Consider the following 57,671-nt stretch of genomic DNA (forward strand, 5'->3'; position numbering starts at 1 on the left):
AGCCGACTGAACCACTGCCAATGACAATTAAATCATAATCCATATTTTTCACCGTGATAAATAGCACTGCGGCCTTATTTAATACTATTTGAGTTGTAATTCAGTTCTTATCCTGACAATGACCAGAACGATTTAATTAAAGGCAGCAAGTAGCAATAAAATTAACACGATAGTAATAGCACGTGACTGGAGGGAGCAAAAGGGATGTTAGCAATATTATAGTATGAGCGGTTAATAAAAAGGCACCCAATGATATTCACGGATGCCTTTTTATGAGTATTGAAAATGGATGATGGGTAATAATTAATGTTTGCGATGATCCAAATCTTCGTATTCTGATGACTCAATTTTAGCGATGCCTGCTTCTAAGATATTTATTAATTGGCGCGCAACATCAGTCGTCAGCCAGAGTGTTCTATCAACCAGCGCATCTTCTGGCGGTTGATCCATGGAAGACAGGTAATGAAGACGTATCATCATCGCGTCATATACATCTACAGTGCTGATATCCCAACCTACGAGCGGGTGAGTCTGGATAACTTCATCATTTCTGTCCATAAAGACCCCTTATATAGTAGTTACTGACGGGAGTGACTAACGAGGATCAATGCGGCTCAATACCAAGTGAGCTTTTTTAGTATACGCAACCATTGATGAATGTGGCGATTATCAACAGATATTTACAAAATATTTATTTTATGATGATTAATTAATCAGAGAAGAAAAGATAAAAAGGGGGAATAGAAAGGTCATTTACCCATTGATATAAAAAAGCCGAGGAGCGACTCCCCGGCAAAACAGCACTTATCTACAGCATATTGCCGTGGGCTTACTGCGCATCGAACCAGTCGTCTGCGCTTTCCCATATTTCTTGTAATATTTCAGAGATAAGATCTTTATCCGTTTTAGCGCCGCCCAAAACAGAAAGATTATTGGCTCCAGCATAGCGCACTTGCACTGCGGTGGTGGTGTCTGGGAATTTAGTATTCAGTCGTTTGCTCAATTCATGGGTTAGTGCTTCGATAGCACCTGCGGGTAACGGGTTTTTTTTATCGATACTGACTTCAACACGCATATTTGGCCCTCCGAATATTTATACTGTTTATTTATACAGTATAAATATTCAGGCCGCAACTCTCAGCGAAAAAATTTTTAGCTGGAGAGAAAGTTGTTCGCTACAGCGCGAGTTATCAGGTTTTCACCGACCAATTAATCGTCTGCCCGGCCAGGAAAGGAATGATGGACTCAGTTCCTAATGGAATTTCCTCCGGTTGCTGGAAAGGCACCCGAATCAATTCAACAAAATCTTCGTTAACTGGCAAATCATAGAAACGCGGGCCATTTAATGAGCAGAATGCTTCCAGATGCTCCAGCGCATTTATCTCTTCAAATACAGTGGCATAAGCCGGCAAAGCGGAAGGTGCGTTGAAAACCCCGGCACAACCACATGAAGATTCTTTACGATGTCTGGTATGCGGCGCCGAGTCAGTCCCGAGGAAGAAACGGTCAGAGCCACTGGCAACTGCTTGACGCAAAGCTTCCTGATGCGTGCTGCGCTTGAGGATGGGCAAGCAGAACAGGTGAGGGCGAATGCCACCAACTAACATGTGATTGCGGTTGAACATCAAATGTTGAGGGGTGATGGTTGCAGCAAGAAAACGATTCCCTGCCAGTACATAGTCGGCAGCATCTTTGGTGGTGATGTGTTCAAAGACAATTTTCAGCTCAGGGAATCTACCACGGATAGGTTCCAGGATTTTGTCAATAAAGCGCGCTTCACGATCAAAGATATCAACGGCAGCATCTGTCACTTCACCGTGGATCAACAGCGGCATACCTATCTTTTGCATTTGTTCAAACAGCGGATAAATCGCTGGGATATCTGATACGCCGTGTGTTGAGTTGGTCGTGGCATTGGCTGGGTATAACTTGGCGGCGGTAAACACCCCTGCTGCAAAACCACGGGCCAGTTCGTTGGCATCCAGAGTATTGGTCAGATAGCACGTCATCAGCGGCGTGAATTTATGGCCCGCAGGAATAGCGGCCAAGATACGTTCGCGATAGGCAATAGCACTGGCAACTGTGGTGATCGGTGGGGTCAGATTTGGCATCACGATGGCCCGGGAAAACACCGCGGAAGTATAGGGCAGCAAGGTACTGAGCATTTCGTCATCACGTAAATGAATATGCCAGTCATCTGGGCGGCGAATTTTCAGGGTTTGAGGTTGTGCAGTCATTCAACGGGCTCCGCAGTCATGATGAGATATCGGGGTTTTTATGCTGTTTCCGGCGGGGTGTAAGGATAAGCGGAAAGTGCTCCGGATGCATCTGATTGTTACGGTTAAGTTGAAAACAATGCCAAAAGGGGCTCTTATAGAGAGGTTCCGAGTAAAATTGCCCAATCGGGTGAGCGATTGATTCATCGTCAAGTACGCTAATTAAATATACAGATGGGAGAATAGCTATGGAAGTCCGTGTTATTGCCAGTTTAGTGGCAAAACCTGAATTCATTGCCGAAGTGAAGACCGCAGTTCATCAGGTTATCGACCCGAGTCGTGAGGAAAAGGGGAATCTGCAATATGATCTCCATGCTGAAAGCGACCAAAAAGGTTCTTTTGTGTTTTTCGAGCGCTGGGCGTCTGACGATGCATTGGAAAAACATAATAAAACTGAGCATTTTAAAGAGTTTGTTAAAGCGATTGAGGGCAAGCTGGAAAGTCTTGAAATAAAGAAAGTGAAGCAGATAGCTTGAGAATATCGTCGAGATAAAAAAACCCGCCAGATGGCGGGTTTTGTCATACTAGGTCTGAATAATATTGCGGTTATTCGACCGATTGTGGCTTTGTTGCTGGCGCTGTTGCTTGCGTTGCAGCAGCATGACCACCTGCAGAGCCCTTACCTGCAAAATCAAAGGCTGGGCGCTCCCAGTGGCCTTGGTTCGGCGCGGCAGGAACATAATCTGGCGCCGGTGCTTTAGTCATTGGTGCTGAAGCATAGTGTTTGAATAACATACCCTCAGGGTGAACAACCACTGGCGCAGTATCAGCGGCTGGCTCAGTAATGTGCGCTTCTTCAACGACATTCTCGGCAACAGTCTCACTCACAACTTGCTCTTCAGCGGCCACTTCTGCCACGGGAGTTTCAGCAATGACTTCTTGTGCTGATTCCACAATAGTCTCTTTGGCGACAGTTTTTTCTACTGCAGCCTCTGGCTCGATGATGTCTGCAACCACAGTTTCAGGGGCTAGGGCCGCTGTAACCACCACTTCTTCGACTGTCGCCTCGACAGCAATTGGCGCAGATTCAGTTACGGCGATGGTTTCAGCCACCGGTGCAGCTTCTTCAACAGTAAACTCTTGCGCCGTTGTGGTTTCAACCACAGCTGGCTCAACAATCACCGGCACTGGCGCAACAACCGGTGCACGGCCAGGCACGGCTGCGGCTGAAGATGAAGAACCGCTAGGTTTATGCTGTGGTGCTGGCGCAGCAACTTCAGCAACGACCGGAGCAATGACAGCTGGGGCTGCAATAACCGGAGCAGCAATGGCTACAACGGCAACTTCTGCAACTGCTGGCATTTGCTCTATAGGCAATTGTTCTTCAACCGGGTTTTCTACAAAAGCCTGTTCAACAGATTGAGCCACTGGATAACGCACCCACACTTTACCTGATGCCATTTCTGGCGAGGCGAACGCACCAGCCAAAGGCATGGCAGACTGTGTTGGGTACCGCTCATCGCGATAACGACGACGACGTTGACCACTCACACGCAGGTGACGAGGTGAGCGGCGAGAACGGCGTGGCATGCCATTTTCATTGTTGGCATTGCGATCGTTAGCCAGCTCATCATCAGCCTGAACACTGGCCTGCGGCAGTAATTTTACTTCTTCCTGCACCATTGGCGCAGCAATGTGAGCAACAGACTCGCTGACAGTATTTTCCGGCGCTTTGTTTTCCAGCACATTCAGCTCATCATTCGCGGATTGAATACGGACTTTCTGATTCAATTGGCGGCGTTGACGGCGCTGCATAACCACTTGCTGGCGTTCTTCTTGCTCAGGCTGTACGCCTTCAACACCGGCGGCAACAACATCAACTTTCGCTTTAACATCCTGCGGTGACTGGCGTTTGTCATCCTGACGACGACGCTGGCGATCACCACGGCGTTGCGGCTGCTCATCACGCTGTGCTTTATCCGCGTCGACAGTATCAGCCTGCGCTTGTGGCGCAGTGACTTGCTGAGCTGGGCGCTTATTGCGGCGTTGATCTTCACGGCCTTCGCGATTGGTGTTATCACGGCTAGCATTGTCACGATTGTTATCACGAGCATTGTTATCACGAGCACTGTTATCGCGACCTTCGCGTGGCGTACGGTCACCGCGGTCTTTGCGGCCATTGTTCTGGCGGCGAGGATTACGACGATCATTACGACGATTTTCGTTAGTTTCCGTTTTTTCAACTGCCACTGGTTCCACTTCGGCTGCGGTCGACCCGCCAAAGAGACCTTTCAGGCCACTGAACAGACGGCTAAAGAAGCCAGGTTGTTCCGAAGTCGCTGATGCCGCTGCCTGTGGTGCTGCGGTTGGTTTAACTGCCGGCGCAGGAGTTGCTTCTGGTGGTACTTCAGTCGGCAGAGAGAACGTCGCCAGCGCCGGTTGCTCTGGGCGTTTGCGCTCAATAGTCGCTTCTTCCAACGGCTGCGCCATTTCTGCTTCATGCAGCTGCGGCAGCAAATAACTGAGGGAAGGGACTTCTTCACCTTTACGCACGCGCAGTACCGAATAATGCGGCGTTTGCATTTGATCATTCGGCACGATCACCGCACGCACACCACCCTGACGTTTTTCGATGGCATTAACGGATTCACGTTTTTCGTTCAGCAGATACGACGCAATTTGCACTGGCACAATCGCATGAACTTCATGAGTATTTTCTTTCAGCGCTTCTTCTTCAATCAAGCGCAGAATAGAAAGTGACAGAGATTCGTTGTCACGTACAGTACCAGTACCGCTACAGCGTGGGCACACATGGTGGCTTGACTCACCCAGTGAAGGGCTGAGGCGCTGGCGAGACATTTCCAGTAAACCAAAGCGCGAGATGCGGCCAATCTGGATACGCGCGCGGTCTTGACGGACGGCATCACGTAAACGGTTTTCCACTTCGCGCTGGTGGCGCACGGGGGTCATATCAATAAAGTCGATAACAATCAGGCCACCCAAGTCACGTAAACGCAACTGGCGCGCGATTTCATCTGCGGCTTCCAGGTTGGTATTGAAGGCGGTTTCTTCGATATCGCCACCCCGGGTTGCTCGGGCGGAGTTGATGTCAATCGCTGTTAGCGCTTCGGTGGTATCAATAACGATAGAGCCGCCAGAGGGTAGGCGCACTTCGCGTTGGAATGCAGATTCAATCTGTGACTCAATCTGGTAGTGACTGAATAATGGGATTTCACCACTATACAGTTTGATTTTGCTGCTGAAATCCGGGCGGCCGAGGGCGGCAATATGCTCTTTAGCCAGTTCGAGAACTTTAGGGTTATCGATCAGAATCTCGCCGATGTCCGGGCGCAGATAATCACGGAAAGCACGGACAATCACGTTACTTTCCTGATGAATCAGGAACGGAGCAGGGCGACCTTCAGCGGCTTTTTTAATCGCATCCCAGTGCTTAAGACGGAATGATAAGTCCCATTGCAATGCATCCGCGGATTTACCAACACCAGCGGTACGAACAATCAGACCCATGCCATCAGGCAATTGCAGGGAGGATAGGGCTTCTTTTAGTTCAGTGCGGTCATCACCTTCGATACGGCGAGAAATCCCCCCCGCACGTGGGTTGTTCGGCATCAGAACTAAATAACTGCCGGCCAAGCTGATGAAAGTGGTGAGTGCGGCACCTTTATTACCGCGTTCTTCTTTATCAACTTGGACAATAACTTCTTGGCCTTCGCGCAGCACATCTTTGATGTTTGGGCGGCCATGAGAGGAATAATTATTAGGGAAATATTCGCGAGAGATTTCTTTTAAGGGTAGGAAACCATGTCGCTCAGCGCCGTAATCAACAAAAGCCGCTTCCAGACTGGGTTCGATTCGGGTGATTTTACCTTTGTAAATATTCGCTTTTTTCTGTTCATGACCTGGGCTTTCAATATCCAAATCATACAGCCGCTGTCCATCTACAAGGGCAACACGCAACTCTTCTTGCTGAGTTGCGTTAATCAACATTCTTTTCATCTTTAACTTACTCGTTATTTTTACATTGTCATTAGAACTGCGGGCAAAATAACCTCATGGTCGGGTAAACCGATGACCCCGAGTCTTCTAGCAAAGCCGTCAACCTCACGGTTGTCGCCTGCATAGGGGCGCATTATTTCGGTAAGCCTGTGTTTCTTTCTGAAAAACAGCGCTTTTTATATAAAGGGCAGCTCACGAATATAAGACAACAGAGCTTTACCCACTTGCCGACCAAGCTGCAACCCGCAGCCCGCTAATTGCTTGATTTCACATTACGTCTTACGCCATTGCTGCGTTTTTGTGTGATCAGGCAAAGTTTATTATTCCACAAGTCTCTTGGTCTAACGAGAATCAACGCAGAATTAATCACATTATTCCATTGCTGACACTGATATAGCAAGATGACTTTACCTGTCTTCGTAAAGATTCTTTTACTGTATTCACAGTGTTGGCGGCTATCGTTGTCTTATTAAACAATAAATGCGCGCAAACGTTATCTTTAAATAGCCAGATTGACAGTTAAGCACAGAAAAAGGGGTGGCGCTAATTCCTCGGTGTATTTAGAATCGCGCCCCATGAAAACGAATAATCCAGCAGTACAATTAATCACCATTTCTGCCGACGAAGCCGGTCAGCGGATCGATAACTTTTTGCTCACTAAATTGAAAGGTGTGCCGAAAAGTATGATCTACCGTATCGTACGCAAAGGTGAGGTTCGCGTTAATAAAGGGCGTATTAAACCAGAATATAAGCTGGTTGATGGGGATGTGGTGCGGGTACCACCGGTACGTGTTGCCGAGCGCGAAGAAATACAGGTATCAGCTAAACTTGATAAAGTTGCTGCATTGGCCGATTGCATTCTATTTGAAGACGATTATCTCTTAGTGTTGAATAAACCATCGGGCACTGCGGTACATGGTGGTAGCGGTTTAAGTTTTGGCGTCATTGAAGCTTTGCGCGCGCTGCGTCCTGAAGCCCGTTTCCTGGAGTTGGTGCACCGCCTTGACCGGGATACCTCGGGTGTCTTATTGGTCGCCAAAAAACGCTCGGCTTTGCGTTCTTTGCATGAGCAGTTGCGTTTGAAAGGTATGCAGAAAGATTATTTGGCTTTGGTGCGCGGGCAATGGCAATCACATTGCAAAGCGGTGCAGGCGCCTTTGCTGAAAAATATTATGCAAAGTGGCGAGCGCATGGTGAAAGTCAGCAGCGAGGGCAAACCATCAGAAACCCGTTTTAAAATTGAAGAGCGTTTTGAGCATGCCACGCTAGTTAAAGCCAGCCCGATAACAGGCCGAACTCACCAGATTCGTGTTCACGCGCTACATGCAGGTCACCCGATCGCGTTTGATGATCGCTATGGTGACCGCGAGTTTGATCAGCAATTGCAGGGGACGGGGTTACATCGTTTATTCCTGCATGCCGCAGCCTTACGTTTTGACCATCCGAATACCGGTGAAACGATGTGCATTGAAGCACCACTGGATAATCAATTACGCCATTGTTTGTCGGTGTTACGCAAGAAAGCGGCGACTTAATGCTATCAGTTTTATAGTAATGGATTTATCCCTTGTTCAATTAACATTTGAGTCAGGGCGATTAACGGCAGGCCGATGAGCGTATTGGGATCACGGCCTGATAACTTATCAAATAATGTAATCCCCAACCCTTCACTCTTAAAACTGCCCGCACAATCCCAAGGTTGTTCTCGTGTTAAATAACCTTCAATTTCTGCGCGAGTCAATGTGCGGAAATAAACATCAAATGTTTCACAAAGACAATTATAGTTATCCGTTGCTGTATTTAGCAGCGCTAACCCAGTATAAAAAGTGACACATTGCCCACTGGCTTGTTGTAATTGTTTGACGGCATTCGCATGATGATGCGGTTTTCCGATGATGCCCCCGTTGATAACACACACTTGGTCAGAACCGATAATCAAGTGTTGTGGGTAACGAGCGGCAAGCGCTTGGGCTTTAGCCAGCGCCAAGCGCTGCACCAAATCACGGGCAGATTCGGCAGGCAAGGGGGCCTCATCGATTTGTGGTGCAGCCGTAATAAAAGGTAGTTGCAGCTTTTCCAGCACTGCGCGGCGGTAAGATGAGGTCGAGGCAAGAACCAGTTGTGGCATAATATTTTCCATAAATCGTGGCGTAATTTCGTCAGGCATTTTAAACTGTCTTCCGCTTCGCAAGCGAATATTGGTGAAAGGTGCAGTAAAACGGCCTTTTTCTTTGACTCTATGTCGTTACAAAGTTAATATGCGCGCCCTATGCAAAAGGTAAAATTACCCTTGACCATTGATGCGGTTCGTACCGCTCAGAAACGTTTAGATTACGCAGGTATCTATTCGCCTGAGCAGGTTACACGAGTAGCCGACTCAGTGGTCAGTGTGGACAGCGATGTCGTGGCCTCATTATCATTTAATATCGATAATCAGCGTCTGGCAGTTATTACAGGTCATGCGGACGTCGATGTAACATTGATGTGTCAGCGCTGCGGTAACACGTTTGCACATCATGTTCATACAACGTATTGTTTTAGCCCTATCGTCAATGATGAGCAGGCTGAAGCATTACCGGAAGCGTACGAGCCGATCGAAGTCGACGAATTTGGCGAAGTTGATCTGCTGGCAATGATTGAAGACGAAATTATTCTTTCACTGCCTGTCGTTCCGGTACATGATTCTGAACACTGTGAAGTGTCCGAGGCGGACATGGTATTTGGTAAACTGCCTGAAGAGGTGGAGAAACCTAATCCATTTGCCGTATTAGCCAGTTTAAAGAAAGTCATTAAGGAGTAAGGTCAATGGCCGTACAACAGAACAAACCCACTCGTTCCAAACGTGGCATGCGCCGTTCACACGATGCGCTGACCACTGCCACTTTGTCTGTGGACAAAACTTCCGGTGAAACTCACCTGCGTCACCACATCACAGCCGACGGTTTCTACCGCGGCCGCAAGGTTATCGGCTGAGTAGTACTTGCTAATCTTCTTTAGCAAGGCGATACCTTGACTTGTCTAACCCTCGCGTTAGATGCAATGGGTGGGGACTTCGGTCCCTGCGTCACAGTGCCTGCTTCATTGCAGGCACTGGCCTCTAATCCAACGCTAAAACTCTTGCTGGTCGGAAACCCCGACACCATCACTCCGTTACTGGTTAATGCCGATCCTTTGTTGCTGGAAAGGTTACAGGTAATTCCCGCTGAGCATGTGATCGCCAGCGATGCTAAACCCTCACAAGCTATACGCGCCAGCCGTGGTACTTCCATGCGTATCGCATTGGATCTTGTCAAAAATGGTGATGCAGCAGCCTGTGTGAGTGCAGGGAATACCGGGGCATTGATGGGGTTGGCGAAGATGACTATCAAGCCACTGGATGGAATAGAGCGCCCGGCATTGATGACGGTTATCCCAAATCAGCAGCGCAGTAAGACTGTGGTACTGGATTTAGGCGCTAACGTTGAATGTGATAGCACGATGCTGGTGCAATTTGCCGTCATGGGTTCAGTGATGGCAGAGGAAGTTGTTGGTATAACAAACCCGCGTGTTGCTTTGCTCAATATCGGCGAAGAGGAAACCAAGGGATTGGATAATATCCGCGAAGCCGCCGCAGTATTAAAAAATACACCGGCTATCAACTATATTGGTTATCTGGAAGGCAATGATTTGCTGACTGGCAAGACTGATGTCATGGTTTGTGACGGCTTCGTGGGTAACGTCACTCTAAAGACTATGGAAGGTGTGATAAGAATGTTCTTGTCACTGCTCAAATCATCGGGTGAGGGCAAAAAACAGTCATGGTGGCTTAAACTTATTGGCCGTTGGTTGCAAAAACGTGTGGCTAAGCGGTTCGGTCATTTGAACCCCGACCAGTATAATGGCGCATGTCTGTTAGGATTACGGGGCATCGTAATCAAAAGCCATGGTGCTGCGAATCAACGCGCATTCGCAGTTGCCATCGAGCAGGCTGTGCAGGCGGTGCAGCGGCAAGTCCCACAACGGATTGCCGCGCGCCTTGAAGCGGTTTTACCCAAGAGTGACTGATCGTACATGTATACTAAGATTCTCGGTACGGGGAGTTATCTGCCCGTACAAGTGCGCAGTAATGCTGATTTAGAAAAAATGGTGGATACATCGGACGAGTGGATTGTCACCCGAACAGGTATTCGTGAGCGGCGTATTGCTGACCTTGATGAAACCGTCGCCACTATGGGTTTCCAAGCAGCTGAAAAAGCGCTGGAGATGGCCGGTATTGCTAAAGACGAGATCGGGCTGATTATCGTGGCTACCACCTCTTCAAGTCATGCTTTTCCAAGCTCGGCTTGCCAGGTGCAGCAAATGCTGGGCATCAAAGATGCGGCCTCTTTTGATTTAGCCGCGGCCTGTGCCGGGTTTACCTATGCACTGAGTGTTGCTGATCAATATGTTAAAAGTGGCGCAGTCAAACATGCCATTGTCATTGGTTCAGACGTGCTTTCTCGTGCATTGAATCCAGAAGACCGCGGTACGATTATTCTATTCGGCGATGGTGCCGGTGCGGTTGTACTGGGAGCATCCGAACAGCCGGGTATTCTGTCGACCCATCTGCATGCCGATGGCAAGTATGGCGAATTGCTCGCCTTGCCGTATCAAGATCGCCAACAGCAACAGCTGCCAGCTTATGTCACGATGGCTGGCAATGAAGTGTTTAAAGTTGCGGTGACGGAACTGGCCCACATTGTGGATGAGACGTTGCAGGCCAATAATCTGGATCGCTCAGCGCTCGATTGGTTGGTGCCACATCAGGCTAACCTGCGTATTATCAGCGCAACAGCTAAAAAATTAGGCATGGGGATGGATAAAGTGGTGGTCACACTCGATCGCCATGGCAATACCTCTGCGGCGTCTGTACCTGCGGCGTTAGACGAAGCGGTACGAGATGGGCGTATTCAACGTGGGCAGTTAGTCCTGCTGGAAGCATTTGGCGGCGGCTTTACCTGGGGCTCTGCGCTGGTTCGCTTCTGATTTAACAGCACTTTTTTGGTTCAACAGGAAAGTAGAATGTCAAAATTTGCTTTTGTTTTTCCGGGCCAAGGTTCTCAATTCCTTGGCATGCTGGCTGATTTGGCCGCACAATTTCCGATAGTTGAAGAGACCTTCAGTGAAGCCTCTTCAGTGCTGGGTTATGACCTTTGGCAGCTGGTGCAACAAGGGCCCGCTGAAGAATTGAACAAAACGTGGCAGACCCAGCCCGCATTGCTGACAGCATCTGTTGCTATCTGGCGTGTTTGGCAACATCAAGGCGGAAAACTGCCCGCGATGATGGCAGGCCATAGTTTGGGTGAATACTCAGCGCTGGTGTGTGCTGGCGTGCTGGATTTCAAACAGGCGGTTCGTCTGGTGGAATTACGCGGTAAACTGATGCAGGAAGCGGTACCTGAGGGTACCGGAGCCATGTATGCTATTATTGGTTTGGATAATGAATCCATCGCCAAAGCTTGCGCAGAGTCAGCTCTTGGGCAGGTAGTTTCGCCGGTTAATTTTAACTCACCAGGCCAGGTGGTAATTGCCGGCAACAAAGAGGCGGTAGAGCGCGCCGGTGCGGCTTGTAAAGCTGCGGGTGCGAAACGCGCCTTGCCTTTACCCGTCAGTGTGCCATCCCATTGTGCGCTGATGAAGCCCGCAGCAGACAAATTGGCCATTGCACTGGAAAAAATTGAATTCCAGGCACCATTATTCCCCGTAGTGAACAACGTCGATGTGAAAATTGAAGTGTCACCAGAGGCTATCCGCAGCGCACTGGTGCGTCAGTTATACAATCCGGTACGTTGGACTGAAAGTGTTGAATTTATGGCAGCAGAGGGTGTTGAGCTGTTGTTAGAAGTTGGGCCGGGTAAAGTTTTGACTGGCTTGACTAAGCGTATCGTGGATACTTTAGCTGCAGCACCGGTAAACGATGTTGCCACGCTGACCAGCGCGCTTGAAAACTGAGAATGAGGATAACATGAGCTTCGAAGGAAAAATTGCGCTGGTAACTGGCGCTAGCCGCGGTATTGGCCGTGCGATTGCAGAATTACTGGCTGAACGTGGTGCCCGTGTTATTGGTACGGCGACCAGTGAGAAGGGTGCAGAAGCAATTAGCGCCTACTTAGGTGAGAATGGCAAAGGTTTAATGCTGAATGTCGTGGACCCCGCGTCAATCGAGTCTGTTTTGGCAACGATTCGTGCGGAATTTGGAGAAGTCGACATTTTAGTGAATAATGCAGGTATTACGCGTGATAACCTGCTGATGCGTATGAAGGATGAAGAGTGGCAGGATATTATTGACACTGATCTAACTTCCGTATTCCGCCTGTCAAAAGCGGTAATGCGCGCTATGATGAAAAAGCGGTTTGGGCGTATCATCACCATCGGTTCTGTGGTTGGGACAATGGGCAATGCGGGGCAGGTTAACTACGCGGCAGCTAAAGCGGGTCTGATCGGTTTTAGCAAGTCTTTGGCGCGTGAGGTTGCTTCACGTGGCATTACTGTCAACGTTGTGGCACCTGGCTTTATTGAGACGGACATGACGACGGCGTTGACAGATGATCAACGCGCAGGCATTTTAGCCCAAGTACCAGCTAACCGGCTTGGGCAAGCAAAAGAAATCGCCAGCGCTGTTGCATTTTTAGCCTCTGACGAGGCCAGCTACATCTCTGGTGAAACATTACATGTCAATGGCGGCATGTATATGATTTAAAAATCACGAAAGTATTTGCGTTATTTGAGGTAAAAACCGCAAAATAGCGTAAAATCGTGGTTTGACCAGCCGAGATTTAGTTGCATCTTTTTCAACATTTTATACACTACGAAAACCATCGCGAAAGCGAGTTTTGATAGGAAATTTAAGAGTATGAGCACTATCGAAGAACGCGTTAAGAAAATCATCGTTGAACAACTGGGTGTTAAAGAAGACGAAGTGAAGAACAGTGCTTCTTTCGTTGAAGATCTTGGCGCGGATTCTCTGGACACCGTTGAGCTGGTAATGGCTCTGGAAGAAGAATTTGATACTGAGATTCCAGACGAAGAAGCAGAAAAAATCACTACTGTTCAGGCAGCTATTGATTTTATCAACGCTAACCAGCAGTAAGCGTACATGCTTTAAGTTTAGATAGTTAGGCGGTCACTCGACCGCCTAAATTTTTTTGTCCTAAGTGTTATTTTCCCTCCTTGGAGGACAACCGTGTCTAAGCGTCGAGTTGTTGTGACTGGACTGGGCATGTTGTCTCCTGTCGGTAATACAGTCGAATCCACATGGAAAGCTGTTCTTGCCGGGCAGAGTGGCATCAGCCTGATCGACCATTTCGATACTAGTGCCTATGCAACGCGATTTGCTGGCTTAGTAAAAGATTTTAATTGTGAAGATTACATTTCGCGTAAAGATGCGCGCAAAATGGATGCTTTCATACAGTACGGTGTCGCGGCTGGCATGCAAGCCATGCAAGATTCCGGGCTTGAAGTAACAGAAGCTAATGCTTCCCGTATCGGTGCCGCTATCGGTTCTGGTATTGGTGGATTGGGTCTGATTGAAGAAAACCACACCTCGTTGGTGAACGGTGGGCCACGCAAAATTAGCCCATTCTTCGTGCCTTCAACCATTGTTAATATGATTGCCGGCCACTTGACCATTATGTATGGTCTGCGTGGGCCAAGCATCTCTATTGCCACAGCATGTACTTCTGGTGTGCACAACATCGGCCACGCGGCGCGTATCATTGCTTACAATGATGCTGATGTCATGGTGGCCGGTGGGGCTGAAAAAGCCAGTACGCCACTGGGTGTCGGTGGTTTTGGTGCTGCTCGTGCATTATCTACTCGCAACGATAACCCACAGGCGGCAAGTCGCCCATGGGATAAAGACCGTGACGGTTTCGTGCTGGGTGATGGTGCTGGCATGATGGTGCTGGAAGAGTACGAACACGCGAAAAAACGTGGTGCAAAAATCTATGCAGAAGTTGTTGGGTTTGGGATGAGCAGTGATGCTTACCACATGACCTCGCCACCGGAAGACGGTTCTGGCGCAGCTCTGGCCATGGTGAATGCATTACGTGATGCCGGTGTGAGCACCTCTCAAATTGGTTATATCAATGCCCACGGCACGTCAACTCCTGCTGGCGATAAAGCCGAAACGCAGGCAGTTAAGTCTGTATTTGGTGAAGATGCCTATAAAGTGATGGTCAGTTCCACCAAATCCATGACTGGGCACTTGTTAGGTGCAGCGGGTGCCGTTGAGTCTATCTTTACTGTGTTAGCGCTGCGTGATCAGTCCATTCCAGCCACCATTAATCTGGATAACCCAGATGAGGGTTGTGATTTGGATTTTGTTGCGCATGACGCTCGCCAAGTCAAAAATATGGAGTACACCCTGTGTAACTCCTTCGGCTTTGGCGGCACTAACGGCTCTTTGGTTTTCCGTAAGGTATAACCTGCATTGTGTCATGCCAACGGCTAAAAAGACCCGGTTTTCCGGGTCTTTTATTAAGTGCGCTGCGCGTTTTCTTCAAACATCCCGCCATAAAAATTGTCTTAAAATAGCTATTGGCTTAAATCTGATACTGTACCCATTCCATGTAAAGAGAGTCTGAATGTTCTGGATTAATGGTGTTGAACAAAATTTGATTTCAGCTTCAGACCGCTCGGTGCAGTTTGGCGATGGCTGCTTTACTACTGCCAGAGTCTCTCTCGGCCGTGTGGTGTGGCTTGATAAACATATACTGCGCTTGCAGCAGGCGACAGCGCGGCTATTAATGCCCACTGTAAATTGGAATGCATTGACCAAGGAAATGGTTGAGGCGGCAAGTCATACTGAAGATGGTGTGCTGAAGGTGATTATCAGCCGCGGGAGCGGCGGACGGGGTTACAGCGGCATGGCATGTCAGCATCCCACCAGAATCATTTCCCTCAGTGATTACCCGGTTCATTATCATAGCTGGCGTGAACGAGGGATTGCATTGGCACTCAGCCCAATATTTCTCGCGCGCAGCCCATTGTTGGCGGGTGTTAAGCACTTGAATCGGCTGGAACAAGTCTTGATTCGTGCGCATCTTGACCAGACTGCCGCGGATGAAGCGCTGGTACTTGACACTGAAGGTATGCTGGTGGAATGCTGTGCGGCTAATTTATTTTGGCGTAAAGGTGATGAAATCTTTACCCCCGACCTGAGCCAATCAGGAGTTGATGGTATTATGCGCCAGAGAATTATTGCGTGTCTGGCGGCTCTTGGCAGGTCAGTGGCGATTGTCGCGCAGCCGCCAGCGGTGTTGGCCGATGCTGATGAAGTTATCCTGTGCAATGCCCTGATGCCGATACTGCCCGTGAGTCGCATTCAGGAGCGGGAGTATCACTCGCGGCAACTATTTGATTTTCTTAGTCAACATTGCTGTGATATCTGAGCCATGATTGGCAAAAGTTTGGTTCTTGGTGTTTATGACGACGTTTAATTTGAAGATGGCCGCCCGATGAAAATAAAAAGCACCAAAGCATTAATCCTGTTTATAGCTATCTGTTTGGGATTAGTGCTGGTGGGTTACCAGAGAGTGCAACACTTTGCGGATAAACCTCTGGCTATCCAGCAAGAAACCCTGTTTAAACTCCCGACAGGTACTGGGCGGGTTGCTTTGGAAAACTTGCTGCAACGTGATGGCCTAATTAAAAATACCCGTTGGTTCCCGTGGCTGCTGCGTATTGAGCCAGAGTTGGCTAAATTCAAAGCGGGGACTTATCGTTTTACCCCCGGAATGACCGTGCGCGGCATGCTAGAACTGCTCGCCAGTGGTAAAGAAGCCCAATTCACGGTGCGCTTTGTGGAAGGTAAGCGGCTGCGTGATTGGCTGGATGAATTACAGCAATCAAAATATATAAAGCACGTATTAGCTGGCAAGAGCGATGCGGAAATTGCCGTCTTGCTGGGATTGAAAGACAGCGAGCATCCTGAAGGTTGGCTCTACCCGGATACCTATTCATATACTGCGGGCACCACTGACTTGGCATTACTCAAACGTGCCCATGTGAAGATGGAAAAAACAGTCGATGAAATTTGGCAAGGGCGTGATAAATCATTGCCTTATAAAACACCGGGTGAATTAGTCACCATGGCGTCAATCATCGAAAAAGAGACCGCCGTCAATGAGGAACGCAGCAAAGTGGCGTCGGTATTTATCAACCGCTTACGTATTGGTATGCGGCTGCAAACTGACCCGACGGTAATTTATGGCCTGGGGGATAAGTATAATGGCAACATCAGCCGTAAAGACTTAGACACGCCAACGCCTTATAATACTTATACAATTTCCGGTTTGCCACCAACGCCGATTGCCATGCCGGGGCTGGCATCACTCACTGCAGCTGCCCATCCGGCGAAAACCCCCTATCTCTATTTTGTGGCCGACGGCAAAGGGGGCCATACTTTTACCACCAATTTAGCCAGTCATAATCAAGCGGTGCGGGTTTATCGGCAATCGCTCAAGGATAAAAATGAACAGTAAATTTATCGTTATTGAAGGGCTTGAAGGGGCCGGGAAAACTACCGCCAGAGACACCGTGGTTGCCACGCTGCGCGCCCAAGGGATTAACGATATTGTCTTTACCCGTGAGCCGGGGGGGACGCCGCTGGCAGAAAAACTGCGTGACTTGATTAAACAAGGTATTGCCGGTGAAGTGCTGACGGATAAAGCTGAAGTATTAATGTTGTATGCGGCTCGCGTGCAATTGGTTGAAAATGTTATCAAACCGGCGCTGGCGCGTGGCAGTTGGGTGGTCGGCGACCGCCATGATTTGTCCTCACAGGCCTATCAAGGTGGAGGGCGCGGGATTGATAGCGCGTTGATGACATCATTACGTGACACGGTATTAGGTGAGTTTCGCCCCGATTTAACATTGTATCTGGATCTCCCGCCGGTCGTCGGTTTGGCGCGCGCTCGCGCCCGTGGCGAATTAGACCGCATTGAACAAGAGTCATTGGCCTTTTTTGAGCGCACTCGCGCACGTTATCTTGAGTTAGCCGCCGCAGATTCCAGCATCAAAACTATTGATGCTTCCCAGCCTATTGAGCAGGTAAGTGAATCTATCAGTCAAGTGCTCAAGCAGTGGCTGGCCAACCGAGAAACCGCGTAATGAAATGGTACCCATGGCTAAGTGCGCCGTACCGTCAGTGGGTAGGGCAGCAGATTGCTGGGCGTGGCCATCATGCATTATTGCTGCACTCCCTGCCTGGCAATGGCCAAGAAGCGCTCATTTACGGCATCAGCCGCTGGCTAATGTGCCAGCAGCGGCAAGGCGAGAAAAGCTGTGGCGAATGCCATAGTTGCCGCCTGATGTTGGCAGGTAATCACCCTGACTGGTATATGCTGGCAGCGGAGAAAGGCAAAAGCAGCATCGGTGTTGAGTTAGTGCGCCAACAGATTGAAAAACTTTATTCTCATGCTCAGCTTGGCGGCGCAAAAGTGGTGTGGTTGCCCCATGCCGAGTTACTGACTGATGCTGCTGCCAATGCATTACTCAAAACGCTGGAAGAGCCGCCGGAAAAAACCTATTTTTTGCTCGATTGTTATCAACCGACCAGTTTGCTGGCAACATTGCGCAGCCGCTGTTTTTACTGGCACCTGGCCTGCCCGGATACGGCGCTCAGTCTACAATGGTTACAGCGGCAAGTTCAGGCGGAGCCCATTTCGATGCTGGCCGCACTTAAATTAAGTGAGGGAGCGCCGTTGGCCGCAGAACGGCTGCTCCAACCCGAGCGCTGGGCAATCAGAGCCGCCATGTGTGGCGCGTTGAGCACTGCCCTGCACAGTTCGGATTTACTGTCGTTGTTAGCGCAGCTTAACCATGATGATGCCGCTGAGCGCAGCCAGTGGCTCTCTTCGTTAGTGCTTGATGCGCTAAAATGGCAGCAAGGAGCCGGTGAGTTTGCGGTCAATCAGGATCAATTACCGCTGGTGCAGCAACTGGCGCAAATTGCCACGACGCCGGTATTACTTGAGTCCGCGAAGCAATTGAGCCATTGTCGCCATCAATTATTAACAGTGGTGGGGGTTAATCGTGAATTATTGCTCACCGAGCTGCTGCTCAACTGGGAAACCGCCCTGAGCACTGGGGCAGTTTCCACCTCATCTTCATTAAATACCTAGAAAACTTGGATTATTATGTTGTTAGTCGATTCTCATTGCCATCTTGATAGCCTTGATTACCAGACGCTGCATCGCAGTGTCGATGATGTATTAGCCAAAGCACAGGCGCGAGATGTGGGTTTTGTCCTGGCGGTTGCCACCACATTGCCGGGCTTTTCGGCTATGACATCTCTTATCGGGGAGCGAAAAAATGTCGCGTTTTCCTGTGGTGTTCACCCGCTGAACCTTGATGGCGGCTATGATTTTCAGCAACTTGCCACTCTAGCCGCGGCAGATAATGTGGTGGCGATGGGGGAAACCGGGCTGGATTACTTCTATCAGCAAGATAATATCCCACTGCAACAAGCTTCTTTCCGCGAACATATTCGTATTGGCCGCAAATTAAATAAGCCGGTGATTGTGCACACCCGTGATGCGCGTGAAGACACATTGGCTATTTTGCGCGAAGAACAGGCGCAAGAGTGTGGCGGGGTTTTACATTGTTTTACCGAAGATAAAGCCACCGCAGCCATGTTATTGGATCTTGGTTTTTACATCTCATTCTCTGGCATTCTCACTTTCCGTAATGCTGAGCAACTGCGTGAAGTGGCCCGCTACGTGCCGCTGGACCGACTGTTAGTTGAAACGGATTCGCCTTATCTGGCACCGGTTCCACATCGTGGCAAAGAAAACCAACCGGCCTATGTCCGTGATGTTGCAGAATATATGGCGGTACTGAAAGGAGTTAGTCTTGAGTCCCTGGCTCAAGCCACGACAGATAACTTCTGCCGGTTGTTTCATCTGAACTCAGTACAACTTGCCAGTGAATCGCAGTAACTTCCTTAATAATACTTTTTTTTAAGCTCGTAATTAATCGCCGAACCGAGTAATGTTCTCACCCGATTTATTGGGTGAGGGCAGCTCGCATTGACTTTTTTTTACAAAAAATGCGCGATTCGAATCAAAAAAGGCGCTTTCTTGAAAGAAACGTGACTGCCATCAAACATTAAGCAGGCTATTTATTTTACTCTTCGTAAAAATTAAAGGGGTGCTTTAGACACCCTGATTCGCAAAGGCTTACTCCCCCCTTTGTAACGCCAATAAACGCGAGAAAAAGCAGAAAAAGCACTATTACTCAGGAGCTCACTCAACTATGTTTAAAAACGCATTTGCAAACCTGCAAAAGGTAGGTAAATCGCTAATGCTACCGGTATCCGTTTTACCCATCGCAGGTATTCTGCTGGGTGTCGGTTCCGCGAATTTTAGCTGGCTACCAACGGTAGTCTCTCACGTAATGGCAGAAGCGGGCGGTTCCGTTTTTGCTAATATGGCATTGATCTTTGCTATTGGCGTTGCACTCGGCTTTACCAATAACGACGGTGTCTCTGCGCTAGCGGCAGTTGTTGCTTACGGCATCATGGTGAAAACCATGGCGGTGGTAGCGCCACTGGTCTTGCATCTGCCGGCAGAAGAAATTGCTGCCAAGCATTTAGCAGATACCGGGGTGCTGGGCGGGATAATTGCAGGTGCCATAGCCGCCTACATGTTTAACCGCTTCTACCGTATTCAGCTACCTGAATATCTGGGTTTCTTTGCGGGTAAACGTTTCGTTCCGATTATCTCTGGTTTCACCGCTATCTTCGTGGGCGTGATTTTGTCCTTCGTATGGCCGCCAATCGGTACGGCAATCCAGACCTTTTCTCAGTGGGCTGCATATCAGAACTCCGTCGTGGCCTTTGGTATCTACGGCGTAGTCGAACGTGCGCTGGTTCCATTCGGTTTGCACCATATCTGGAACGTACCATTCCAAATGCAAATTGGTGAATACACCAATGCAGCCGGTCAGGTATTCCACGGTGACATTCCACGTTACATGGCTGGTGACCCAACGGCAGGTAAACTGTCCGGTGGTTTCTTGTTCAAAATGTACGGCTTACCTGCGGCGGCAATTGCTATTTGGCATTCTGCGAAACCGGAAAACCGGGCAAAAGTGGGCGGGATTATGATCTCCGCGGCACTGACTTCATTCCTGACCGGTATCACTGAGCCCATCGAATTCTCCTTCATGTTCGTGGCGCCAATCTTGTATGTTATCCATGCAATTCTGGCCGGTCTGGCCTTCCCAATCTGTATCCTGCTTGGGATGCGTGACGGTACCAGCTTCTCCCATGGCCTGATTGACTTCGTGGTACTGAGTGGTAACAGCAGCCGTATCTGGCTGTTCCCGCTGGTGGGGATCTGCTACGGTCTGGTGTACTACACCATCTTCCGGGTGCTGATTGCCAAACTGAATTTGAAAACACCGGGTCGCGAAGATACTTCTACTGAGCAAACGGTGCAGGGCGGAACTGAAATGTCAGCCGCACTGGTAGCCGCATTCGGTGGTAAAGAGAACATCACTAACTTGGACGCATGTATCACTCGTCTGCGTGTCAGCGTGGCTGATGTTGCCAAAGTTGACCAAGCCGGTCTGAAGAAGTTGGGTGCTGCGGGCGTAGTGGTCGCAGGCTCAGGTGTTCAGGCTATCTTCGGGACAAAATCTGATAACCTGAAAACGGATATGGACGAGTACATTCGTAACCATTAATTCAGGTTTGGGGAGTGCTAAAGGGCGGCGAAAGCCTCCCTTTTTTTGTCTTTTTTTCATTGATTTTATTGAATTATTTATTTTTACTGAGATCTGATTTATTCACCACTACTCTGGCTCCAGCCAGGTGGTTTGAAAATCAAACCAACCCAGATTATTGAGGTGGGCACCTTGGGTGTGCTCGGGGGCTTTTAGGCGCATCCAGTGGTGGAATAAAGGTTGTAACCATCCGCCGGAGATAACCTCCCTGATGAGTTGTTCGCTGCCAAGGGTTTGGCTACGCCAATCATGCAGATAAGTTTGTAAGCTCGCGGTGTCGCCACCCGTAATCGATTGGCGCAATAGTGGGGAGCCGAGCAACCATGCGCCAACATTCCACTCTTCAGGAACGGCAAAATTGACTGTTCCTAGCCATAAATCGACATTGGCCTCACCGCTGGCCCATGTGGGGTAGTCCAGTTCGGTCACGGCTAATTTAATTCCTTGAGTCGCCAGAATGTGCGCCATTTCAGTCACCAGCATCTGATATTCAGGGTGCTGGGCATGATAGGCCATTGTTAATATTGGCATATCGGCAGGTTCTGCCGAGGTATTGAGGGGAAATGGAGAGCATTTCTCCCCTGAATCAATCCCATGAAACCAAGTGGGTAACACACTGCTGGCTGGCACCCAGAAAGGGCGAATGGGGGCGATTAACCGCTGGATGAGATTATACGGATTGAGCACTTGTTGTAGCCAGCGGCGCTGTTTAATGCAGTGCCAATGGGGGGAGCGGCTATCACAGAGCAAAAAATATCCGCCGCGCTCCAAAAACATTTCTTGTGTTGCATCTGACGGTTTACCGGTCAGACCGGCGGCCAAACCAGCGACATAATCAATATCACTGATACTGGAACTCAGCCAAGTTGCACTCTGGATATTCGCGCTGTTCAGCTGTTCAGATAGTGGGGGGGCTGGAGCACTTGGCCGACGGGCTAGGTCAGGGAAGATAAGGACTTCAACCTCATCTAACAGCCCGCGAAAACCAAAATAGTGGTCAAAAGCTTTTATCTGTAAATGCCAGCCATCATTTTCCGCTACCCGATAAGGGCCGGTTCCCACCGGATGCGAGGCAAAATCGGGTGATGAAATCTGATTGGCCGGCAAAATCAATGCGCTGTGGTGGGCCAGCAGCAGGGGCAGTTGTGAATCGGGCTGATTGAGTTCAATGACCACACTTAACGGCCCGTGTTGGCTGATTTTTTGAATATGTGAAAACAGCGGTAACTGGGCGCTGCGAGTTAATGAGCTGATGACGTCACGGCTGGAAAGTTCTCGGCCATCGTGAAATTGCACGGCTGGGCGCAGATAAAAACGCCAGTGTAATGGGTCAAGCATCCGCCATTTATGCGCTAAATCGGTGGTGACCTCGCCGGTATCCTCATTTATTCGTGTCAATCCATTAAATATCTGCCGCACTAAATGTCGCTCGGAGCGGCGTAGTGGGGTGGCGGGGTCAAGGTTGGGCATGGTGCGGTAGTAAGGAATGCGCAGGGCTTGATAGTCATCACGTACCCGATAGCCCAACTTAGCTCGCAGCAAAGGGCTAATCAGCTGTTTATCTTCACCTAATAATGCAATGGCCTCATTAAAATCGCCGGCATCCAATAATTGTTCCGCTTTTTCGAGCAATAATTGCTGGGTGTTGCGCAATAGTTGTAGATGTGAGCGGCGGCCACGGCCAGCCTCTGCCTGCCATCTTAGCCAGCCGGCTTGTTGCATCTGAACCAGTAATGTCCGCATGTGGCGCTTGGTGCAGCTGAGTTTGTCGGCTAATTCTTGCAGTGTAATCTCAACCGGTTGGGCCCCGACGATGTTTAGTAATCGTAAATATTGCTGTTCGAGACGTCGACTCGGCATAAAAGAGGAACCTAATTAAGAAAAACTCAACCGTTTTTTATATCATCTTTTTAGCCGATAATTTTCACTACAGCAAGCATTCCTGCTCTCAGCATTTTTGCCACAGAGGGCCGTAATCTGAGCGCAATGACTATTTGAGGTGAGAAGATGACCCGCAACTTAAACAAAGACACTAAAGTCTGTATTTCTCTGGCCGCGCGGCCCAGCAATTTTGGCACCCGGTTTCACAATTTTTTGTACGATGCCCTGGACCTTGATTACCTGTATAAGGCATTTACCACTAGCGACCTGACGGCGGCGATTGGCGGGGTGCGGGCGCTGGGCATACGGGGATGCGCAATCTCAATGCCGTTTAAAGAGGCCGTTATTCCGCTGGTTAATGAGCTGGATGCATCTGCCGCAGCAATCAATTCAGTCAATACCTTAGTGAATACTGATGGCTATTTGACAGCCTATAACACTGATTATATTGCCATTGCGCAATTGCTACAGCGCTATCAGGTTGCCGCAGAGAAGGTATTTGCGCTGCGCGGCAGTGGCGGCATGGCGAAGGCGGTGGCTTTTGCGCTGAAAAATGCCGGTTTTAAGCAGGGGTTTATTATCGCCACTAATGAAAAAACAGGGCGGCAATTGGCGGAGCAATCAGGTTATACCTATCAGCCTGATATGCAAGGGGTTCACGCCGATATGTTAATCAATGCTACCCCGGTGGGCATGGCGGGTGGTAAGGATGCGGATAACATGGCCTTTACTGAAGCGGAGGTGGATCGCGCCGAGGTTATTTTTGAGGTGGTGGCACTGCCGGCGATAACCCCACTGATAAGTTATGCCAAAGCACAACAGAAAACCGTCATTACCGGGGCTGAAGTCTTTGCTATTCAGGCAGTTGAGCAATTTGTACTGTATACCGGTATTCGCCCGGATCAGGCTTTGTTTGAAAAAGCAGCGGCTTATGCCCGTGGTTAATGATTGAGGTTGAAATCAATAGAAATTGTCGCTCATACTACGCATTCATCATTTTTATCCTTTTCAAGGAAATGCGTAATGGCCGAAGAAACGATTTTTAGCAAAATTATCCGCCGTGAAATCCCTGCCGACGTGGTCTACCAGGATGAACTGGTGACCGCGTTTCGTGACATCGCCCCGCAGGCACCCACTCACATTTTAATCATTCCTAATATTCTTATCCCAACTGTGAATGACGTCACCGCAGAACACGAAGCAGCTCTGGGTCGAATGATCACTGTGGCTGCTAAACTTGCAGAGCAAGAGGGCATTGCTGAAGATGGCTATCGTCTGATTATCAACTGCAATCGGCATGCCGGGCAGGTGGTTTACCATATCCATATGCACTTGGTGGGTGGCCGTGACTTGGGCCCTTTGTTATCTCATCAATAACAACATTTAGCTGAGGTCAGCCTATGCGCGCTGTTAAGGCGTTTTTATTACCGGTGATTGCGTTTGCATCTATTGCGACATTGCTGGGGTGCAGCAGCCCGAAAGGGATTGCGGTCAATAAGCAGCAAACCGTGGTAATGGATTCGTCCGTGCTGACAGCCGGTGTTTTGGCTTCTCAACCTGCAATTTCGACATCCGCTGGCAATAATCTGGCGCGCTCGATGATTACCAATAGCCAGAATAAACCGATAAAAATAAGCTACCGTTTTTATTGGTATGATGCGCAGGGTCTGGATGTCGCGCCGCTCGAAGCGCCTCGTTCTATCGTCGTTGCACCAGACGAAGATGTTGAAATTCAATCAGTTAATAATAATTTTAATGCGCACAGTGCGCGCCTTCACCTATTTTTATAATTGCGCTATTGGAGTGGGACAATGAAAAGGTATTTATCTGTGGCTCTGGCGGCCCTGGTGCTGACAGGTTGTATGACTCGCCCACCGGTTGAACCAACCCCGCCGCCAGTCACCATTGAACCGGTAACGCCGCCGGCCATTGAGACGCCACCTGCGGTTGACAATGTTCCGCCACCGCCCAAAATGCAGCAATCCATTGATTGGGCCGCCAGTGTGGAGCCGTTGGTGGCACAAATGGTGAACAGCAACGATGTGGCGAACGGCAGCATACTATTACTTGATAGTGTCAAAAATAACACTAATGGCGCGTTGCAAATGGCGCAAGCCACCACAGCATTACACCAAGTGCTGTCATCAAATAAAAAGTTTGTGTTGATTTCACCGCAGCAATTGGCGGTTGCCAAGCAAACGTTGGGGTTGTCGGAAGAAGATAGCCTCGGTTCGCGCAGTAAAGCGATTGGTCTGGCTCGTTATGTCAGCGCCCAATATGTGCTGTACAGTGATGTTAGCGGCGATGTGAAATCGCCGACCATTGAAATGCAACTGATGCAGGCGCAAACCGGCGAAATCATCTGGTCAGGTAATGGTCCAGTCAACCGTTGACTCTTCCCTGTATGCGCTGCTCAACAGCATCATACCGGCGCTGGACCTCGCCGATTGCCATATTAGCCCGGTGTCCGGCCTGACGGGTGAAAGTTGGCGTATTTCTCTCTCGTCAAACACCGGCCCGAATATTGAGTGGCTGGCACGCGAGCAATCAGTACAGAAAACCCAGTTGGGTGTTGACCGGCGGCGGGAGCATAAACTGTTGCGGCATGTGGCTGGCAGTCAGTTGGCTCCGACAATTATTGCCGCGGATCAACACTGGCTGGTGGTTAATTGGCTTGAAGGTGACGTTGTCACTGATGGGCAATTCATTGAATTATCAGGCAATGGTCAGCTGGCGCGGCTACTGACTCGTTTGCACCATCTGCCCGCCAGTGGCTACCGTCTGGATTTGCGCGCCCAGCTTATCCGCTATGCTGGGCTGATTGATAGCAAACGCCGCTCACCGAGTTGGTGGCGATTGCAGCAAGATTTCCTGCATCGGCCACCACCGCAACCGGTGAAGTTGGCTCCTCTGCACATGGATATTCATTCTGGCAATCTGTTAGCGACTCCGACTGGGCTGAAATTAATTGATTGGGAATATGCCGCTGATGGCGATATTGCACTTGAGATTGCCGCCTTATTTTGCAGCCATACCGGGTGGCGGGGCGATAGTGACTCTGCGGCGCAACAGCAGGTTTTTTTGCAGCATTATTGCCATAATGAGCTGGGTTATCATGATATTGGGCGCTTATCTCGTCAGGTACGGCAGTGGATGCCGTGGGTTGATTACCTGATGCTGATGTGGTTCGAAGTCCGTTGGCAACAGACCGGCAACAGTGAGTTTTTGCAATGGGCAGCCCCGTTGCGCCAGCGTTTTAATTTGTCATTTTGATTTTATTGCAAGAGAGGTTGCTGTGGGGCCAGTGATGTTAGATGTTGCCAGCTATGAGTTGGATGCTGAAGAGCGTGAGATTTTAAAGCACCCGCTGGTGGGGGGCTTAATTTTATTCAGCCGTAATTTTCATGATGCAGAGCAATTGCGTGAGCTAGTCCGTCAGATTCGGGCGGCTTCCCGCGAGCGATTGGTGGTGGCGGTTGACCAGGAGGGGGGGCGCGTACAGCGTTTTCGTGCGGGATTTACCCGCCTGCCTGCGGCTCAGTCTTTTGCGGCACTGAATGATGCCGCCACGGCGGCTCAGTTGGCACAAGAAGCGGGCTGGTTGATGGCCGCTGAAATGATTTCGATGGATATTGATATCAGCTTTGCGCCGGTATTGGATATTGGTCATGTCAGTGCCGCAATTGGCGAGCGCTCATTCCACAGTGACCCGCAGCAGGCTCTGAATATGGCCGAATGCTTTATCCGCGGGATGCACAGCGCGGGTATGAAGACCACCGGTAAGCACTTCCCTGGGCATGGTGCGGTGACGGCCGACTCTCATAAAGAGACGCCGCGGGATAATCGACCACTGGCAGAAATCCGCACTCATGATATGGTTATATTTCGCGAACTGATTGCGCGGCGATTACTCGATGCCATCATGCCTGCTCATGTGATTTATACTCAAGCTGATGCCCGCCCGGCAAGTGGTTCGGCTTACTGGCTGCAAACCATATTGCGCCAAGAGCTTGGTTTCGACGGCATTATTTTCTCTGATGACTTGTCGATGGAAGGGGCCGCTATCATGGGCAGTTACGCCGAGCGCGGGCAAGCCTCGCTGGATGCCGGCTGCGATATGATTCTGGTGTGTAATAACCGTCAGGGCGCGATAAGTGTGTTAGATAACCTGTCGCCGGTCAAAGCAGAGAAGTTAGCCCGCCTGTATCATTCAGGGCCGTTTGACCGCTCGGCGTTGATGGCATCAGCGCGCTGGCAGCAGGCGAATAAGGCATTAACAGCACTCAGCGAACGTTGGGATGCCCATAAGAGCCTATTGGGATAGCTTATCAGCCCAGTAAGCCGCGAGGATAAATATGATAATTTATTTACATGGTTTTGATTCCAACAGCCCCGGCAATCACGAAAAAGTCCTGCAACTGCAATTCATTGATCCGGATGTGCGTTTTATTAGCTACAGCACTTTGCATCCTCGCCATGATATGCAGCACTTACTGAAAGAGGTAGATAAAGCCATTGTGCAAGGCGGTGACGCCAAGTCACTGATTTGTGGGGTGGGATTGGGCGGTTTTTGGGCTGAACGTATTGGTTTTCTGTGTGGCATCCGCCAGGTCGCGTTCAATCCGAATCTGTATCCGCAGAACAATATGAGCGGCAAAATTGATCGCCCGGAAGAGTACGTTGATATTGCCAGTAAGTGTATCAATGACTTCCGCGAGAAAAATCGGGATCGCTGCCTGGTGGTGTTGTCGCGTAATGATGAAATTCTTGACAGTAAGCTGACGGCGGGTGATTTGCATCCTTACTATGAAATTGTTTGGGATGAAAAACAAAGCCACAAATTTAAAGATTTGTCACCTCATCTTCAGCGGATCAAGGCGTTTAAAACGTTGGGATAGTAACAGTTATGCCCGGTGATTAACCCGTGTTTTGTTAATGACTGGTTAATGATGAGGCCCGTTATTATCTGCAATTTGGCTTGAAAGAACGGCATTGGCCGCTTTTTTCAGGCCATTTTTATGCGCAAAAATGCCATGATCGCACTTTATTCCCAATCAAATAGAAAATTTATAAACTGTGACTAAACGCTAACTATTTGAATCTTATTCCAGAAAAAATCCCGCCGCGCGTACTTTAATCAAAAAAAGTTGATATATATCAATTTTGGTATGACCAAATAACCCTGCATGATATTCTGACTATAATTTATTGAATTAGCATCAGCGAACCCTATGTTATCTAAGGATATTATTCATTTACCCTTAGCTAACAATTGGTTCACATTTAGGGGGTCATTTTGACAACGCCGAAGAAAAAAATCGTGATTATTGGTGGTGGTGCCGGGGGGCTTGAGCTGGCAACCAGTCTGGGCCATAAACTGGGCCGTAGCAAAAAAGCTGAAATTGTTCTGGTTGACCGTAACCACAGCCATTTGTGGAAACCATTGCTACATGAAGTTGCTACCGGCTCTTTGGATGATGGTGTTGATGCACTGAGCTACCTGGCTCATGCCCGTAACCACTATTTTAATTTCCAGTTGGGTTCTTTAACGGATATTAACCGCGACACCAAAACGCTGAGTTTGGCTGAGATTTGTGACGAGCACGGCGATGTGTTGGTGACTCAACGCGAATTAAGCTATGACATTTTAGTGATGGCTCTGGGTAGCACGTCGAATGATTTTGGTACGCCGGGTGTCAAAGATAACTGTATCTTCCTTGATAACCCCCATCAGGCGCATCGTTTCCATAACGAAATGCTCAATTTGTTCCTGAAGTATTCAGCGCAACCGGGTGAAAAAGGCAAAGTTAACATCGCGATTGTTGGCGGTGGAGCCACCGGTGTTGAGCTGTCAGCCGAACTGTATAATGCGGTGAAACAACTCCATAGCTACGGTTTTGAGGGCTTGGACAATCAGGCCCTGAATGTCACGTTGGTTGAAGCGGGTGAGCGTATTTTGCCGGCATTACCTGCGCGTATTTCAACCGCTGCTCATCAGGAGCTGACTAAACTTGGCGTTCGTGTATTGACCAAAACTATGGTGACCAGCGCGGACGAAAAGGGCCTGAATACCAAGGATGGCGAGTTCATTAATGCTGATTTGATGGTATGGGCTGCAGGTATTAAAGCACCGGATTTTATGAAAGATATTGCCGGGCTAGAAACCAACCGTATTAATCAGTTGGTAGTCGAGCCGACTCTGCAAACCACCCGTGATCCGAATATTTTTGCCATTGGTGACTGTGCTTCTTGCCCACAGCCCAGTGGTGGTTTTGTTCCGCCGCGCGCGCAATCGGCTCATCAGATGGCGAGCCGCTGCTACAGCAACATCTTGGCGCTGCTCAATGGGCAACCATTGAAACCCTACATTTATAAAGACCATGGTTCCCTCGTGTCGCTGTCTAAGTTTAGTACGGTCGGCAGCCTGATGGGTAACTTGATGCGCGGTTCTATGATGGTGGAGGGGCGTGTTGCCCGTGTTGTGTACATTTCATTATATCGGATGCACCAGGTTGCATTGCATGGCTATGCTAAAACCGGCCTGATGATGCTGGTGGGTGGGATTAACCGGGTTATTCGCCCGCGGCTTAAGCTCCATTAATTCAGCATCTCCTTGATATTATAGTAATTTTCACCGCGCTTGTTGCTTGGCTAAAATGCCAATGACGGCTAAAACCGTTGCCGATAATGCATTGGCAGCGGTTTTTTTTCGTTGCTATCCGCACGAAATGTTAAGTTTTCAGCATAAAACTCTACAGTAATAAATATCGCCAGTCGGATTCCTCCTAAACATATCCATTCACACCTATTATCTGGGTATTTCGTCCATTTATCTTATTGCTAGGTCAAAAGACATTGTGCAGACTTATCTCTGTTTACAGACGGCGAGTCACGCACGCCGTATTCCGGGAATAGGGGCTAATCCTCGATACCGGATGCTGTCAGATTTTCATGACTAATGTGGGGATTCTGGGGCAGAAGATGCGTGGTAACACTTTCAGGAGGATTTCCTGTGAACAAATCAATGTTAGCAGGTGTGGGTATCGGTATCGCGGCTGCTCTGGGAATTGCCGCTGTCGCGAGTATGAATGTTTTCTCCGGCGCACCGCAATATGCACAAGTTCTTGCTGCGACACCGATTAAAGAGACAATTAAAACGCCTCGTCAGGAATGTCGTAATGTGACCGTGACTCACCGCAAACCGGTGCAGGATGAAAATCAAATTGCCGGTTCAGTATTGGGCGCTGTTGCTGGTGGGGTGCTGGGCCATCAGGTTGGCGGCGGTCGCGGTAAAGATATTGCGACGGTTGCGGGTGCGCTGGCCGGTGGATATGCCGGTAATCGCGTCCAAAGTAATATGCAGGACAGTGATACCTACACCACCACCCAACAACGTTGCCAAACTGTTTACGATAAGTCACAGAAAATGTTGGGATATGACGTAACCTACAAAATTGGCGATCAGCAGGGAAAAATTCGCATGGATCGTGATCCAGGTACGCAGATTCCAATCGATAAAAATGGTCAACTGATACTGAACAACCGAGCATAATACAAAATCTGTTGTCCAAGACCTTGTATCAAGAACCCGCGATGTAGTGTTAATTCTGATCGTTTAACGTGCTTTATACTCAGTACAAAGAGTATAAAAGTTAAGCGAGTGGCATTAACATTAACGCGGGTTTCTCCTTTATGAAACCCACGTTAACTATTTGATTAAACGACGCAATGTTTCTCAAATTCGGCCAGTAGTTCATTGATGAACTTCAATCGCTGTGCCCGATCACTGAGGTCTTGTATGAATTTCAGTTTAGTGGGCCCTTCCAAACGATATATTTTCGGCTGCCGCTGCAATAACCCAATCAGATAAACCGGGTCAACTTTGTTCTTCTCGCTAAACTCGATAAAGCCGCCGCGTTCATTACCCTCAATGCGCTTGATACCCAATTTCTGAGCTTGTTGGCGTAACTGCGCCGTGTGTAACAGATAACGAGCTGCATCGGGTAGTTTACCGAAGCGGTCGATCAATTCGACTTTCAACTCATCCAGTTCAGCTTCATTGCGAGCGCTGGCGATACGCTTATAGAATGAAAGCCGGACATTTACATCTGGAATAAAGTCCTCTGGCAGCAGCACCGGCATGCGCATTTCAATTTCGGTCTGATTGCTGGTCAAATCTTCCAGTGATGGCTCCCTGCCTTCTTTCAGCGCATCAACCGCGCTCTCTAATAGCTCCATATACAAAGAGAAACCGATGGTGGTCATCTGGCCACTTTGGTCTTCACCTAATAACTCACCGGCACCACGAATCTCAAGGTCATGAGTGGCCAAAGCGAAACCGGCACCGAGGTCTTCCAGCGAGGCAATAGCCTCCAGCCGTTTTTTGGCATCGGTGGTCATCGCTTTGGGATTTGGTGTCAGCAAGTAAGCATAGGCCTGATGATGGGAGCGCCCGACCCGGCCACGCAATTGGTGCAGCTGTGCCAGGCCAAAATGATCGGCCCGTTCGATGATAATGGTATTAGCACTCGGAATATCAATGCCTGTTTCTATAATTGTGGTGCAGACCAAAACGTTAAAGCGCTGATGATGGAAATCATTCATTACCCGCTCTAAGTCTCGCTCTCGCATTTGCCCATGACCGATGGCAATACGGGCTTCCGGCACTAATTCAGCCAGGCGCTGGGTGGCTTTTTCGATATTTTCCACGTCGTTGTACAGGTAATAAACCTGCCCGCCACGGAGAATTTCGCGCAGAATGGCTTCGCGCACTACCAGGCTGTCGTACTCGCGCACAAAGGTCTTCACCGCCAGGCGGCGCGCAGGCGGAGTGGCAATAATCGACAAATCGCGCATGCCGCTCATCGCCATATTCAGTGTGCGCGGAATTGGGGTGGCGGTGAGTGTCAGAATATCGACGTCGGCACGCATTGCTTTGATGCGCTCTTTATGGCGCACCCCAAAGCGGTGTTCTTCATCAACAATCAGCAGGCCGAGATCTTGCCAGCGCAAGTCACTTTGCAGCAATTTATGGGTGCCAATGACAATGTCGACTTTGCCCTGTGCGGCTTGCTCCAGTATAACTTGCTGCTCTTTGGCACTGCGAAAGCGTGACATCATTTCAATGCGCACCGGCCAGGTGGCAAAGCGGTCACGGAAGTTGTCAAAATGCTGTTGGGCGAGCAGGGTGGTCGGCACCAATACCGCCACCTGCTTATTATTCGCCACCGCCAGGAATGCTGCCCGCATGGCCACTTCGGTTTTACCGAAACCCACATCACCGCACACTAGGCGGTCCATGGCTAGCGGTCGGCACATATCACTGAGCACAGCATTGATAGCTTGTTCCTGATCCGGCGTGGTTTCGAACGGGAAACTTTGGCAGAACAACTGATATTGTTCTCTATCAAGCTTGAATTTAAAGCCCGATTTGGCGGCGCGTTGGGCATAAATATCCAGCAGCTCCGCGGCCACATCACGGACTTTCTCGGCAGCTTTCTGCCGTGCGCGGCTCCAAGCATCGCCCCCCAATTTATGCAATGGTGCATTTTCATCAGCGCCACCGGAGTAGCGGCTTATCAGGTGCAATGATGATACCGGCACATACAGCTTGTCTTCCCCGGCATAGGTCAATATCAGGTATTCAGCTTTAATTCCGCCGGCTTCGAGTGTGGTTAGGCCCAGATAGCGGCCTACGCCGTGTTCCAAGTGAACCACTGGCTGACCAGGGCGCAACTCTGCCAGATTGCGGATTAATGTATCCGTATTAATGGTGCGGCGATTATCCTGACGGCGACGGCTGACCCGCTCGCCCAATAGGTCGCTTTCACAAATCAGTGCTAATTGCTTATTGGTATCAAGGAAGCCGCGTTCACTGGCACCAACCATCAGATAATGGCCGGGAGCGGTGGCCTGAGATAACTGGGTTATCAGCGTTGGGCTGATTTTTATCCGTGCCAGCAAATCTTGTAGAGTTTCGCGCCGCCCCTCACTTTCCACCGAGAACACGACACTGCCGCTAAATGACTCAATAAAGCGCCGCAAATTATCTAAAGGCGCTTTTTGCTGGGCCTGAACGGCTAAATCAGGCAGCGCCTGATAATGTAAGTTGGTATTGGCGGCTTTGGTGGGCAATTCAGCGGTCTTGAATTGAACCCGTGGCCACTCTTTTAACTCACCAAATAGCGAATCGACCCGGAGCCAGAGTGTGTCCGGGGCCAGCAATGGGCGCATAGGGTCAATGCGACGGCTTTCAAAACGCTGATTAACATCGAGCCAAAAGCGCTCGGCGGAGCTCTCCAGTGAGCCGGTATTAATCAGTAAGGTATTTTTAGGCAAGTAACTAAAGAGTGTGGGCAATGGTTGGCTGAAAAACAGCGGTTGCCAGTATTCAATACCGGCAGGCCAGATGCCTTTACTCACTTGCTGATAGATATGTTCAGCATCGCGGCGCACTTCAAACTGTTCACGCCATTGGCTGCGGAATAATTCAATGGCGGTTTTATCGATCGGGAATTCATGGGCCGGGAGTAAATTGATTTGTTCAACTTCTGATAATGTGCGCTGCGAATCCACATCAAATACGCGCAAACTATCAATGTCATCATCAAAAAAATCAATGCGATATGGCTCTTCACTGCCCATCGGGTACAAGTCAAGCAACGCGCCGCGGGTAGCAAATTCGCCATGCTCCATGACTTGATCAACACTGCGATATCCCGCTTGTTCGAGTTGAGCGCGCAACTTATCTCGCGACAGATGCTGGCCTTTTTTCATCACTAAAGCATGGCCATGCAGGAATTCATGCGGGCAAACCCGTTGCATCAAGGTATTAACCGGGAGAATAATAACACCGCGTTCCATGGTTGGAAGCTGGTATAAGCAAGAAAGACGGGCTGAAATAATATCCTGATGAGGTGAGAAACTGTCGTAAGGCAGTGTTTCCCAGTCGGAAAGGGTGGTGACCGGACGGGGAGAAAACTGCTGAATCTCATCACGTAGGCGCAGCGCCGTTTGCATATCCGGGGTAATTAACATTACCGGGCCATCATGGCGTTCAATGATTTCTGCACACTCGACGGCACAAGCTGAGCCAGTCAACTGGCCTAACTGGCGGGTATCGCCAGCTCGCGTTGGCAATGAATAACGATGTTGTTGGGACATAAGCAGTTAAACAGTCTCTTGGTATAGGGTTGGCCCGTGTTCTATTTCAACAGGACAGTTTCAGCACAACAGACGACAAATTATCTCGGCGGCTATCCTAGCACGTACGGGGGCATAGCCACAGATTGACGCTCTGAATTGGAATAAAAGCCGGAGATATAGGCGGTTAATGGTTCCATAAAGCGGTAGTACCCTTTATTATCCTCGATCACTTTGCTTTAGCAACAGGATCTAAACAGATTTCATGTATCAACCTGTCGCATTATTTATTGGCCTGCGTTATATGCGCGGCCGTGCATCTGACCGTTTTGGTCGGTTCGTTTCATGGCTTTCTACCATCGGCATCACGCTCGGCGTGATGGCGTTGATCACCGTGTTATCGGTGATGAATGGTTTTGAGCGTGATTTGCAGAATAACATTTTGGGGCTGATGCCGCAGGCGCTGATTACCACGCCGCAAGGCTCTCTTGACCCCAATAAAATCCCAGCCTCATCACTGAAATCACTTAATGGTGTCACTGATATTGTGCCGTTAACCACCGCCGATGTGGTGTTGCAAAGCGCGCGCAATCTGGCCGCCGGTGTGATGCTTGGTGTTGACCCCAATCAGCATGAGCCGCTGGCAGATTACTTGGTCAATGTGAAACTAAAGGATTTGCAGCCGGGGAGTTACAATATGATCCTCGGAGAAAAGCTAGCCGGTCAGTTGGGCGTCAAGCGGGGTGAAACATTGCGTTTGATGGTGCCGAGCGCCAGCCAGTTCACGCCAATGGGCCGTATTCCCAGCCAGCGCCTGTTTAATGTCATTGGAACATTTGCCGCTGACAGTGAAGTGGATGGCTACCAAATACTGGTAAATCAACAGGATGCTTCGCGCTTGATGCGCTATCCTGCGGGCAATATTACCGGCTGGCGTTTATTTCTCTCACAACCGCTGACTGTCGATAGCTTAAGCCAACAAACCTTACCGGCAGACACGGTTTGGAAAGACTGGCGTGACCGGAAAGGCGAGCTCTTCCAGGCGGTACGGATGGAGAAGAATATGATGGGGTTGCTGCTCAGCCTGATTATTGCTGTCGCTGCCTTTAATATCATTACCTCGCTCGGCTTATTAGTGATGGAGAAACAGGGCGAAGTGGCGATTTTGCAAACCCAAGGGTTGAGTCGCCGCCAAATCATGCTGGTGTTTATGGTGCAGGGCGCCACTGCTGGGGTGATTGGCGCGCTGCTAGGCGCTGGGCTGGGTATTTTACTGGCCAGCCAATTGAATACCATCATTCCGGTGCTCGGTTTACTGATTGATGGTGCCACCTTGCCTGTGGAGATTAACCCTGTTCAGGTGGCCGTGATTGCTTTGGTGGCGATGGCGATTGCTTTGCTCTCGACGCTTTACCCTTCCTGGCGCGCTGCCGCCGCACAACCTGCCGAGGCTTTACGCTATGAGTAATCATCCTTTATTACAGTGTTTAAACCTGTGCAAGCGCTATCAGGAAGGCCAACTGCATACCGACGTATTGCGCAATGTGTCCTTTACTATTGAAGCCGGTGAATTGATGGCGATTGTCGGCAGCTCTGGTTCGGGCAAAAGCACTTTATTGCACCTGCTGGGCGGCCTAGATTCTCCCACTTCCGGGGAAGTTATTTATCAAGGGCGTTCACTGAATCAATTGTCTTCCACAGCTAAAGCTGAATTACGTAATCGCGAGTTAGGTTTTATCTATCAATTTCACCATTTGTTGCCTGATTTTACCGCATTGGAAAATGTGGCAATGCCATTGCTGATTGGTGGGGCTAAACCGAGTGAAGCACAGGATAAAGCCCGGGCTATGTTGGCCGCCGTGGGGCTGGAAAAGCGCAGCAAGCATCGCCCGTCCGAGTTATCTGGCGGCGAACGCCAACGAGTGGCGATTGCGCGTTCGCTAGTCAATAACCCCTCACTGGTATTGGCGGATGAACCGACCGGTAACCTTGACCAGCGCAATGCCGATAGCATTTTTAATTTGTTAGGTGAATTGAATGTGCGCCAGGGGACGGCCTTTTTAGTCGTCACTCACGATTTGCAATTGGCGAAACGCATGAGTCGCCAGTTAGAAATGCGTGATGGTCAGCTACAACAGCACTTGACGTTGGTGGGGGCGCAATAGTGGCAATGGGAATGGGCGTTGCGCCACTTTCACTCCTTATCGGCTTGCGTTTTAGCCGTGGCCGTCGTCGCGGCGGAATGGTGTCGTTAATCTCGGTGATTTCCACATTAGGTATTGCCCTCGGGGTGGCAGTACTGATCGTCGGCTTAAGTGCCATGAATGGCTTCGAACGTGAGCTAAAAAACCGCATTTTGGCGGTGGTGCCACATGGCGAAATCGCGGCCGTCAATCAGCCCTTCAGTGGTTGGCCGCAAGCTTTGCAACGGATTGAAAAAGTTCCCGGTATTGTCGCTGCGGCACCCTATATCAATTTCACTGGTTTGATTGAAAATGCTACGCAATTGCGTGCGGTGCAGGTCAAAGGGGTTGATCCCGAGGCCGAGCAGCATCTTAGCGCACTGCCCAGCTTTGTACTTGATAACGCTTGGGATAATTTCAAAGCAGGTCAGCAGCAGATTATTTTAGGGCAAGGTTTAGCCGATGCTTTGGGGGTGAAACCGGGGTCATGGCTGACGGTGATGATTCCTAATAGTGATCCTGAGATGAAATTGCTGCAGCCTAAGCGCATTCGCTTGCAGGTCGCGGGTGTTTTTCGATTGAGTGGGCAATTGGATCATAGCCTCGCCTTGGTCCCTTTAGCGGATGCGCAGCACTATTTAGATATGGGTGACAGTGTCACTGGTATAGCCCTCAAGGTTGATGATGTCTATAACGCCAACAAACTGGTGCGCAGTGCCGGTGAAGTCTCCAATGCTTATGTGTATATCAGCAGTTGGATTGGCACTTATGGCTATATGTACCGCGATATCCAAATGATCCGCACCATCATGTACTTAGCTATGGTTCTGGTGATTGGGGTGGCCAGTTTTAATATTGTCTCCACTCTGGTTATGGCGGTGAAAGATAAAAGCAGTGACATCGCGGTGCTGCGCACCTTAGGGGCCAAAGATGGTCTGATTCGCGCCATCTTTATCTGGTATGGCTTGTTAGCGGGGCTTATCGGCAGTGTCAGTGGTGCGGTGGTGGGTGTGATTGTCTCTATGCAATTAACCAACATTATTCGTGGTTTGGAAAAGTTAGTTGGGCATAAATTTCTGTCGGGCGATATCTATTTTATCGACTTTTTACCGTCAGAGCTGCACTGGTTTGATGTGGCTTGCGTATTAGCAACGGCGTTGGTTTTGAGTCTAATTGCCAGTTGGTATCCGGCGCGTCGTGCCAGCCGTATTGATCCGGCGCGGGTGCTGAGCGGGCAATAATTATCCCCGCCATATTCACGGCGAGTATGCCTTGGTTGCTCTGCTGTGGGGATGGACTTCGTTGCCGCCTGTCTGCAACTCGGATTATTGAGGGTATATAAGGATAATGCTATGTATTACGGTTTTGACATGGGCGGCACCAAAATAGAGTTAGGCGTCTTTGATACTAACCTGCAACGAATCTGGCATAAGCGGGTCCCGACACCGCGTGAAGATTACCAACAATTATTGCATACATTGCACCATTTAACATGGGAAGCAGACGCGTACTGTGGTGTTAAAGGCAGTGTGGGGATCGGCATTCCCGGCCTGCCCAATGCCGATGATGGGACGGTATTCACTGCCAATGTGCCTGCGGCCATGGGGCAATCATTGCAAAGTGACCTTGCGGCATTAATTGAGCGGGATGTGCGCATTGATAATGATGCTAACTGCTTTGCCTTGTCAGAAGCTTGGGACCCTGAGTTTCGCCGCTATCCAACAGTATTGGGGCTGATCCTTGGCACTGGTGCTGGTGGCGGTTTGATTGTGAATGGCAATATTGTCAGTGGGCGCAACCATATCACCGGCGAGTTTGGCCACTTTCGCTTACCGGTAGATGCATTGGATATTCTGGGGGCAGATATTCCGCGGGTCGCATGTGGTTGTGGTCATAATGGCTGTATTGAGAATTATATTTCAGGGCGTGGCTTTGAATGGATGTACCAACATTTCAATCAGCAATCTTTGCCCGCGACTGAAATCATTGCCAACTATAATGCTGGTGAATCTAGGGCCGCGGCTCATATTGAGCGATTTATGGATGTGCTGGCGGTATGCTTGGGCAATTTATTGACCATGCTAGACCCCCATTTAGTAGTGATTGGCGGCGGATTATCCAATTTCGAACAAATCTATCAGGAGCTGCCAAAACGCTTACCACAGCATTTATTGCGGGTGGCCCGATTGCCACGTATTGAAAAAGCGCGTTATGGTGATGCGGGTGGCGTTCGTGGCGCGGCATTTTTGCATTTAGCTGAGTAATACAAGAAACTGAAGTTGCAAAGACGGCAAGCGAGTGGCTCGCAAGGAGAGCCGGCGCTGGGGTTTACCATCCGATGAATTGACTCACTCAATGATTCGCGAGAGTCGCCACGGCACCGGCAGCTTGAAATATGACCGGAATAACAATATTTATAAAAGGTAAAAAAATATGCGCATTCGTCATCGGCTCTGCCGGTTTCGCAAGAATAAGCACTTGCGGCATCAGCGTTTTCGCTCCCGTATTTTTCATCGCGACAGTGCCGCTACCTCAGAAATGAAGAAACCGTTTGTGGTGGTACTGACGGGTGCCGGGATCTCGGCTGAATCCGGTATTCGTACTTTCCGCGCGGCAGATGGTTTATGGGAAGAGCATCAGGTGGAAGATGTCGCGACCCCGGAAGGGTATCGCCGTGATCCTGAATTGGTTCAAACTTTTTATAATGCGCGCCGCCGCCAGTTACAACAGCCGGACATTGCACCGAATGCCGCTCATTTCTCATTAGCTGATTTGGAAGCTGTGTTGGGTGATAACTTTGTGCTGATCACGCAAAATATAGATAATTTGCATGAGCGGGCGGGAAGTAAACGCGTCATTCATATGCATGGCGAGCTGCTGAAAGTGCGCTGCACGCAGTCTGGTCAAGTGCTGGACTGGTTGGGTGATCTTAGCGCAACTGAGCGCTGCCATTGTTGTCAATTCCCATCGCCGCTGCGCCCACATATTGTCTGGTTTGGTGAGATGCCAATGGGGATGGACGAAATCTATCAGGCGCTGGCGAAGGCCGATTTCTTTATTTCCATTGGCACCTCTGGCCATGTCTATCCTGCCGCCGGATTTGTTCATGAATCCAAGCTGCATGGTGCTCATACTGTCGAGTTGAATCTAGAACCTAGCCAGGTAGAAAGCCAATTTGCTGAAAAACACTATGGTTTAGCCAGCAAAGTGGTTCCTGAGTATGTGCGCGAATTTTTGACATCGCGGGGCGAGAATCGCCAGGACGACTAACTTATCCGGCGTAATGGCAGCCGCGGTGCTCTTAGCGGCTTTCATTTATTCGGGCATTTAAGCCCAATTGTGCATAGGGCGGCTTTTATTCTGACTTAAGTTTGGCTAAAACTGACCTGACGCAATATTTGACGGTGATCACTTCCCCATAATGATATTCACTATTATGAGGGTGGGAATCATGGACAAATTACTCGACCGCTTTTTCAACTATGTTTCTTTTGATACACAAGCAAAAGCTAATGTAAAATCCGTGCCGAGCACTGAAGGGCAGCGCAAGCTTGCTTTGGCATTACAACATGAGTTGCAGGCGCTGGGGTTTTCTCACATTAGCTTGAGTGAACACGGTTGCGTGATGGCAACATTGCCGGCAAATGTCTCCTGGCCAGTTCCCACCATTGGTTTTATTGCTCATCTTGATACCTCGCCCGATTTCATCGGTAAAAATGTTAATCCGCAGATTGTCGAAAACTACCGTGGTGGTGATATCGCGCTAGGCATCGGTGATGAGGTTTTGTCCCCCGTCATGTTCCCTGTCTTGCATCAACTGCTTGGGCACACATTAATTACAACGGATGGCAAGACGTTACTGGGCGCTGATGATAAAGCGGGTATTGCGGAAATTATCACTGCTATGGTGCGCTTAAAGCACAATAATGTGCCCCATGGCGAGATCCGAATCGCTTTCACGCCGGATGAAGAAGTGGGCAAAGGCGCGCGCTTTTTCAATGTGGCAGAGTTTGCGGCGCAATGGGCTTATACCGTGGATGGCGGCGGTGTCGGCGAGTTGGAGTTTGAGAACTTTAATGCGGCATCGGTGACGATAAAGATTGTTGGTAATAATGTGCACCCCGGCAGCGCCAAAGGGGTGATGGTGAATGCATTGTCGTTGGCAACTCGTTTCCATCAAGAATTGCCTGCGGATGAAACACCAGAATGCACTGATGGTTATGATGGTTTTTATCATTTACAAAGTATTAAAGGCACGGTTGAACGCGCAGAAATGCACTATATCGTCCGAGATTTTAGCCGTGATGGTTTTGAAGCACGTAAGAAAAACATGGTGGACATTGCTAAACGGGTCGGCAAAGGGCTACACCGTGATTGCTATATCGAAATCGTTATGGACGATAGTTATTACAACATGCGTGAGCATATCATTAATCATCCACATATTATCGAGATAGCCCAGCAGGCGATGCGCGATTGCGACATCACACCTATTATGAAACCGATACGGGGTGGCACTGACGGCGCGCAGTTATCCTTCCTTGGTTTACCTTGCCCTAATATCTTTACCGGTGGCTATAATTTTCATGGTAAACATGAGTTTATAACTTTGGAAGGGATGGAAAAATCAGTGGCAGTTATCATGCGCATTGCTGAGTTAACGGCTAAACGGGCTAAAGAGTAATCAGTCCGGTTGCTTGATTCAAACGCCCCGGTTGCTGGGGCGTTTGTGTAATAAACAGCTAATATTAGTCGTTAAAATACCAATAACCGCTGTTCACCAGCGCAGTGAGCATTGCCAGGAAAGAAGGGTCTTCGAGGGCATCACCCAGTTTTGCCGCATCAACACTAAAGTGTTGGCACAAAGCATCGGCGGCGGATAAATGCGGGGTATCAATTAGTTCGCCGTTAGCAAAGCATTGGTTACCAACACGTAAAACCCGCAGGCCAGTAAGCCTTTGTAATTCATCACCTTGCTTAAGAAGTTCGTAGACGTCGCCGGCCTGATAAGGCGGCTCTGGCGGGGCGATATCCAACTCATGGCGTGATTGAGAAATAAACTCGCCAAACCAATGTTGGAAATCTTCGGGCTGCTGAACTAAATCAAGCATCATTGCACGCAGTTTATCGACTTCTTGTGGCAGCACTTCGGCCGGATGTTCCCGCAGTGGTAAATCCGGGTCACTGTAACGGTAACTGCCTAACTCGCGAGAAAGCACATAGTCGGCAAAGCCGCTGACCAGTTCACGGCCATTCGGGGCGCGGAAGCCAACTGAGTAATTCAATGCATTTTCAAGTGCATAGCCCTCATGAGGGAAACCCGGTGGAATATAGAGAATATCACCAGGCTCCATTTCTTCATCAATAATGGCGTCGAATGGCCCGACTTGCAGCAGGTCAGGATGAGGACAGTGCTGCTTCATTTCTGTTTTCTCACCAACCCGCCAACGACGACGGCCGGTGCCCTGAATGATAAAAACATCATATTGGTCAAAATGCGGGCCAACACCGCCACCAGGGACCGAGAAGGAGATCATTAAATCGTCCATCCGCCAGTCAGAAAGTGGGCGGAATGGGCGCATCAAGGCGGCTGCGGGTTCATGCCAATGGTCAACGGCCTGCACCAGCAATGACCAATTAGTTTCACCTAAGTGATCAAAACTTTCAAACGGACCATGGCTCACCTCCCAGCGGCCATCTTCATGGCTCACCAGCCGGCTGTCGACTTCATTCTCCATGGCTAAGCCAGCAAGCTCATCTGGTGAGAGCGGATCAATGAAATTTTTAAAGCCACGTTTGAGGATGACGGGGCGTTTCTGCCAATAGCGTTGCAGAAAATCAGACCAATCGAGATTGAGTTGGTAATCCATGTTTATTCCAGCGCAGGGGTGAACTTGCTGGTGATTATAACGGATGCGCGCCGTCAGTATCAGGTGTTATCAAGCAAATTTTATTAATCAGCGTGATAATCATTTTGCTGGCCAAAAGTCACCATCATCCTTGCTCCCCCTAACGGGCTCTCTGTGATGGTTATTTTGCCTTGATATTGTTCAATAATTTCCGCTGCAACCGATAATCCAAGCCCTTGCCCCGGGCGTAAAGTATCCACACGTTGTCCTCGTTGGAAAATAAGTTGTCTTTTACTTTCAGGGATACCCGGCCCATCATCATCAACGACGATAGTGAGTTGTTTTTCAGAGTGCAGGGCGGTTATTTCGACAAACTCCAGGCAATATTTGCAAGCATTCTCCAGGACATTACCCATCACTTCCATAAAGTCATTTTGTTCACCTAAGAATGTAACTTCAGGTGAAATGTCTAGCGTCAACACCACACCTTTGCGTTGGTAAACTTTATTCAGGGCACTGCACAGGCTATCGAGTAGGGCGGGAACCGAATGAATTTCGCGGATCAACACATTATGTTCGGAGCGCATACTGGCCCGATGGAGGTAATAACCAATTTGCTGAGAAATACGGCTTATCTGCTCAAGCATAATCGGTTCCACTTCCTCAATGGTGGTTTGCTTCCCTGTGCGTAAAGAGCGCAATGTCGTTTGCAATACCGCCAGCGGAGTTTTGAGACTGTGAGTGAGGTCTGACAGTGTTGTGCGGTATTTTGTATACCGCTGACGTTCATTTGTTAGCAAAATATTGAGATTTCGAACCAAACCTTGCAATTCGCGCGGAGGATTCTCATCCAGTTGATCGCGCTCACCTTTTTCCAACTGACCTATCTGACTGACCAAGGTCTTAATGGGCCTTAGGCTCCAATAGGCGGCTAGCCACAATAAAGGGACAACTAACAGTAAATTCGCCAGCAAAACATAACTAAACCAGTTCCAGACCAAATCTGTGCGCTGTAATTCCTGCGGAATAGTATCGACAACCACAATAGTGAGCTGCGGCAAACGGGATGTTGCGGGATAAGTATTCACGGACACGGAGTGAGTCAGAGCGCTGCTGTCGGTATCATCATATTTTTTTAACTGGTCTTGAGCTTTCGGGTTATCACCCAACATCATACTACTGATATGGGTACCGGTATCGAGCTCATAAAACCCCGGCTTTTGTAACCAACTCTTTTCGATATGAGACTCAAGCTCGGGCACATGTCGCTGACGCCACAGGATATTGCCATCTTTATCGTAAATCAGAACCAGTGAAGGTATATTCAGCTCAACTTCTGGTGGAACTGAAATGCTCAACTTATTGTTATGCCATTGGGCCAAACTGAAGAACAAGTTACTTTCGCCGCGATGAGCACTGAACGTACTTTTATCAAAACTGACGATATAGCCGACGACGGCGACCATGCCATAGGATAACGACAGCGCTAAAATGACACCTGCTGTCGCCATAAGAAAACGGGCGCGAAGAGAGAACGGTTTGCTATTTTTCCTGAACATGATGTCTAGTTAGCGTCAAAACGGTATCCCTGACCACGGATGGTCGTAATTACTTCGCTTTCATGTTCAGCCTGCAGTTTCTTACGTAAACGGCCCATTAGTACATCAATGGTGTGGCTTTCACGCAGTTCTGCATCAGGGTAAAGCTGCAGCATTAACGTATCTTTACTGACAACTTTCCCAGCATTACGAATCAGGGTTTCAATGATAGTGTATTCAAAAGCAGTCAGTTTAATCTGCTGCTGATTGACGCTCAATTCTCGCCGTGAGAGGTCAATTTGAAATGGCGGAAATTCAATTATTTGCGATGCTAGGCCGATATTACGCCGCATCAAAGCTTGAATACGTGCGATAACTTCTTCTAGATGAAAAGGCTTGGTGACATAGTCATCTGCACCTGCTTCTAGCACCGCGACCTTATCTTGCCAGCTTTCCCGTGCAGTTAGCACCAAAATCGGGAGGTTTGTCTGATGACTCCGCCAGCGACGTATAAGGCTCAAGCCATCTTCACCCGGTAAACCGAGATCAATAATTGCAATATCTGGGGCATGTTCTTGCAAGAAATAGTCTGCCTCTTTGGCATCTTCCGCTGCATCAACCTGATGGCCCATTTCGCGCATTTGCACGGTAAGATGGTGACGCAACAAAGCATTATCTTCGACAACTAAAACCCGCATACCACATTCCTCGATATTCGTTAACCGGGTAATCTGATATTACCCGACAAGTAAAAATTAAAACAGTCACTTAGAAAGTGTAACGTAAACCTACTTGCATCGCTTGATCACTGACTTTCCAGTTATGGTAGGTGTAACCCACTTCAGCCGCGAGGCTGGGTGTTAATGCATAATCTGTCATGATGCGTGCTTCATGGAAGGCGCGGCCATCATAATTTGCTAAGCGGTAAGCAACGTCCAGACCAATATCTTGGGATACTTTGCTTTTGATACCGATTTCACCAGTAGCGCTATTGTAAGTATTGGTTTTTTTACCGTCTTTGCTGGCATCAAACACCATGGCATGGCGGCTGCCACCGACTAAGGTGTAAAAATCAATATTGGGTGAAAATGCAAAATGGTAGCCCAATCCAAGAACGGCTTCAGCAAGGCCTCGGTCACTATTGGCGATACTGTTGATACGGCCATCAATAAACAAATCGTTATCAAAACCATAGCCACCATTAAGGTAGATACCGCCCATATCGCGGTGACCAATATGGCTGTACTGGCCTTGATTAAATTGCTTATCAAAGCGGTCATTACTGCTGATTGAGCCGTATTGCAGGCCACCGGCGATATAGGTGTAATCAGCTGCGATAGCGGCAGTACAGGTTCCCATCAGGGCGAGAGAAAGCAGTGTTTTTTTCAACATAATGATAATAGCTCCAGTGAGTGTAACGTCCTTTTTGATATCACTCGTATTATCAATGACAGCGGCTAAACCGGGGCTAAACAGGGCAGTACGCAGGGGGAATCAGCAATTATACAGGCGGCATTGTTTTGCCACCTGTATTTAAGGCTAATATATTACTTCAGTTCATCGACCATTGTTGTGGCGCGGCCAATATAGTTGGCCGGTGTCATGGCCTTCAACCGAGTTTTTTCTTCTTCCGGCAGTGCGAGGCTGTCGATAAATGCTTGCATACCGGCAGCATCAACACGTTTTCCTCGAGTCAATTCTTTCAATTTTTCATACGGTTTTTCAATGCCATAGCGGCGCATCACGGTTTGGATAGGCTCGGCCAGAACTTCCCAGTTATGGTCTAACTCTGCCAACAGGTGCGCTTCATTGACTTCTAACTTGCTGATGCCTTTCATCGTCGCCTGATAGGCTATTACCGCATAACCCAAACCCACGCCCAAGTTACGCAGCACGGTAGAGTCCGTCAGGTCGCGCTGCCAGCGCGATACCGGGAGTTTGCTGGCTAAATGGCCTAGCACGGCATTGGACAGGCCCAGATTGCCCTCTGAGTTCTCAAAGTCGATTGGATTGACTTTATGAGGCATGGTACTCGAGCCAATTTCACCGGCGATGGTTTTTTGCTTGAAGTGATTCAATGCAATATAACCCCAGATATCGCGGTCAAAATCGATCAGGATGGTATTAAAACGCGCCACACAGTCGAAGAACTCGGCAATGTAATCGTGTGGTTCAATTTGTGTTGTGTAGGGGTTCCAGTTGATCCCCAGTGAAGTCACAAAAGTTTCACTAAATTGATGCCAGTCGACTTCAGGATAGGCCACAATGTGGGCATTGTAATTACCTACTGCGCCATTGATTTTGCCTAAAATTTCGACGTGTGACAGTTGGCGGAATTGACGTTCCATTCGGTAAGCGACATTCGCCAGTTCTTTACCGATGGTAGACGGTGTCGCCGGCTGGCCGTGAGTGCGGGACAACAGCGGCAAGTCACGGTACTGGTGAGCTAGGGCTTTGATGGCATCAATCATCTGACGCCACATCGGTAATATGACCTCTTGGCGCGCCGTTTGCAGCATTAAGGCATGTGACAGGTTGTTGATATCTTCTGAAGTGCAGGCAAAGTGGATAAATTCTGACACGGCATGCAATGCCGGAACACTGGCAACCTTTTCTTTAAGGAAGTACTCAACCGCTTTCACATCATGATTTGTGGTGCGCTCAATGGTTTTGATGCGCTGCGCATCTTGCTCACTGAATTCTTGCACAATTTTATCAAGGTAAGCGTTTGCGTTCGCATCAAAAGCGGGAACTTCTTTGATCTCTGCACAGGCGGCCAGTTTTTGCAGCCAACGTACTTCGACCTGCACGCGGAATTTCAGCAAACCGAATTCGCTAAAGATTGGGCGCAGTGCGCTGACTTTGTCGCCGTAGCGTCCATCAATAGGGGAAACGGCGGTCAGTGAGGATAATTCCATCGGTGGCAACTCCTGAGAAAGTATTTCAATTATGAGCAAGAATACTCTGCGCCTGTTTAAACAGACGATTTCGCGAGAACATTAACTGCAAACGGCTTCCACCCACTTGTTGCCAAAGCACAGCTGAGCGGATCCCCGCCAGCAGGGCGGCACGAACTTTTGCCTGCACCAATGTGCTTTGTAAAATGGCGGGTGAGCCAGTAACTTGAATGCGTGGCCCGAGTGGGCTGATAACATCGGTATAAATAGCGGCCAGCGAGCTCATCATTGTTTCAGATTCGAGATCGAAATGTGCCAATTGGCGATCAAGCTGGCTGATGCGATCGCCTAAAGTATTCATCGCCGATTTATTGGCATTGAGTTTTCTTTCAAGCACCATCAGGCTAAGGGTATAGCGGGTTAGCTCTGCCGCAGGCCCCTGGCGGTTAGCGTTTAAGACACTTTGCAGTGTTTCCAACCCCATTTTTAGGGATTGCTCATTACCGCCATATACCGCCAGAGTTGAGGGCGGGTTAGTTTGTAGCAACCCATTCAACACCGTATTTAATGCATCATTATCGCATTGGCCCTCATGAGCCAATTGCTGAACCAAGCGAGCTGACTGGCAGATTCCCGCCAAAGCCAACGTAATATCATAATAATTTTTCGCCACGGTCACTCCTGTAAACGTTCTGGTTCATTAATGATGGGTTCAGTTTGTCGCCGCGCCCGTCAGCGGGTAACGTTGCTCGATAATACCGCCACCGAGGCAGACTTCACCCTGATAGAAAACCGCAGACTGTCCGGGGGTGACCGCCGCGACGGGCTGATCAAAGCGAACTTCAACACGTTCGTCATCCAGTGGCGTCACTGTGCAAGGAATGTCCTGCTGGCGGTAACGGGTTTTCACCACACAGCGGAAAGCAGCGGTAACGGGTTCTCTGTCAACCCAATGTAATTGTTGGGCTATCAGACCAACTGACATTAAACGCGGGTGTTCATGCCCTTGAGCGACCAGCAAGATGTTATTGGCGACATCTTTATCCACGACATACCACGGGTCATCGCCGCCCTCTTTGGTGCCGCCAATGCCTAAACCTTTGCGCTGGCCTAGCGTGTGATACATCAAACCTTGATGTTCCCCCATATGCTGACCATCAACTGTCATGATGGGGCCTGGTTGAGCAGGGAGGTAGCGCCCCAGGAAATCACGGAATTTGCGCTCACCAATAAAGCAGATGCCGGTCGAGTCTTTTTTCTTCGCGGTGACCAGCTCTAATTGTTCAGCAATACGGCGAACTTCGGGTTTTTCTAATTCACCGACAGGGAATAAACTCTGAGCGAGTTGCTCATGACTTAAGGTATAAAGAAAATAACTTTGGTCTTTATTACCATCAAGGCCGCGTAACAAGCGGCTTTTGCCCTCAACATCCTGACGACGGACATAATGGCCGGTAGCGATGTAATCCGCGCCCAGATCTTCGGCAGCGAATTCAAGGAAAGCTTTAAATTTGATTTCTTTATTACACAGAATATCAGGGTTGGGAGTGCGCCCGGCTTTATACTCTTCCAGGAACAGTTCGAACACATTATCCCAGTATTCTGCGGCAAAATTGACGGTGTGCAACTCCATGCCCAGTTTGTCGCATACCGCTTGCGCATCGGCCAAATCGGTCGCCGCTGAGCAATACTCTTCGCCATCATCCTCTTCCCAGTTCTTCATGAACAAGCCGGCAACTTGATAACCCTGTTGCTGGAGCAGGTAGGCGGAAACGGAAGAATCGACACCGCCGGACATCCCGACGATTACTTTTTTCTGGCTGTTATCTGACATGGAAATCTCACTAACGTAAATACCTACAGCCTCAAGAGGGCTATGACGGATGACATTATCCGACTCATTTTCCAACGCGGCTAAGGCATCATAAAAACAAGCGCCGGATTTTATCACGTTGACCGCATTGCTGCATGGTAGATTCGCACTCCCGGCAAAATTACCTGAGTTAATCAAATTTGCCTGTTATAAAGGCCAGTTAAATGAGCCAACCAGATCAAGCGAATAACGCTCGGGCCGTTGGTAGCAACGGAGACTTTCCGCCACTAAAGGTGAGCGCAAGTTATTCGCGTGCAGTATTTCATCGGCGGTGAGCCACAGACAGCGGTCGATATCACTGTCATGAGGATGGGTGGGTAAGGGGGCCTGTAGCTCAATAACAAAAGCGAAACGCAAAAATGGCGTTTTATCCGGCGCTAGCCATTGATGCATGCGCAGAAAAAATTGCGGGCTGGCTCGAATACCGGTCTCTTCCCACAATTCTCTTTCTGCAGCTTGCAGCAGCGTTTCATCCGCTTCTAAATGGCCCGCGGGCTGATTCCATAATTTCTTGCCATTGATAGTCTCTTCGACGACCAAAAATTTCCCTTGGGCATGCACCACACACGCTACGGTAACATGGGGCTTAAACATCGGTTATCTCCTTCCATTCGCCGGGCTGTAAATCACCCAGGCTTAAATTTCCCATACTAAAACGGATTAGGCGCAGGGTTGGGAAGCCAATATGGGCTGTCATTCTGCGCACCTGCCGGTTACGACCTTCGAAAAGCGTGATCTTTAGCCAACTTGTGGGAATGGTTTTGCGCTCTCGAATGGGAGGATTACGCGGCCATAACCATGTCGGTTCGCTCACTAACTCCGCACCTGCAGGTAATGTAGGGCCGTCTTTCAAGGTGATTCCCGCCCTTAATTGGCTGAGTGCGTCATCACTCGGTATCCCCTCGACTTGCACGTAATAGACTTTACCGGTTTTCTGGGCCGGTTGCGTGAGCTTAGCTTGTAATTTGCCATCATTAGTTAATACCAGTAAACCTTCGCTATCACGATCGAGTCGTCCGGCTGCATAAACATCATTAAAAGGGATAAATTCCTTCAAAGTTGAGCGCCCAGCCTCATCAGTAAATTGCGGTAATACATCAAAAGGCTTGTTGAATAACAATACTCGACGTGGGGCCATAGGCTTCGCCTGTTTAGCCTGTGCCTTGGTGCTGAATCGGTTAACTTTGTGATTTTTAACAGAGAATTTATTCATGATTATTGCGATTTCGAATGATTAGCGCATTATACCTCAATCTGTTTCGGATTGGCGTGGAACGAATATTCAAGTAGTATTGACACGAATCTTACAAGGCATTAACAAAATTGCGCTGAAGGAGAGGTTGATGGAAAGCAAAGTAGTTGTTCCGGCAGAAGGTAAGAAAATTACTGTCGATGCTCAGGGTAAACTGGTTGTTCCGCATAATCCGATCATTCCATTTATTGAAGGTGACGGCATTGGCGTTGATGTGACTCCAGCCATGATTAACGTGGTCGATGCTGCGGTTAAGAAAGCCTATAAAGGTGAGCGTAAAATCTCCTGGATGGAAATCTACACTGGTGAGAAATCCACCCATGTTTATGGCAAAGATGTTTGGCTGCCAGAAGAAACATTGGATCTGATTCGTGATTACCGTGTAGCAATTAAAGGTCCGTTAACCACGCCAGTGGGCGGCGGTATTCGTTCTCTGAACGTGGCTTTGCGCCAACAACTCGACTTATATGTGTGCCTGCGCCCGGTGCGCTATTACGAGGGTACCCCAAGCCCGGTAAAACACCCTGAATTGACGAACATGGTTATTTTCCGCGAAAACGCAGAAGACATCTATGCGGGCATTGAATGGAAAGCCGGTTCACCAGAAGCTGAAAAAGTGATCAAGTTCCTGCGTGAAGAGATGGGCGTGAAGAAAATCCGCTTCCCTGAACAATGCGGTATCGGTGTAAAACCGTGTTCAGAAGAAGGGACTAAGCGCTTGGTACGTGCGGCAATTGAGTATGCCATTACCAACGATCGTGAATCAGTTACTCTGGTTCATAAAGGCAACATTATGAAATTCACCGAAGGCGCATTTAAAGACTGGGGTTACCAGTTAGCGCGTGAGGAATTTGGTGGTGAGCTGATCGACGGCGGCCCATGGGTTAAAATCAAGAATCCAAACAACGGCAAAGACATCATTGTTAAGGATGTTATTGCCGATGCTTTCCTGCAACAGATTCTGCTGCGCCCAGCTGAGTATGATGTTATTGCCTGTATGAACCTGAATGGCGATTACATTTCTGATGCATTGGCTGCGCAGGTTGGTGGTATCGGTATTGCCCCAGGTGCCAACATTGGTGATGAGTGTGCATTGTTTGAAGCCACTCACGGCACAGCACCGAAATATGCGGGCCAAGATAAGGTGAACCCAGGTTCTATTATCTTGTCTGCAGAAATGATGCTGCGTCATATGGGCTGGTTCGAAGCGGCTGATTTAATTATCAAAGGCACCGAAGGCGCTATTCAGGCTAAGACAGTGACTTACGATTTCGAGCGTCTGATGGACGGCGCTAAACTGTTGAAATGCAGTGAGTTTGGCGACGCCATTATTCAACACATGTAATTCTGCTGTTGATGTCATAGCTCACGGGGGCATATGCTTCCGTGAGTTTTATATCCTGCCAATTTTTCTTCTGCAAAACTTCTATAAAACTTCGTGGCAAAATAATCCAGCAACTGATGTGGGCTTTCTGCTCAATTTTCAAAGAAGAACGCAAAAATTATCAATCACTTGTTATGCACATCCCGTCATCATTGACACAATAATGTGAAGAAAATATTTGACTGATTATGGTAACTCTTTATCCTTTACCGCAAAGTTATTTGGCATGCTAGCGCCCTTTATTCTTACTGAGTTTATTAAAACATCAGTATTCAAGAAATTATAAAAATTTATTTTTATTTTCTCTCTTAAAACAGAGGTTTATATTGTGACGAAGGATGTAGAAATCGTTAAAGCACGGCATCCGTTAGATAAGCAACACATCAAGTTGTCTTATGTAACTCATTTTTACTGTAATCAGGGAAATATGGATTCCGTTGAGTCTTTGTTAAAGGAATATGAATCTTATCCTGATGATATTAAAGATGCTGTCGAATTTGTCATTGTTGATGATTGTTCTCCGCTCGAGTACGAAGTAAAAGATTATGATTTGAATTTCACGTGGTTAAGAATTACGACTGATATCCAGTGGAATCAGGCGGGTTCGCGCAATCTGGGTGTGACTTACGCTAAATCTGACAAGATAATCATTACCGATTTAGATTGCTTGCTACCTGAAGACACTATGCGTTATCTGGTTAATGCCCGTAATCCGGGGCGCTCGCTGTATCGCATCTATCGTACCGATGAAGAAACGGGGAAAGCCTACCGTGGCCATCCGAATTTGTTCTTCATGTCCCGGGCTAGATTCTTCAGACTTTATGGTTATGACGAAGAGTTTGCTGGCCACTACGGTTCGGAAGATTATCGTTTTGTGAAGTTCCACAAAGACCATGGCACCACGCCGCGCTACCTGCCCAAACAATACCGGTGTATTGAGCGCAATGTTGATAGGAAGAAAAGCTATCATTCTCTGGATCGTGACTTGACGTATAATGCGCCGATTGATGATCGCAAGAAAAATGAAATTGCACGCTTTGGTGCGGAATATGGTCATAGCCGCATCTTCCTTAACTTTAATTGGGAAATCAAAAAAGTACATTCACGGCCAGCAACAGTTCCCGAGCGCAAAGGCTGGTGGCGACCATTATGGTGGTTCCGTTATCTGTTCCGTTCACTGGCGGCATAACTGCATTTATCTGAAATATTTATCATAGCCAACCGGTATGCTCTGGTTGGCTATATTATAGATTTGGGGCTGCAATATGGGGTACACGTATGTCACGCAGCCTCTCTTGGTGATTAATCTGAAGTGAGTGACTTATGATTTCTCCTGCTACTTTGCCCGGTTCGCCGCCAGCTCATCGATATGTTGGCATGTTGTCTTGCGCAACTGCATTTCTGTTAGGTATTGGTCTACCCACTTCTAATTTTATAATGAATCTTTCAATGGTATTAGCGGTTGTCTGCTTACTGCTGAGCCGCGATACCCGTTATGTGAAAGAATTAGCAAAAAAACCACTGATTTGGTTACCCGCAGTGATGTTTTTGCTGTTAGCGGTATCTTTACTCTGGCATCACAATCTGTACGGTAAAGTGATGGTTGGTAAGTATTCAAAGTTGTTGTATATCTTGCCGTTAGCTATGTTTTTTGTCCTATCCCGTTCACTGGCTAGTTATTTTGCTAAAGGTTTTTTATTGGCCAATGCGGTTATCTTGCTAGCGAGTCTGTGGGTCGGGGTGCTTCATATGCCATTGGGCCATATTGATCCACTGAATCCGACAGTATTTAAATTACAGATTACACATAACTTCTTTATGGCCATAGCCGCGGTCATCTGGCTTTCATTAGCTTTCCGTAGCCATGGGCTTAAGCGCTGGGGCTATGCTCTGCTGGTGTGTCTGGCCGTGTATAACATTGTCTTTATGGTGCAGGGCAGGACGGGCTATGTGGCGTTGGCGGCCGCTTTTGGGGTGTGGGGGCTACTGTCGCTTTCAACTCGCCAGCGTTTGGGAATGGTAGTGTGTGCCATTATTGTCGCTGTCATTGTGATCATGGTACCTAACCGTGCTGTTGAGCGATTACAGCAAGGTGTGACGGAGGTTCAAAGCTGCCTGGCAACCCAACAGGAGGTGGATAAAACGTCCTGTGACAGTTCGATGGGGCTGCGTACGTCATTTATGCTGGAATCGGTGAAGCTGATAGAACAGGCTCCTATTTTAGGGCATGGTGCTGGGGGCTTTTGGCTCAGTATTTCGCAAGGCGAATATAGCATAAACCCGCATAATGAATATCTGATGCAAACAGTCCAATCTGGTGTCGTTGGTTTAGCCTTATTCCTTGGGTGGATGTGGTGTTATTTCCGTTCAGCCTGGCGTTTACCCGCCCAGACCAGAAATGTGTTGGTTGCTTTGCTCTGCGCTTACTTGGCTTGTCACCTGTTTAACTCCTTCTTATTGGATTCTTCAGAAGGGCACTTATTTATTATCCTTACGGCGATTGTGGCCAGTTATTCAGTTCTGCCTATTAAAGAGCCAATAGAAACAGCACCAAGAGAATAAAATCGCGAGAATAAAGGTGTTTTTATACCCGAAGACAGGTGCCCAGAGTGGCACCTGTTTTTTTGTCTAGTCTACTGTTTCCGGCTGAGGACCGAAGCCTAATGTATTGTATCCCTCTTGGAATCCAAACAACTCAAGAAATTCATAAGCCGTTGAATACATGTGATAGGGTGAAAAAAACATCCAGGCAAAAAGCGATAATAAAATCATAAGGACAACCAGTAGCAATTTATCCAGCAGCACTTTTCCTCCTTATTTTATTTGGGCCGATAAACTTTCCTGATATGGCCCATAATATCGATAGGGTACTATTGCCCCACGATAGTTTAAAACATAATAAACGTATGGACAGGGTTATCAAATATGATCTTTTGCACAGGTGATAACTTATTTTTATCCAACACACTATTTCACTGATACTTTACAACAGATAAGTCGTAATCGGCGGCTTTACTAGGGTTACGGGGCTGACTCCTGCCGCCCTTAAGCTCCTCTCGCTGAACGGGTTAATGCTGCGAAAGATTGACTCTGTGAGGTTTCGCAAAAGCCATAGCCAACAGATTTATAGTGATTTTTATCACAAAAATTAATTGTTAACGTTAACATTGTTGATTAACATCACAAAACAGACGAGGTAGACCTTTTCAAACTGAAAAGTTAACGTTAACAATGGGCGTAAATCTTCAACAGGATCTCGCCATGAAACACTCTGTCCGCAATCAATATCTAATTTTAAGTGGCTTACTGTTTACGTTTTTCTTTACTTGGTCATCAGCGTTTTCTTTATTTTCTATATGGCTCAACCAATATGTAGGGTTAAAAGGGGCCGAAACCGGGGCGACTTTCTCTGCTATTGCTATAACGGCGCTATGCGTGCAGCCGCTATATGGGGTGATACAAGATAAGTTAGGGCTTAAAAAACATCTTTTATGGGCTATTGGTATTTTGCTGCTGATCAGTGGCCCTTTTTTTATTTATATTTATGCCCCTTTATTGCGCGTCAATATTCTCGCCGGTGCAGTTGTGGGCGGCTTATATATGGGAATGACGTTCTTTGCCGGGATTGGTGCCCTTGAGTCTTATACTGAGCGAGTTAGCCGGATTAGTGGGTTCGAATTTGGTCAGGCTCGGATGTGGGGCTCGCTGGGCTGGGCGGGGGCGACTTTCTTTGCGGGTATGTTATTTAATATTAATCCTAACATTAATTTCTGGATGGCTTCGGCTTCGGCAGCGCTATTTTTATTGTTGTTGTGGCATTTACATGAAGTCAAAACAGATGCGATGGGGGCACTGGAATATGGCAAGAGCAGCGCTCTGACACTGACGGATACCTTGTCATTACTCCGTCTGCCACGTTTCTGGGCGCTGGTGGTGTTTGTGACTGGAGTCAGCGTTTATAACGTATATGACCAGCAATTCCCGGTGTATTTTTCTTCTTTATTTGCCAACCCTCGACATGGCAATGAGATGTACGGTTTTCTTAATTCATTACAAGTCTTCTTAGAAGCTGGCGGCATGTTTCTTGCGCCATTCTTAGTTAACCACATTGGAGCCAAAAAAGGTTTATTGCTAAGTGGATTGATTATGGCCATGCGCATATTTGGCTCAGGATTAGCCCAAGATGCCGCCACTATTTCACTGATGAAACTCTTACATGCAGTCGAGTTGCCAATTCTACTGATCGCGATTTTTAAGTATATCGCCGCCAATTTCGATCCACGGCTATCAGCCACCTTGTATCTGGTGGGATTCCAGTTTGTGACTCAAGTGTGTGCCAGCATATTTTCGCCATTGGCAGGTATTGGCTACGACCAGATTGGGTTCGCGGATACCTACATGATAATGGGGGGAATTGTCCTCGGGTTGACTATTATTTCCAGTTTTATGCTGCGGGGCGAGCCGCGAGCTGATGATCCTTCCTTACAGTTAACGACTAAGCGAGCACTATGAATTCATTAATTGAGCGGGCAAATGCCGCACAACAAACTTTAGCTTCTCAGGTCGGCCAGAATTTCTATCCCCATTTCCATTTGGCTCCGCCAGCGGGGTGGATGAATGATCCTAATGGGCTGATTTTTTTCAAGGGGCACTATCACGCGTTTTATCAGCATCACCCCTATGATGAAAATTGGGGGCCGATGCACTGGGGCCATGCGACCAGCCCCGATATGCTGTGTTGGCAGCATCAGCCGATTGCATTAGCACCGGGAGACCCGTGGGATAAAGACGGCTGTTTTTCTGGCTGTGCGGTTGACGACAATGGCGTGTTAAGTCTGATTTATACCGGCCATGTTTGGCTTAAAGATGAGGGCGATGACAGTGCCATTCGCGAAGTTCAGTGTCTGGCGACCAGCCAGGATGGCATACATTTTGACAAGCAGGGTGTTGTGCTGACTCCTCCTGAGGGCATCATGCATTTTCGTGATCCTAAAGTGTGGTTTGAGGATGATTATTGGTGGATGGTTGTTGGTGCCCGAGATTCGCGCGATCATGGGCAAGTTTTGCTATATCGCGGAATTTCACTGCATGAATGGCAATTTATGCAAGTTTTGGCGCGTGCCGATGATGATATGGGATATATGTGGGAATGCCCAGATTTCTTTCCATTGGGTGATGAGCGAATCCTGATGTTTTCACCACAGGGCTTGGCTGCGCAAGGTTACCGCCATCGGAACTTGTTCCAAAGTGGGGTGTTGCGCGGACAATGGCAGCCAGGTGGCGATTTTACCCCATCTCAACCTTTTACCGAGTTGGATCACGGCCATGATTTCTATGCACCGCAATCCCTACTGACTGCTGATGGTCGTCGAGTCATCATTGGGTGGATGGATATGTGGCAATCTCCCATGCCGACTAAAGCCGATAATTGGTGCGGTTGCCTGACGTTACCACGGGAATTAAGTCTTGATACTCAAGGCCAGCTATTGATGCAGCCAATACGAGAAGTTGAAGCATTAAGGCAGTCCAGTCAGTCAGCTATTCCCGCCACGCGGTTGCAAGATAAACAACTGTTGCTCGAAAACTGCCGCAGTATGGAATGGCAGTTGCTGTGGGATACCGCCACCAGCCAGGCGGAAAAATATGGTTTGCAGCTGGGTGATAGCCATGGAACGGGAGGTCGAGTATCTATTTATGTGGATAATCAGGCTAATCGACTCATTCTCGAGCGATATTATCCGCAGCATGGTTTGACGGGATATCGCAGTGTGGCTCTGGCCGAGTCAGGATTATTATCATTGCGTGTCTTTATTGATAGCTCATCGATCGAGGTATTTATCAATGATGGGCAGGCCTGTATGAGTAGCCGTATCTATCCTGAGCCGCATGAGCGCTATTTATCATTATTTGCAGAGAATGGCCCGGCGGAACTGCTGAGCGCTAAATATTGGCATTTAGTGACTCGCTAACCCTCAAATCGCTGAAATGGACGCCCGCTCAAGCAGTGGGCAAGGTAGCCGCTGTGTTAAACGCGATTCCCGCCCTTCAATCAAATGCAGGGCGGCTTCCCGGCCAATATCATAATGGGGCAATTGCACGGTGGTCAGTGGTGGTAGAAATAGTTCACCGATGCCGACCATATTGTCATAACCGACTACCGCCACTTGCTGCGGGATGGTGATACCTTTTGCTAACAGCACTTGATAGGCCAGAAAAGCAATGCGGTCGTTGCCGCAAATCAGCACATCAAAGTCCGGTTTCCCCTCGGGGCAGTAGCGGTCTAATAGGGGGATAACATCTTGATAATGTTCATCTCCCCAGGCTAAATGACACTGGCGCAACTGCGCTATTGGCCGAGCTGATTCCAGCCAAGCTTTTTCTGCACCCGCGCGCCGAGCCCTGCCCGCCAGAGTGCAATCGGGAAGATAAATACACAATGGCCGCTGGTAACCGCGGCTTAACAGCAATTTCATCGCCTGATACTGACCATCAAAGTCATCAGGAATGTAACTGGGGATGGTATGGTTTTCACTGACACAGTTAGCCAACACAATATTTTTATCCCGCAGGCGCTCGGGGATGGTCACTTGCCGTAGCCCCATTGACGTAAAAATAATGCCGTCAGGACGTTGGGCCAGCAACTGGTTAACTGCGCGCTCGCTATCTTCTTGCGACGTGAGATTGACCAAAA

The 57,671-nt window shown here is 48.7% G+C and carries 55 protein-coding genes (2 of these 55 running past the window's edge); 36 read left to right on the forward strand and 19 right to left on the reverse strand.

Translation table 11 applies throughout. From position 1 onward, the window contains the following. The 4 genes from solA to pyrC form a co-directional block, all read right to left on the reverse strand. On the reverse strand, positions 1 to 43 hold the 5' end (the start) of the coding sequence (gene solA / locus D5F51_RS06400; protein ID WP_129195921.1) for an N-methyl-L-tryptophan oxidase. Its footprint begins 1,079 nt before the window's first position; 43 of the gene's 1,122 nt are visible here — the first part of the coding sequence; it begins with the start codon at positions 41 to 43; its stop codon lies off the left edge, out of view. A gap of 260 nt (positions 44 to 303) precedes the next feature. Further along, positions 304 to 558 (reverse strand): biofilm formation regulator BssS, encoded by a 255-nt coding sequence (bssS, locus tag D5F51_RS06405; RefSeq protein ID WP_025378705.1) that lies wholly within the window; start codon positions 556 to 558, stop codon positions 304 to 306. A 271-nt stretch (positions 559 to 829) separates the two neighbouring features. Then, entirely contained in the window at positions 830 to 1,075 is a 246-nt protein-coding gene (dinI, locus tag D5F51_RS06410; protein WP_025378704.1) for a DNA damage-inducible protein I, read from the reverse strand. Between the two features lie 115 nt (positions 1,076 to 1,190). Beyond that, positions 1,191 to 2,237: a dihydroorotase gene (gene pyrC / locus D5F51_RS06415; RefSeq protein ID WP_129195922.1), complete on the reverse strand. Its 1,047-nt coding sequence runs from the start codon at positions 2,235 to 2,237 to the stop codon at positions 1,191 to 1,193. Positions 2,238 to 2,464: 227 nt separating this feature from the next. Here pyrC and D5F51_RS06420 point away from each other — a divergent pair, with 227 nt between their 5' ends. Continuing rightward, positions 2,465 to 2,752: a putative quinol monooxygenase gene (locus tag D5F51_RS06420; protein WP_129195923.1), complete on the forward strand. Its 288-nt coding sequence runs from the start codon at positions 2,465 to 2,467 to the stop codon at positions 2,750 to 2,752. 70 nt (positions 2,753 to 2,822) lie between these two features. Here the strand turns inward: D5F51_RS06420 and rne are convergent, their stop codons facing one another. Then, positions 2,823 to 6,233, reverse strand: a complete 3,411-nt coding sequence (gene rne / locus D5F51_RS06425) for a ribonuclease E (protein WP_129195924.1) — start codon at positions 6,231 to 6,233, stop codon at positions 2,823 to 2,825. A gap of 575 nt (positions 6,234 to 6,808) precedes the next feature. Here rne and rluC point away from each other — a divergent pair. After that, positions 6,809 to 7,768 (forward strand): 23S rRNA pseudouridine(955/2504/2580) synthase RluC, encoded by a 960-nt coding sequence (gene rluC, locus D5F51_RS06435; RefSeq protein ID WP_129195925.1) that lies wholly within the window; start codon positions 6,809 to 6,811, stop codon positions 7,766 to 7,768. A gap of 11 nt (positions 7,769 to 7,779) precedes the next feature. Here the strand turns inward: rluC and D5F51_RS06440 are convergent, their stop codons facing one another. After that, positions 7,780 to 8,361, reverse strand: a complete 582-nt coding sequence (locus tag D5F51_RS06440; RefSeq protein ID WP_129195926.1) for a Maf family protein — start codon at positions 8,359 to 8,361, stop codon at positions 7,780 to 7,782. A gap of 141 nt (positions 8,362 to 8,502) precedes the next feature. On the opposite strand from D5F51_RS06440, the gene yceD reads away from it, so the two are divergent. From yceD to ptsG, 14 genes are all read left to right on the forward strand, one after another. Beyond that, complete coding sequence (yceD, locus tag D5F51_RS06445; protein WP_025378698.1) at positions 8,503 to 9,033, forward strand: 23S rRNA accumulation protein YceD; 531 nt, start codon at positions 8,503 to 8,505, stop codon at positions 9,031 to 9,033. A gap of 5 nt (positions 9,034 to 9,038) precedes the next feature. Beyond that, a complete protein-coding gene (gene rpmF, locus D5F51_RS06450; RefSeq protein WP_002210931.1) occupies positions 9,039 to 9,206 on the forward strand; it encodes a 50S ribosomal protein L32 in 168 nt (55 codons plus the stop codon). 36 nt (positions 9,207 to 9,242) lie between these two features. After that, positions 9,243 to 10,277, forward strand: a complete 1,035-nt coding sequence (gene plsX / locus D5F51_RS06455) for a phosphate acyltransferase PlsX (protein WP_025378697.1) — start codon at positions 9,243 to 9,245, stop codon at positions 10,275 to 10,277. A gap of 6 nt (positions 10,278 to 10,283) precedes the next feature. Continuing rightward, positions 10,284 to 11,237, forward strand: a complete 954-nt coding sequence (locus D5F51_RS06460; protein ID WP_129195927.1) for a beta-ketoacyl-ACP synthase III — start codon at positions 10,284 to 10,286, stop codon at positions 11,235 to 11,237. A gap of 36 nt (positions 11,238 to 11,273) precedes the next feature. Continuing rightward, on the forward strand, positions 11,274 to 12,203 hold the full coding sequence (gene fabD, locus D5F51_RS06465; RefSeq protein WP_129195928.1) for an ACP S-malonyltransferase: 930 nt from the start codon (positions 11,274 to 11,276) through the stop codon (positions 12,201 to 12,203). Between the two features lie 13 nt (positions 12,204 to 12,216). Continuing rightward, positions 12,217 to 12,951: a 3-oxoacyl-ACP reductase FabG gene (gene fabG, locus D5F51_RS06470; RefSeq protein ID WP_025378694.1), complete on the forward strand. Its 735-nt coding sequence runs from the start codon at positions 12,217 to 12,219 to the stop codon at positions 12,949 to 12,951. Positions 12,952 to 13,104: 153 nt separating this feature from the next. Next, positions 13,105 to 13,341, forward strand: coding sequence for an acyl carrier protein (gene acpP, locus D5F51_RS06475; RefSeq protein WP_002220787.1), 237 nt, complete (start codon positions 13,105 to 13,107; stop codon positions 13,339 to 13,341). Positions 13,342 to 13,434: 93 nt separating this feature from the next. Further along, on the forward strand, positions 13,435 to 14,676 hold the full coding sequence (gene fabF, locus D5F51_RS06480; protein ID WP_129195929.1) for a beta-ketoacyl-ACP synthase II: 1,242 nt from the start codon (positions 13,435 to 13,437) through the stop codon (positions 14,674 to 14,676). A 160-nt stretch (positions 14,677 to 14,836) separates the two neighbouring features. Further along, on the forward strand, positions 14,837 to 15,643 hold the full coding sequence (pabC, locus tag D5F51_RS06485) for an aminodeoxychorismate lyase (RefSeq protein WP_129195930.1): 807 nt from the start codon (positions 14,837 to 14,839) through the stop codon (positions 15,641 to 15,643). Positions 15,644 to 15,709: 66 nt separating this feature from the next. Further along, positions 15,710 to 16,735 (forward strand): endolytic transglycosylase MltG, encoded by a 1,026-nt coding sequence (gene mltG / locus D5F51_RS06490; protein ID WP_129195931.1) that lies wholly within the window; start codon positions 15,710 to 15,712, stop codon positions 16,733 to 16,735. After that, positions 16,725 to 17,363 (forward strand): dTMP kinase, encoded by a 639-nt coding sequence (gene tmk, locus D5F51_RS06495; RefSeq protein WP_025378690.1) that lies wholly within the window; start codon positions 16,725 to 16,727, stop codon positions 17,361 to 17,363. The genes mltG and tmk overlap by 11 nt, the downstream gene beginning before the upstream one ends. Beyond that, on the forward strand, positions 17,363 to 18,376 hold the full coding sequence (gene holB, locus D5F51_RS06500; RefSeq protein WP_129195932.1) for a DNA polymerase III subunit delta': 1,014 nt from the start codon (positions 17,363 to 17,365) through the stop codon (positions 18,374 to 18,376). Before tmk ends, holB begins: the two co-directional genes overlap by 1 nt. A gap of 15 nt (positions 18,377 to 18,391) precedes the next feature. Further along, positions 18,392 to 19,192: a metal-dependent hydrolase gene (locus D5F51_RS06505; RefSeq protein WP_129195933.1), complete on the forward strand. Its 801-nt coding sequence runs from the start codon at positions 18,392 to 18,394 to the stop codon at positions 19,190 to 19,192. A 316-nt stretch (positions 19,193 to 19,508) separates the two neighbouring features. After that, positions 19,509 to 20,942, forward strand: a complete 1,434-nt coding sequence (ptsG, locus tag D5F51_RS06510; RefSeq protein ID WP_025378686.1) for a PTS glucose transporter subunit IIBC — start codon at positions 19,509 to 19,511, stop codon at positions 20,940 to 20,942. Between the two features lie 108 nt (positions 20,943 to 21,050). Here ptsG and D5F51_RS06515 read toward each other — a convergent pair whose 3' ends face one another. Continuing rightward, complete coding sequence (locus D5F51_RS06515; RefSeq protein WP_129195934.1) at positions 21,051 to 22,841, reverse strand: SgrR family transcriptional regulator; 1,791 nt, start codon at positions 22,839 to 22,841, stop codon at positions 21,051 to 21,053. 147 nt (positions 22,842 to 22,988) lie between these two features. Here D5F51_RS06515 and D5F51_RS06520 point away from each other — a divergent pair, with 147 nt between their 5' ends. The 9 genes from D5F51_RS06520 (at position 22,989) to D5F51_RS06560 (ending at position 30,414) form a co-directional block, all read left to right on the forward strand. Beyond that, positions 22,989 to 23,807 carry a shikimate 5-dehydrogenase gene (locus D5F51_RS06520; protein WP_129195935.1) on the forward strand — a complete coding sequence of 273 codons (819 nt, stop codon included), beginning with the start codon at positions 22,989 to 22,991 and terminating at the stop codon, positions 23,805 to 23,807. Positions 23,808 to 23,885: 78 nt separating this feature from the next. After that, a complete protein-coding gene (hinT, locus tag D5F51_RS06525) occupies positions 23,886 to 24,239 on the forward strand; it encodes a purine nucleoside phosphoramidase (RefSeq protein WP_129195936.1) in 354 nt (117 codons plus the stop codon). A gap of 23 nt (positions 24,240 to 24,262) precedes the next feature. Continuing rightward, positions 24,263 to 24,652, forward strand: a complete 390-nt coding sequence (locus D5F51_RS06530) for a YcfL family putative periplasmic lipoprotein (protein ID WP_129195937.1) — start codon at positions 24,263 to 24,265, stop codon at positions 24,650 to 24,652. Between the two features lie 21 nt (positions 24,653 to 24,673). Next, positions 24,674 to 25,255 (forward strand): penicillin-binding protein activator LpoB, encoded by a 582-nt coding sequence (gene lpoB, locus D5F51_RS06535; RefSeq protein ID WP_129195938.1) that lies wholly within the window; start codon positions 24,674 to 24,676, stop codon positions 25,253 to 25,255. Further along, positions 25,236 to 26,135 carry a thiamine kinase gene (thiK, locus tag D5F51_RS06540; protein ID WP_129195939.1) on the forward strand — a complete coding sequence of 300 codons (900 nt, stop codon included), beginning with the start codon at positions 25,236 to 25,238 and terminating at the stop codon, positions 26,133 to 26,135. Before lpoB ends, thiK begins: the two co-directional genes overlap by 20 nt. Positions 26,136 to 26,157: 22 nt before the next feature. Then, positions 26,158 to 27,186, forward strand: coding sequence for a beta-N-acetylhexosaminidase (nagZ, locus tag D5F51_RS06545; protein ID WP_129195940.1), 1,029 nt, complete (start codon positions 26,158 to 26,160; stop codon positions 27,184 to 27,186). Positions 27,187 to 27,217: 31 nt separating this feature from the next. Further along, a complete protein-coding gene (ycfP, locus tag D5F51_RS06550) occupies positions 27,218 to 27,760 on the forward strand; it encodes an alpha/beta hydrolase YcfP (protein WP_025378677.1) in 543 nt (180 codons plus the stop codon). A 398-nt stretch (positions 27,761 to 28,158) separates the two neighbouring features. Continuing rightward, positions 28,159 to 29,463, forward strand: a complete 1,305-nt coding sequence (locus D5F51_RS06555; RefSeq protein WP_129195941.1) for an NAD(P)/FAD-dependent oxidoreductase — start codon at positions 28,159 to 28,161, stop codon at positions 29,461 to 29,463. A gap of 411 nt (positions 29,464 to 29,874) precedes the next feature. After that, on the forward strand, positions 29,875 to 30,414 hold the full coding sequence (locus D5F51_RS06560) for a glycine zipper 2TM domain-containing protein (protein ID WP_025378675.1): 540 nt from the start codon (positions 29,875 to 29,877) through the stop codon (positions 30,412 to 30,414). A 164-nt stretch (positions 30,415 to 30,578) separates the two neighbouring features. Here the strand turns inward: D5F51_RS06560 and mfd are convergent, their stop codons facing one another. Beyond that, on the reverse strand, positions 30,579 to 34,025 hold the full coding sequence (gene mfd, locus D5F51_RS06565; protein WP_129195942.1) for a transcription-repair coupling factor: 3,447 nt from the start codon (positions 34,023 to 34,025) through the stop codon (positions 30,579 to 30,581). A 244-nt stretch (positions 34,026 to 34,269) separates the two neighbouring features. Here mfd and lolC point away from each other — a divergent pair, with 244 nt between their 5' ends. From lolC to pepT, 6 genes are all read left to right on the forward strand, one after another. Next, complete coding sequence (gene lolC / locus D5F51_RS06570) at positions 34,270 to 35,472, forward strand: lipoprotein-releasing ABC transporter permease subunit LolC (RefSeq protein ID WP_025378673.1); 1,203 nt, start codon at positions 34,270 to 34,272, stop codon at positions 35,470 to 35,472. Continuing rightward, complete coding sequence (gene lolD / locus D5F51_RS06575; protein WP_032819517.1) at positions 35,465 to 36,169, forward strand: lipoprotein-releasing ABC transporter ATP-binding protein LolD; 705 nt, start codon at positions 35,465 to 35,467, stop codon at positions 36,167 to 36,169. The genes lolC and lolD overlap by 8 nt, the downstream gene beginning before the upstream one ends. Positions 36,170 to 36,180: 11 nt before the next feature. Continuing rightward, positions 36,181 to 37,428 carry a lipoprotein-releasing ABC transporter permease subunit LolE gene (gene lolE / locus D5F51_RS06580; protein WP_129199227.1) on the forward strand — a complete coding sequence of 416 codons (1,248 nt, stop codon included), beginning with the start codon at positions 36,181 to 36,183 and terminating at the stop codon, positions 37,426 to 37,428. Between the two features lie 111 nt (positions 37,429 to 37,539). Continuing rightward, positions 37,540 to 38,451 carry an N-acetylglucosamine kinase gene (nagK, locus tag D5F51_RS06585; RefSeq protein WP_129195943.1) on the forward strand — a complete coding sequence of 304 codons (912 nt, stop codon included), beginning with the start codon at positions 37,540 to 37,542 and terminating at the stop codon, positions 38,449 to 38,451. 169 nt (positions 38,452 to 38,620) lie between these two features. After that, positions 38,621 to 39,457, forward strand: a complete 837-nt coding sequence (gene cobB / locus D5F51_RS06590) for a Sir2 family NAD+-dependent deacetylase (protein ID WP_025378669.1) — start codon at positions 38,621 to 38,623, stop codon at positions 39,455 to 39,457. A 181-nt stretch (positions 39,458 to 39,638) separates the two neighbouring features. Beyond that, positions 39,639 to 40,871 carry a peptidase T gene (gene pepT / locus D5F51_RS06595; protein WP_129195944.1) on the forward strand — a complete coding sequence of 411 codons (1,233 nt, stop codon included), beginning with the start codon at positions 39,639 to 39,641 and terminating at the stop codon, positions 40,869 to 40,871. Between the two features lie 64 nt (positions 40,872 to 40,935). Here the strand turns inward: pepT and D5F51_RS06600 are convergent, their stop codons facing one another. The 9 genes from D5F51_RS06600 to rluE form a co-directional block, all read right to left on the reverse strand. Further along, entirely contained in the window at positions 40,936 to 42,057 is a 1,122-nt protein-coding gene (locus tag D5F51_RS06600; RefSeq protein ID WP_025378667.1) for a ribosomal protein uL16 3-hydroxylase, read from the reverse strand. A gap of 83 nt (positions 42,058 to 42,140) precedes the next feature. Then, positions 42,141 to 43,595: a two-component system sensor histidine kinase PhoQ gene (gene phoQ / locus D5F51_RS06605; RefSeq protein ID WP_129195945.1), complete on the reverse strand. Its 1,455-nt coding sequence runs from the start codon at positions 43,593 to 43,595 to the stop codon at positions 42,141 to 42,143. Positions 43,596 to 43,600: 5 nt separating this feature from the next. After that, positions 43,601 to 44,272, reverse strand: coding sequence for a two-component system response regulator PhoP (gene phoP, locus D5F51_RS06610; protein WP_025378665.1), 672 nt, complete (start codon positions 44,270 to 44,272; stop codon positions 43,601 to 43,603). 70 nt (positions 44,273 to 44,342) lie between these two features. After that, the gene (locus D5F51_RS06615) at positions 44,343 to 44,966 is read right to left on the reverse strand and encodes a YPO1635 family putative outer membrane beta-barrel protein (RefSeq protein ID WP_025378664.1); all 624 of its coding nucleotides are present in this window, start codon (positions 44,964 to 44,966) and stop codon (positions 44,343 to 44,345) included. 155 nt (positions 44,967 to 45,121) lie between these two features. Further along, positions 45,122 to 46,492 carry an adenylosuccinate lyase gene (gene purB / locus D5F51_RS06620; RefSeq protein WP_129195946.1) on the reverse strand — a complete coding sequence of 457 codons (1,371 nt, stop codon included), beginning with the start codon at positions 46,490 to 46,492 and terminating at the stop codon, positions 45,122 to 45,124. A 25-nt stretch (positions 46,493 to 46,517) separates the two neighbouring features. Next, on the reverse strand, positions 46,518 to 47,144 hold the full coding sequence (gene hflD, locus D5F51_RS06625; protein ID WP_025378662.1) for a high frequency lysogenization protein HflD: 627 nt from the start codon (positions 47,142 to 47,144) through the stop codon (positions 46,518 to 46,520). A gap of 39 nt (positions 47,145 to 47,183) precedes the next feature. After that, entirely contained in the window at positions 47,184 to 48,305 is a 1,122-nt protein-coding gene (gene mnmA, locus D5F51_RS06630; protein WP_129199229.1) for a tRNA 2-thiouridine(34) synthase MnmA, read from the reverse strand. Between the two features lie 186 nt (positions 48,306 to 48,491). Then, a complete protein-coding gene (locus D5F51_RS06635) occupies positions 48,492 to 48,938 on the reverse strand; it encodes an NUDIX hydrolase (protein ID WP_129195947.1) in 447 nt (148 codons plus the stop codon). Continuing rightward, the gene (gene rluE, locus D5F51_RS06640) at positions 48,931 to 49,557 is read right to left on the reverse strand and encodes a 23S rRNA pseudouridine(2457) synthase RluE (RefSeq protein WP_129195948.1); all 627 of its coding nucleotides are present in this window, start codon (positions 49,555 to 49,557) and stop codon (positions 48,931 to 48,933) included. The genes D5F51_RS06635 and rluE overlap by 8 nt, the downstream gene beginning before the upstream one ends. A gap of 130 nt (positions 49,558 to 49,687) precedes the next feature. Here rluE and icd point away from each other — a divergent pair, with 130 nt between their 5' ends. The 3 genes from icd (at position 49,688) to D5F51_RS06655 (ending at position 53,542) form a co-directional block, all read left to right on the forward strand. Further along, positions 49,688 to 50,941: an NADP-dependent isocitrate dehydrogenase gene (gene icd, locus D5F51_RS06645; RefSeq protein ID WP_019209643.1), complete on the forward strand. Its 1,254-nt coding sequence runs from the start codon at positions 49,688 to 49,690 to the stop codon at positions 50,939 to 50,941. Positions 50,942 to 51,308: 367 nt separating this feature from the next. Further along, on the forward strand, positions 51,309 to 52,169 hold the full coding sequence (locus D5F51_RS06650; RefSeq protein WP_025378589.1) for a glycosyltransferase family A protein: 861 nt from the start codon (positions 51,309 to 51,311) through the stop codon (positions 52,167 to 52,169). 152 nt (positions 52,170 to 52,321) lie between these two features. Further along, a complete protein-coding gene (locus D5F51_RS06655; protein ID WP_129199231.1) occupies positions 52,322 to 53,542 on the forward strand; it encodes an O-antigen ligase family protein in 1,221 nt (406 codons plus the stop codon). A gap of 66 nt (positions 53,543 to 53,608) precedes the next feature. Here the strand turns inward: D5F51_RS06655 and D5F51_RS22585 are convergent, their stop codons facing one another. Then, a complete protein-coding gene (locus D5F51_RS22585; protein ID WP_167480523.1) occupies positions 53,609 to 53,785 on the reverse strand; it encodes a hypothetical protein in 177 nt (58 codons plus the stop codon). A 456-nt stretch (positions 53,786 to 54,241) separates the two neighbouring features. Here D5F51_RS22585 and D5F51_RS06660 point away from each other — a divergent pair, with 456 nt between their 5' ends. Together D5F51_RS06660 and D5F51_RS06665 are read left to right on the forward strand one after the other, a co-directional pair. Continuing rightward, positions 54,242 to 55,492, forward strand: coding sequence for an MFS transporter (locus D5F51_RS06660; protein ID WP_129195949.1), 1,251 nt, complete (start codon positions 54,242 to 54,244; stop codon positions 55,490 to 55,492). After that, positions 55,489 to 56,949, forward strand: coding sequence for a glycoside hydrolase family 32 protein (locus D5F51_RS06665; RefSeq protein ID WP_129195950.1), 1,461 nt, complete (start codon positions 55,489 to 55,491; stop codon positions 56,947 to 56,949). The genes D5F51_RS06660 and D5F51_RS06665 overlap by 4 nt, the downstream gene beginning before the upstream one ends. Positions 56,950 to 56,952: 3 nt before the next feature. On the opposite strand, the gene D5F51_RS06670 is transcribed toward D5F51_RS06665, so the two are convergent. Then, positions 56,953 to 57,671: the 3' portion of a LacI family DNA-binding transcriptional regulator gene (locus D5F51_RS06670; RefSeq protein WP_025378585.1), read on the reverse strand. It continues 286 nt past the right edge of the window; the window shows 719 of its 1,005 coding nt (coding positions 287-1,005); its start codon lies beyond the right edge, outside the window — the gene reads right to left on this strand; it ends in the stop codon at positions 56,953 to 56,955.

The organism is Yersinia hibernica (assembly GCF_004124235.1).
In the GTDB taxonomy this organism is placed as follows: Bacteria; Pseudomonadota; Gammaproteobacteria; order Enterobacterales; family Enterobacteriaceae; genus Yersinia; species Yersinia hibernica.

Coding starts and splice junctions, on each gene's coding strand:
- bssS (WP_025378705.1), bottom strand. CDS start 558: ATGGACAGAAATGATGAAGTTATCCAGACTCACCCGCTCGTAGGTTGG.
- dinI (WP_025378704.1), bottom strand. CDS start 1,075: ATGCGTGTTGAAGTCAGTATCGATAAAAAAAACCCGTTACCCGCAGGT.
- pyrC (WP_129195922.1), bottom strand. CDS start 2,237: ATGACTGCACAACCTCAAACCCTGAAAATTCGCCGCCCAGATGACTGG.
- D5F51_RS06420 (WP_129195923.1), top strand. CDS start 2,465: ATGGAAGTCCGTGTTATTGCCAGTTTAGTGGCAAAACCTGAATTCATT.
- rne (WP_129195924.1), bottom strand. CDS start 6,233: ATGAAAAGAATGTTGATTAACGCAACTCAGCAAGAAGAGTTGCGTGTT.
- rluC (WP_129195925.1), top strand. CDS start 6,809: ATGAAAACGAATAATCCAGCAGTACAATTAATCACCATTTCTGCCGAC.
- D5F51_RS06440 (WP_129195926.1), bottom strand. CDS start 8,361: ATGCCACAACTGGTTCTTGCCTCGACCTCATCTTACCGCCGCGCAGTG.
- yceD (WP_025378698.1), top strand. CDS start 8,503: ATGCAAAAGGTAAAATTACCCTTGACCATTGATGCGGTTCGTACCGCT.
- rpmF (WP_002210931.1), top strand. CDS start 9,039: ATGGCCGTACAACAGAACAAACCCACTCGTTCCAAACGTGGCATGCGC.
- D5F51_RS06460 (WP_129195927.1), top strand. CDS start 10,284: ATGTATACTAAGATTCTCGGTACGGGGAGTTATCTGCCCGTACAAGTG.
- fabD (WP_129195928.1), top strand. CDS start 11,274: ATGTCAAAATTTGCTTTTGTTTTTCCGGGCCAAGGTTCTCAATTCCTT.
- fabG (WP_025378694.1), top strand. CDS start 12,217: ATGAGCTTCGAAGGAAAAATTGCGCTGGTAACTGGCGCTAGCCGCGGT.
- acpP (WP_002220787.1), top strand. CDS start 13,105: ATGAGCACTATCGAAGAACGCGTTAAGAAAATCATCGTTGAACAACTG.
- pabC (WP_129195930.1), top strand. CDS start 14,837: ATGTTCTGGATTAATGGTGTTGAACAAAATTTGATTTCAGCTTCAGAC.
- mltG (WP_129195931.1), top strand. CDS start 15,710: ATGAAAATAAAAAGCACCAAAGCATTAATCCTGTTTATAGCTATCTGT.
- tmk (WP_025378690.1), top strand. CDS start 16,725: ATGAACAGTAAATTTATCGTTATTGAAGGGCTTGAAGGGGCCGGGAAA.
- holB (WP_129195932.1), top strand. CDS start 17,363: ATGAAATGGTACCCATGGCTAAGTGCGCCGTACCGTCAGTGGGTAGGG.
- D5F51_RS06505 (WP_129195933.1), top strand. CDS start 18,392: ATGTTGTTAGTCGATTCTCATTGCCATCTTGATAGCCTTGATTACCAG.
- ptsG (WP_025378686.1), top strand. CDS start 19,509: ATGTTTAAAAACGCATTTGCAAACCTGCAAAAGGTAGGTAAATCGCTA.
- D5F51_RS06515 (WP_129195934.1), bottom strand. CDS start 22,841: ATGCCGAGTCGACGTCTCGAACAGCAATATTTACGATTACTAAACATC.
- D5F51_RS06520 (WP_129195935.1), top strand. CDS start 22,989: ATGACCCGCAACTTAAACAAAGACACTAAAGTCTGTATTTCTCTGGCC.
- hinT (WP_129195936.1), top strand. CDS start 23,886: ATGGCCGAAGAAACGATTTTTAGCAAAATTATCCGCCGTGAAATCCCT.
- D5F51_RS06530 (WP_129195937.1), top strand. CDS start 24,263: ATGCGCGCTGTTAAGGCGTTTTTATTACCGGTGATTGCGTTTGCATCT.
- lpoB (WP_129195938.1), top strand. CDS start 24,674: ATGAAAAGGTATTTATCTGTGGCTCTGGCGGCCCTGGTGCTGACAGGT.
- thiK (WP_129195939.1), top strand. CDS start 25,236: ATGGTCCAGTCAACCGTTGACTCTTCCCTGTATGCGCTGCTCAACAGC.
- ycfP (WP_025378677.1), top strand. CDS start 27,218: ATGATAATTTATTTACATGGTTTTGATTCCAACAGCCCCGGCAATCAC.
- mfd (WP_129195942.1), bottom strand. CDS start 34,025: ATGTCCCAACAACATCGTTATTCATTGCCAACGCGAGCTGGCGATACC.
- lolC (WP_025378673.1), top strand. CDS start 34,270: ATGTATCAACCTGTCGCATTATTTATTGGCCTGCGTTATATGCGCGGC.
- lolD (WP_032819517.1), top strand. CDS start 35,465: ATGAGTAATCATCCTTTATTACAGTGTTTAAACCTGTGCAAGCGCTAT.
- lolE (WP_129199227.1), top strand. CDS start 36,181: ATGGGCGTTGCGCCACTTTCACTCCTTATCGGCTTGCGTTTTAGCCGT.
- nagK (WP_129195943.1), top strand. CDS start 37,540: ATGTATTACGGTTTTGACATGGGCGGCACCAAAATAGAGTTAGGCGTC.
- cobB (WP_025378669.1), top strand. CDS start 38,621: ATGCGCATTCGTCATCGGCTCTGCCGGTTTCGCAAGAATAAGCACTTG.
- pepT (WP_129195944.1), top strand. CDS start 39,639: ATGGACAAATTACTCGACCGCTTTTTCAACTATGTTTCTTTTGATACA.
- D5F51_RS06600 (WP_025378667.1), bottom strand. CDS start 42,057: ATGGATTACCAACTCAATCTCGATTGGTCTGATTTTCTGCAACGCTAT.
- phoQ (WP_129195945.1), bottom strand. CDS start 43,595: ATGTTCAGGAAAAATAGCAAACCGTTCTCTCTTCGCGCCCGTTTTCTT.
- phoP (WP_025378665.1), bottom strand. CDS start 44,272: ATGCGGGTTTTAGTTGTCGAAGATAATGCTTTGTTGCGTCACCATCTT.
- D5F51_RS06615 (WP_025378664.1), bottom strand. CDS start 44,966: ATGTTGAAAAAAACACTGCTTTCTCTCGCCCTGATGGGAACCTGTACT.
- purB (WP_129195946.1), bottom strand. CDS start 46,492: ATGGAATTATCCTCACTGACCGCCGTTTCCCCTATTGATGGACGCTAC.
- mnmA (WP_129199229.1), bottom strand. CDS start 48,305: ATGTCAGATAACAGCCAGAAAAAAGTAATCGTCGGGATGTCCGGCGGT.
- D5F51_RS06635 (WP_129195947.1), bottom strand. CDS start 48,938: ATGTTTAAGCCCCATGTTACCGTAGCGTGTGTGGTGCATGCCCAAGGG.
- rluE (WP_129195948.1), bottom strand. CDS start 49,557: ATGAATAAATTCTCTGTTAAAAATCACAAAGTTAACCGATTCAGCACC.
- icd (WP_019209643.1), top strand. CDS start 49,688: ATGGAAAGCAAAGTAGTTGTTCCGGCAGAAGGTAAGAAAATTACTGTC.
- D5F51_RS06660 (WP_129195949.1), top strand. CDS start 54,242: ATGAAACACTCTGTCCGCAATCAATATCTAATTTTAAGTGGCTTACTG.
- D5F51_RS06665 (WP_129195950.1), top strand. CDS start 55,489: ATGAATTCATTAATTGAGCGGGCAAATGCCGCACAACAAACTTTAGCT.